The organism is Lactobacillus kullabergensis (genome assembly GCF_000967195.1).
Taxonomy (GTDB): Bacteria; Bacillota; Bacilli; order Lactobacillales; family Lactobacillaceae; genus Lactobacillus; species Lactobacillus kullabergensis.
In genome coordinates, this window is record NZ_KQ033871.1 from 399,090 (window position 1) to 456,760 (window position 57,671).

Genomic DNA, 57,671 nt, shown 5'->3' on the forward strand with positions numbered 1-57,671 from the left:
CTGCCGTGCTTATGGAGGATTAGCTCAGCTGGGAGAGCATCTGCCTTACAAGCAGGAGGTCACAGGTTCGAGCCCTGTATCCTCCATCTCGAGTCGTTAGCTCAGTTGGTAGAGCATCTGACTTTTAATCAGAGGGTCGACGGTTCAAGCCCGTCACGACTCATGGCCCCATTTTGCGGGTGTGGCGGAATTGGCAGACGCGCTAGATTTAGGTTCTAGTGTTTTCGGACGTGTGGGTTCAAGTCCCACCACCCGTATTCGCCAGTAATATATACCATATTTACATTTTGCCGATTTAGCTCAGTTGGTAGAGCATCTGTCTTGTAAACAGGGGGTCGTACGTTCAAATCGTATAATCGGCATCACATATCGTGCGGAAGTAGTTCAGTGGTAGAACATCACCTTGCCATGGTGGGGGTCGCGGGTTCGAATCCCGTCTTCCGCTTTCATTACTTGCCGGGGTGGCGGAATTGGCAGACGCACGGGACTTAAAATCCCGCGGTTGGTTTCAACCGTACCGGTTCGACTCCGGTCCTCGGCATTTAGTGATGCGCCCTTAGCGCAACTGGATAGAGTGTCTGACTACGAATCAGAAGGTTGAAGGTTCAAATCCTTCAGGGCGCATAATTACGGGAAGTGGCTCAGTTTGGTAGAGCACCTGGTTTGGGACCAGGGGGTCGCAGGTTCGAATCCTGTCTTCCCGATTGTAATCTTTATAAAATGATTGCATTGTTGGCGGTGTAGCTCAGCTGGCTAGAGCGTCCGGTTCATACCCGGGAGGTCGAGGGTTCGATCCCCCCCGCCGCTATTTCCCAGAGCTTGGACCTTTAGCTCAGTTGGTTAGAGCAGACGGCTCATAACCGTCCTGTCGTAGGTTCGAGTCCTACAAGGTCCATAAAGTATGGAGTTTGTTTGTACTTTTATATTTTAAAATCGCGGGATGGAGCAGTCTGGTAGCTCGTCGGGCTCATAACCCGAAGGCCGGTGGTTCAAATCCACCTCCCGCAATATGGTCCATTGGAGCAGTGGTTTATCTCGTCTCCCTGTCACGGAGAAGATCATCAGTTCAAATCTGATATGGACCGTAGGATGGCTCGGTAGCTCAGTCGGTAGAGCAAAGGATTGAAGCTCCTTGTGTCGGCGGTTCGATTCCGTCCCGCGCCATTTATATTAGTGCGGGTATGGTTTAGTGGTAAAACGAAAGCCTTCCAAGCTTTAGTCGCGAGTCCGATTCTCGTTACCCGCTTTTTGGGGCCTATAGCTCAGCTGGTTAGAGCGCACGCCTGATAAGCGTGAGGTCGATGGTTCAAGTCCATTTAGGCCCATTGTGGAGACTTACTCAAGTGGCTGAAGAGGCGCCCTTGCTAAGGGTGTAGATCGGGTTATTCTGGTGCGAGAGTTCGAATCTCTCAGTCTCCGCTGATATAATTAAGAAGACCGTAGATTTTGTTCTAACGGTCTTTTTAATTACTAGATATGGGCTTTAATCAGTTGTTAAATCTTTAAAGGAGTTGTAATTCAGCCTTTTTTGACAATATGTTATAACAATATTGGTATTGCCATAAGTAAAAATTTTAATTGGCGATCCTACGAAAAAAAGTTTAACTTTTTACACAAAACTCTTGCATGATGAATCATAATCCTGTATTATTAATAACGTTGTGATTCAGCAACTTAAAAGGATTTATCGAATCAACTAAATAAAAAATGGTTGACTTTTGGCAATAAGTTCGGTATTATAATTAAGCGTCTTATGGCGTAAGAACGATAAATATGACCCGTTGGTCAAGTGGTTAAGACATCGCCCTTTCACGGCGGTAACATGGGTTCAAATCCCGTACGGGTCATTACCATTCTTGGTATATTTACATTTGGAGGATTACCCAAGTGGCTTAAGGGGACGGTTTTGAAAACCGTTAGACGGTCTTGCCGTGCGTGGGTTCAAATCCCACATCCTCCTTTAATAAAATCGCGGGATGGAGCAGTCTGGTAGCTCGTCGGGCTCATAACCCGAAGGCCGGTGGTTCAAATCCACCTCCCGCAATATGGTCCATTGGAGCAGTGGTTTATCTCGTCTCCCTGTCACGGAGAAGATCATCAGTTCAAATCTGATATGGACCGTAGGATGGCTCGGTAGCTCAGTCGGTAGAGCAAAGGATTGAAGCTCCTTGTGTCGGCGGTTCGATTCCGTCCCGCGCCATCAGCCTGGAGGAGTAGCGAAGTGGCTAAACGCGGCGGTCTGTAAAACCGCTCTCTCTGAGTTCGGCGGTTCGAATCCACCCTCCTCCATAATAGGGATATCGTATAAAGGTAGTACATCGGTCTCCAAAACCGCTAGTGTGGGTTCAATTCCTACTATCCCTGTTTACATTCATGGCGGAATTGGTGAAGGGGTTAACACACCGGTTTGTGGATCCGGCATACATGGGTTCGAATCCCATATTCCGCCCTAGCATTGGGATATAGCCAAGCGGTAAGGCACTAGACTTTGACTCTATTATGCGCTGGTTCGAATCCAGCTATCCCAATCTATTTATTAATAAAATTCGATGGCGGTGTAGCCAAGTGGTAAGGCAGAGGTCTGCAAAACCTTAATCGTCGGTTCAAATCCGATCCCCGCCTTTATCGGTTCACTCATTGAACTGTTAATTAAAACATATTATTATGGCGGTGTGGCGGAATTGGCAGACGCGCCAGACTCAAAATCTGGTGTCCGTTTAGGACGTATCGGTTCGACCCCGATCACCGCTATTTACTGAGCAGCTCTCGCACGAGAGCTGCTTTTGTATTGTTAATTTTTTCTATAAAAATTGCACAAGTTATGTGTAATCTTTATAATACCTTTTATGGAGGTATTTAAGATGAATATAGGTATCTTTACCGATTCATATTTTCCACAATTAAGTGGTGTTGCAACATCAATTAAAACCTTAAAGGATGCTCTTGAGGAGCAGGGTCATAATGTTTTTATTTTTACTACTACCGATCCTCATATAAAAAAAGGGACAGTTGAGGCTAACATATTCCGTTTCAGCAGCGTTCCCTTTATTTCGTTTACTGATAGACGTGTTGCGTTTAGAGGTTTTTTTGAAGCTACAAAGGTTGCTCGTGAAGTTAAATTGGATATTGTTCATACCCAAACCGAATTTGCTTTGGGTATGATAGGGAAGTACGTTGCCCACCAATTGAAAATTCCGGCAATTCATACTTACCATACTATGTATGAAGATTACCTGCACTACGTTTTAAATGGACATTTGCTTAGACCATATCATGTTAAGCAATTTACTAATGCCTACTTAAAAAATATGGATGGCGTTATAGCTCCCAGTAAGCGTGTAGAAGCACTTTTAAAGCGTTATAGAGTAAACATACCTATGAGAGTTATTCCAACTGGAGTGGACATAAATAGCTTAAATAAGCTTGAGACAGTTGACGTTCGCAAAGAGTTAGATATACCAGACGATGTACCAGTATTGTTAACTTTGAGCAGAGTTGCGGAAGAAAAGAAAATTGACCGCATTCTGAATGCAATGCCAGAAATTATTGATGAGTTTCCAAAAACACGTCTAGTAATTGCTGGCGATGGACCAGATATGGAAGTTTTGCAAGAACAGGTTGAAAGATTAACATTGGAAGATAGTGTAATATTTACTGGGGATATACCTCATGATGATGTTGGTTCATACTATAAAATGGCTGATTTGTTTGTTTCGGCCAGTGATACGGAAACTCAAGGTCTGACATATATTGAAGCCCTGGCTTCAGGCACAAGATGCGTCGTTTATGATACAGACTATACTGAGCATGTTTTTGATGATGAAGAATTTGGCAAAGTCTTTAATGGTCCTGGCGAAATGTTAAATGAAATATTATTCTACTTAAGAAAAGGGAGAAAACAAATCCCACATGATAAATTAGCTGCAAAAATGGATCAAATCTCTGCTCAAAAATTTGCCAGTTCAGTTTATCAATTTTATCAAGACACAATTTCAAATTATCAAAAGGATCTCAAAGAGGAGACAAATGATTAGAATTAATATGTTTTCACAAGCTGCCTCAGTAAAAGCACAGGGAGTCGGTTCTGCTTATACGGAGCTGATAAGATTACTTAGAACACACTTGGTCGATAAGTTTTATGTCACTAACAACAAGTATGGCAAAAGTGATCTGACACATTATCATACGGTAAATCCAACTTATTTTGCTAACAGCTTTTCACCAGCACGTGGACGCAAAATTGGTTATGTTCACTTTTTGCCGGAAACGCTTGAAGGATCAGTTAAATTGCCATCATTGGCAAAAAATATTTTTTATAAGTATGTAATTGATTTTTATAAACGGATGGATGAGATCGTAGTTGTTAATCCGATTTTTATTGATAAGTTAGTTAAATATGGTATTAAGCGTGAAAATGTGAAGTATATTCCCAACTTTGTATCGAAGAATGAGTTTTATTCAGAAAGTCAGGAAAAAAAGAATTCATTTAGGCATCAATTAGGTATACCACTTAATAAATTTGTGGTTTTCGGTGATGGTCAAGTACAAGCTCGTAAAGGTGTTGATGACTTTGCCAAATTGGCCGAAGCAAATCCTGAGATGCAATTTATTTGGGCCGGAGGCTTTTCTTTTGGCAAAATAACTGATGGTTATGATCATTTTAAAAAATTGGTCGAAAATCCGCCACATAATCTTAAATTTACGGGAATCATTGATCGACAGAAATTAGTTGACTACCTCAATATTGCAGATCTTTTTGTTTTGCCGTCTTATGATGAGCTGTTTCCTGTGTCTGTTTTAGAGGCCTTTAGCTGTGGTACGCCAGTTTTGTTGCGCGATCTCGATTTATATCAGGCAATAATTAGTGGTTACTACCTGAAGGGCAGCAATTTTACTGAAATGAATCAGCAATTACAAGCAGCTGCTCACGATACTGCAATTTTAAATAAATATAGCAAGTTATCTGATGAAGCCAGTGAAAAATATTCTGAAGATAATTTAGCCCATATATGGGATGATTTTTATCACGAACAGTATGAAATTGGTCGTGAGCTGGGACAAATTCGCTAATGAATAAAAAACACTTGTGGGGTGTTGCCATAGTTCTAGTAATAAGTGGCATAGTCTTATATGTTGACTTAAGATCAACTCCAATTGCGCAATTGGAGCAAGCAGCTCGCAATATTAATTTGATTGGATTAGTTGCTGTTTTTAGTTTGATGCTTCTTTCTTATGTTTTTGAAGCTAGCATTTTGGCAGTTCTTACCAAACGCAAAAATGAACCTAAACATTCAAAATGGTCTTTTTTTAGAATTCCTTTGATTCAAGCGCTTTTCAATGCCATCACTCCTATGTCAACTGGTGGACAGCCTTCGCAATTGGCTGCTATGGTTCAAATGGGAATAGAAGGCGGTCGGGCAACATCCTTACTACTAATGAAGTTTATTATTTATCAAATTGTAGTTTTTTTAGCTTACGTCACTACAATTATTACTGGCTTTCATATGGTTGCAACCAAGTTTGCGGGTTTAGCTGTTTTCATTGCAATCGGCTTTTTAATTCATGTTAGTTCTATTGCTTTTTTGCTGGCAATTTTGTTTGCCTATAATTGGACTAAAAATGCTGCCAATTGGATAATGAACTTACTGGCGAAATTTATTAATCAAGAGCGGGTCGCTATATGGCGCAAAAACACGCTTGACAAAATTGAAACATTTTATGAAGAAAGCCAAAAGCTAAAAAGAGAAAAAAAGAAATTGCTAGTGTGTGTAGTACTCACTGTATTACAACTGTTATGTTTTTATTCAATTCCCTATATGACGCTGGTAGCATTAAATGTTTCTGCTGATTGGACAAGCGTAACTCAAATGAACATTATGATTATCATGTTCATGGCAATCATACCTATTCCGGGAGCATCAGGTGGGGCAGAATATAGTTTTCAAACTTTATTTTCCACCTTTATTTCATCTAATGGTACCTTAATCGTAGGGATGTTCTTGTGGCGTTTTGTCACGTATTTTTTCGGCATGATTTTAGGAATCTTTGGTTGGATTTTTAAACCGCAAAAATTGCTAAGCCCACAAAATGATTAATTTTTATTAAAATACCTGCGCATAATTGCACTTAAGGGTAAGATATAGGCTTAGTGAGAGGAGAATAGGATGACACGTATTAAGTCTTTTCTACAATGGCTAACCCAAACCAAACTAGGCTTTTTTACTATTGTTTTAGTGACTTTCTGGTTGAAAACATACGTAATTTATCTAACAAAATTTAATCTAGGTGCTGAAGGTGCAATGCAGAATTTTCTGTTATTTTTAAATCCTTTGCCTTCAGGACTACTTTTACTGGGAATTGGTCTTTTCTTTAAGGGCAGAAAGTCCTATTGGATTATGATTGCAATTGATTTTGTGCTCAGTTTGTGGTTATTTGCCAATATCCTTTATTATCGCGAGTTTTCAAATTTTTTATCTTTGTCTATAATTAAAACTTCCGGCTCAACTGCTGATAATTTAGGCAAAAGTATTGTAGGAATAACTCGAGTTACGGATTTTTTAGCCTTTATTGACATTGTTCTTGTCATTCTTTTAATGGTTGCCAAAGTCGTTAAATATGATTTACGTCCATTAAAGTTAAGATTTAATCTTTTGCTTGAAGGTATTGCAGTTCTTCTCATTGGCGTTAATTTGTTGATGGCTCAAAAAGACCGCTCAGGTCTGTTAACTAGAACTTTTGACAACAGTTATATTGTAAAATATTTGGGTATGAATGAATATGCGGTATATGATGCTTTTAAAACAGCTCAAACAAGCGAACAAATGGCAAAGGCTAACGTATCTGACTTGCAATCTGTTAAAAAGTACTTAAAGGTTAACTACGTTAAACCGAATAGCACATATACAGGTGTTGCAAAAGGCAAAAATGTGTTGGTTATACATCTTGAGAGCTTTCAGCAGTTTCTAATAGGGTATAAATGGCACGGCAAGGAAGTCACTCCTAATCTAAATAAGCTTTATCATTCTAAAAACACTCTTAGTTTTGCCAATTTTTATAATCAAGTAGGTCAAGGCAAAACTTCGGATGCCGAAATGATGCTGGAAAATTCTCTTTTTGGTTTACAATCAGGTTCAGCAATGTCTAGTTATGGCACTTCAAATACGTTTGAAAGCGCTCCTGCAATATTAAAACAACAGGGTGGATATACTACTGCCGTTATGCACGGTGGAGCCGGGTCTTTTTGGAATCGTAATAATGCCTACAAGCAATTTGGCTATGAGTACTTTATGCCGCTTTCTTATTATCAAAATAAACCTAAGTATTACATAGGTTATGGCTTAAAAGACAAAATTTTTTTCTCGCAATCAATTAAGTATATTGAACGCTTGCCGCAACCTTTTTATCTTAAATTAATTACTGTAACTAATCATTATCCCTATGATTTGGATAAGAAAAATCAATCAATTGACAAAACTGACACTGGTGATGAAACGGTCGATGGTTATGTCCAAACGGCTCATTATTTAGATCAAGCCGTAGGGCAATTAATGCGGTGGATGAAAAAAACTGGTTTAGATAAAAATACATTACTCGTTTTTTATGGTGATCATTATGGTATTTCTGGCAACCACCATAAGGCAAGTGCAGAACTTCTTAATCAGGATGAATTTACTAATTTTGATAACCTGAAATTCCAACGGGTTCCGCTAATGTTTCATATGAAGGGGTTAAAAGGTGGCATTAAAAAAACTTATGGTGGCGAAATTGACGTGTTGCCAACATTGTTAAATTTGCTTGGAATTAGGAACAAGGGCACTATACAGTTTGGTCATGATTTATTAAGTAAAAAGGCACCACAAATTGTTGCCCAGCGTAATGGTGACTTTATAACACCGTTATATGCAAAAGTAGGCAGTACATATTATGATACTAAAAATGGTGAGGAAATAATTCAGCCGGACAAAAAATTAAAAACTGAGTTGGTAGCAATTTCAAACAAGGTAACAACACAGCTTTCATTGTCTGATCGTGTTATAGCAGGTAACCTTTTACGTTTTTATCATCCAAAATGGTTTAAAAAGGTTAAACCGCAAGATTATGATTATAATGAACAAAAAGCATTGAAGAATTTGTATGCAAAGAATAAAACTTCTTTATGGTATAAAAATCACCAAAAAACAACGCAAAATAAATTTAAAACCGATGCACCTGAACTCGAAAAATAATACTCGAAATTAAATCTATTTTGTGCTAAAATTTACCAGTAACGTATCTGTATATTGGAGGCAGCGCATTGTACAATTTATTTATGACGCTACTAATTATTGTTTCAATCTTAATCGTTATTGCGACAATGATGCAGCCGCAAAAGCAGCAAGATGCATTGAATGCACTCTCTGGCGGTGCAGTTTTTAGTGGTCAAACGAAGAAACGTGGTTTTGAAGCATTTATGGAAAAAGTAACATCCGTTTTACTGGTGCTCTTTTTCGCTTTTGCTATTGTATTAGCTTATTTGTCTTCAAAATAACTAATGGTTCCTCCCGATCAAGTGATGGGAGGACTTTTTTTATCTTTTTACTAACGAAATGGAGTTAAGTGCATGGCACAAAACGAGAATATCTTAGCCAATGTTTTAGAGATTTTTCGTCACAATCCTAAAAAACAATATCAAGTTGAACAAATTGACCGTATGTTGCGCCGAGACAGACTTGGCAGTTTTTCAGATATGGTCAAAGCATTATCCTATTTGGAACAGGAAAAGAAAATAATCACCGATGGCAATGGCCGATACCAATTAGCTGAAGAAAATACCGAAGTTGAAGGCACTTTTAAGGCAAACAGCAAGGGTTTTGGTTTCGTCAAACTCGAAGACGAAGATGCTGATGATATTTTTATTGCTCGTGATTATACAGCATATGCCGTAGACGGTGATCGTGTTAAAGTCAAAATAACTGCTGGTGGTAATCCTTGGAATGGCAAAGGGCCCGAAGGACAAGTAGAAGAAATTCTCGAACGTGGTACAAAAACACTTGTCGGTGAATTTCATTCAATGACTGATGCTCAAATAAAAACCAGTCATTTTATTGGTTATGTTCTCAGCTCCAATAAAAAACTGGCGAACTATCGCGTTTATATTAGTCAGGACAGTTTGCGTCCGCAAAGACAAGATATTGTCAAAGTATCGCTTGCTAACTATCCTGACAAAGATAATCCAGATTCGATGACTGGTGTTGTTACCAATATTATTGGTAACAAAAATTTACCAGGCGTCGATATTATGGCCATTGTTTCTGAGCATGATGTTCGTACAGAATGGTCTGAAGATGCTCTTGAGCAGTCTAATGCCATTCCTGATCACGTGACTGAGGCAGAAATGGCGGATAGAGAGGACATTAGGGACCAGCCCGCAGTTACCATTGATGGGGATGATTCTAAAGACTTCGATGATGCCGTGGTTTTATGGAAACTTCCTAACGGTAACTATCATTTAGGGGTTCATATTGCTGATGTAGCGCATTATGTGACGGAAAATTCTCCTTTGGACAAAGAAGCTTTTACCAGGGGTAATAGTACATATCTTGTTGACCGTGTTATTCCAATGTTGCCGTTTAGATTATCTAATGGCATCTGTTCTTTAAATGAGGGGCAAGATCGTCTTGTTTTGTCTTGCGAAATGGAAATTTCTCCGGAAGGAAAAAGAGTTAATTATCGTATTCATCCCTCTGTTATGCGATCACACGGCAGAATGACTTATAACAATGTCAACAAGGTCTTAGATCAAGATAATCATGAAGAACTAGAGGAAAAATACGTTAAACTGGCACCCATGTTGCAAGATATGGCCGAACTGCATAATGTGTTATACCAGCAAAGGCATCAGCGTGGTGCAATAGATTTTGAGGAACCTGAAGCAAAAATTATTGTTGATGATCAAGGTAAACCCACAGATATCGTGTTACACGATCGTGGTATAGCTGAAAAAATGATCGAATCATTCATGCTTATAGCAAATGAAACTGTTGCCGAAGACTTTTATCGCAAACACGTTCCATTTCTGTATCGTGTACATGAAACTCCAGATGGTGAGCGTATTAAAGGCTTCTTTGAATTTTGCAGTGCTTTTGGATTGCATATTACTGCTGATCCCAATCACGTTAAACCAATTGACTTGCAAAAAGTCGTGGCTAAAACAACTGATACACCTGAAGAAGCAGTAGTTCAAATGATGATGCTTCGTAGCTTAAAGCAGGCACATTATTCAGAAGAACCACTAGGGCATTTTGGTCTTGCTGCTAAATACTACACTCATTTTACTTCACCAATTAGACGGTATTCCGATTTAATGGTGCATAGAATGATTCATGCATATAGTGAAAATGGTATTAACCAAAAAGTACAGGATCATTTTGCCAGCTATCTACCTGAAGTTGCAGATCAAACTTCAACACAGGAACGTGTATCTGTTGATACTGAAAGAGAAGTAAACGACTTAAAGATGACAGAATATATGGCGGATAAAGTTGGAGAACACTTTGATGCTGTTGTTTCTTCTGTGACTAGTTTTGGCATGTTTATCCAGTTGCCCAATACAGTTGAAGGGTTAATTCATATTTCAAATTTGACGGATGATTTCTACAGTTATAATGAAAAAAGCATGACACTGACTGGACGCGGTACTCATAAACAATATCATGTCGGGATGCCCCTTAAAGTAACCCTTACTAATGCCAACGTTGAACAACATCAGCTTGATTTTGAAATCTATGATCCTAATGCTCCTAAGAAGTCTCATAACAATCGCGGTGCTAAAAACGAAAGACATGGTAATCGGGGCTTTCGCAACGATCACGCACATAAGGGTCACTATCGTAACAATTTTCAAAAAAATGGTAATCATCCACATTTAAGTAGATACAAACATTAGGTTAGAAAATTGAAAAAAGAAAAAAATGAAAATTTAATTGCTCAAAATAAAAAAGCACATCATGATTATTTCATTAAAGAAACATATGAAGCAGGCATTGCTTTAACGGGCACGGAAATAAAATCAGTGAGGGCACGGCGTATTAATTTACGCGATGGCTATGTACAAATTATTAACGGTTCCGCTTTTCTTGAGAATGTCCACATCAGCGAATATAAGCAAGGCAATCGGTATAACCATGAACCACTTCGCTCAAGGAGGTTGCTTTTACATAAAAAGGAACTGGCACGACTTGCTAAGGACCAGTCTGCACGCGGGATTGCAATTATACCTTTGAAAGTTTATCTAAAACATGGTTTTGCCAAAGTCCTCATTGGTGTCGGTCAAGGAAAGAAAAAATATGACAAGCGTGAGGCAATTAAGAAACGGGATCAAGAACGAGAAATACGCAGACAATATAAAATATAAATGGACGGTTTAATTTGTTTTATAGTTAAACTGTTTTTTAATTTTGTATTTGTTTAAAGCTTAACAAATTGCAAATAACTATTGTAATAATCTCTGTATATAAATTACTAAACTTGATTTAACAGTAAAAGCAAAAAAAATAAGTTTGTGAATTATACACAAAGTTTTAAATAAATTAATCTTTTTTTATAAATTTTTTTGTTATCTTTGCCAAATACCTTTGCAATATTGCGTAGAATTTATTAATATTATTAATGTGTATATGACTGATTTTATTAGATAGTAATGCTTAAATTTGTAACTTTAATAGAAGTGTAAACAAGTGAGTATTGAAAGAATAGAATATTTTTGATTATTTCTGCCTGTATTTGAAATTCTAGAGAAATTTGTTTTTAAAAAGTAGAGTGTTTCATTATTGCTCTCTTTATATGTAAGGATTTGAATCGGAATGGAATTTAATAAAGTTTATAACCATGAACGAGTAACTCGCAAGTTTACTAGTAGAAAAGTTAACGAAAAATTACTTGCTAAGATTATTCAAAGGGCACAGTTATCCCCATCATTACTTAACTCACAGCCTTGGAAGGTTTATATGTTAACTGGTGATGCGCTTGCTGGTCTAAAAAAAGAAGTGAAAACTCAAATAGATAATAATGTTGAGCCTCACGAAGATTTTGTCAAAATGTTGTCACTTAATTGGGATTCATATCCTAGTCAAAATATGGCTGCTGTTGGGGCTTCCCAACCGTATTTTTTTAAGAACAAAATGGAACTTTTCTCGGAATCAAACAATGAAATGTTCAACGCCCAGGATATCGCGTTCTTGACGATTCCCAGAACCTCTCCAGCTTGGTCAGTTTACGACTTAGGGATTTTTTCACAAAGTATTATGCTGCTTGCGCTCAATGAGGGATTATCAATTATGCCAGCGCACTCAATGGTATCTTATCCTGAGCTGGTACGTAAGTATTGTAAAATCCCAGAAGATGAACTTGTGGGTATGGCAATTGGGTTAGGATACCAGGATAATGCGGCAGAAGTTAATGATCCCAAATTTTATCCTGATCGTTTACCGTTTAAAAAAATATATAAATTAGTTAAATAGATAAGTAATTTAATTAAAATAAAGCGCTATTAATGATAGAATGTTTAATGAGGAAATTTAATTTAAACGATAAACTAATAAAGGTGATATAAATTTTGAGTACGGCCCAAATAGTTACTAATTTAATAGCAACTTTAGTTATTTTTGTTTTTGCAGCTTTCTTTGTGGCTGCAGAATTTGCTTTGGTTCAAACTAGGCCCAGCCAGCTTGAAGATATGCTGTCCAATAAAATTGGCAACCATCGCAAAGTTAAGCGCGCTCTGCATATGACTCATAATTTAAATGAGTACCTCTCCACGACACAGGTCGGGACTACTTTAGTTGGAGTAGTCTTGGGCTGGTTTTCAGCTGATACTTTAGCTGCAATATTTGAAAGAATGTTTAATTTAGTTGATCTTAACCATTCTGTCATTCGCTCTATTAGCGCAATATTAGGCGTTATTCTTTTAACTTATTTAGAAGTTGTGGTTACAGAAATTGTGCCCAAAAATATTGCAATTGACATGCCCGTAAAGATTTTGCTAAAAATTGTGACACCTTTGCAGTTATTTCATACTTTGGTTTACCCTTTCGTTTGGTTACTTAATGCTAGTTCAAATGGTTTACTGAAAATGTTAGGTTTTGAGCCAGCTGATGAGGAAAATCAGGTTTATTCTCAATCAGAAATCATTAAATTATCACGTAAAGCTGTTCATGGGGGTTCACTTGATAAAAACGATCTGACCTATATGAAACGTGCTTTTGAACTGAATGACAAAATAGCTAAAGACATTATGACTGATAGAACACGGCTAGTAGTTATTAATTCAACTGAAACAATTAAGCAAGCTCTTAAAATGTATTTAGATGAAGGTTCAAGCCGAATTCCAGTTGTGCGCGATAACAATAAAGATGATGTTGTTGGCTATATCTATGCTTTTGATGTTATTCAGCAGGGTCAGATTGACGAAAATGTGCCAGTTACGCGTATTATTCGAACGATGATTACTGTACCTGAATCGATGCCAATTCAAGATATTCTCCAATTAATGATTAAAAAGCATACCCCAATTGTCCTTGTTGTGGATGAATATGGTGGTACCAGCGGAATAGTTACAGATAAGGATATTTACGAAGAATTATTTGGTACTGTCAAAGATGAAATTGATGATGTTTCTGATGATTATATAATTAGAGACGAGCAAGGTAATATTCATGTATCCGGCAAAACCACTTTATATGATTTTGCCCGCTACTTTAAAAAGGATTTAAAAAGCTTCCAAGACAGTGACATTATTACAATTGGTGGCTACATGATGGAACATTATCCAGATTTGAAAAAAGGTGAAAAAGTTGAGTTAGAAGGATTTGAATTCAAACTTGACGATATAGAGCAGGGATTTATGCGCTGGTTTATTGTTAAAGCTGTCGACCATGAAAAAGAATCACCTAAAGCAGAGTAGACAGTTAAAAGGAGTTGTCAGTTAGACAACTCCTTTTTATTTATTATTAACTAATTTAATAATTTCAGGTTTTAATACACCAATATATTTTAAATTACGGTAAAAATTCATAAAATCAAGTCCGTAGCCAACTACAAACTCATTTCCGACTTTTGAACCATAATACTCAATATCAACATCTACTTTGCGATTTGCCTCTTTGTTAAGTAAAACGCAGCATTTAACGCTTTTAGCACCACGTTTTTTAAGCAATTCTTTCATAAAATCCAGAGTCAATCCAGTATCAACGATATCTTCAACAATTAACACATCACGATCTTTAACATCTGTGGCTAAATCAGAAACAAGCTTAACTTTGCCGGAAGACTCCATTTCGTTACCATAACTGGAAACGTCCAGGAAATCAATTTCTGCTTTAACATCCATTTCTCTTACTAAATCGGTTAAAAAGAAGATGGCACCTTTAAGAGCCCCCACAATTAAAGGCTTTTTACCAGCATAATCTGTAGTAAGCTGCTTTCCTAACTTGACACACATCTGATGAATGTCATCTTCACTAAACAATTTATGATCAATAATATTATTAATATTGTCGTTTTTTGGCATTTATCTACCCTTCATTTAAAACAATTAAAATTTCTAATATTTTCGATTATATCATTTTTTGGCTAGAAAAACAGATTATTTTGAAGCAATTTAAGTATTTAGGGACTAAATTACGTACAAAAAGCATATATATTAGTAAAAGCAGTAGGATTATTTATCATCTTATTTATTTTTTTAAAGCCTGTAACTCAAGTTTTTGGTAGAATTAATAGATAAGATATTTTAAGTGGAAGGTAAAAAGATGGATAAACAACAAGAAATTAAAATGCTCAAAGCTTTTTCCGATGCTAATTCTACTTCAGGTTTTGAAGAAGAATTTGTTAAATTGTTTACTGAAACTGTGCATGACTTTGCTAATGTCAAAGTTGATGGCATGCTCAACGTTTATGCAGCTAAGAAAGAAAATAAAAAAGATCAACCGGTAATTCAATTAGATGCTCATTCCGACTCTGTTGGTTTTATTACGCAGGCTGTTCGGCCTAATGGAATGATTAAATTTGTACCATTGGGTGGCTGGGTCAAATACAATATTCCTGCTTTACGCGTCAAAATAAAAAATCGTGCAGGTGAGTATGTGCCCGGAGTAGTTGCAACTAAACCCCCGCACTTTATGACTGCAGCTGAAAAAAATAATGTACCCGATGTAGCAGATATGTCAATTGACGTTGGTTCCAGTTCTCGAGCTGAAACTATAAATGATTATCAAATTGATACTGGTTGTCCAATTTTTGTTGATGTCAAATGTGAATACAATGAAAAAAGTGGTCTATTCTTCGGTAAGGACTTTGATGACCGTTTTGGCGCAGCTGCTATGGCAGATGTTCTTGACAATTTAAAGGACGAACAATGCGATTTTAACGTTGTTGCTGCACTTTCAAGCCAGGAAGAAGTGGGTTTGCGAGGTGCATATGTCACAGCTAGAGCTGTAAAGCCGGATTTAGCTATAGTCTTGGAATCTTGTCCAGCGGATGATACTTTTACCCCAGAGTGGTTATCGCAGACAGGGTTAAAACGAGGACCAATGCTGCGTGACATGGATACATCCTTTTTACCTAATCCTAAATTTCAGCAATATGCCTGTGATTTAGCAGATAAAAATCATATTCCGTATACTCGGTCGGTTCGTACCGGTGGCGGACAGGATGGAGCTGCAATTTATTATGAAAACGGAGCACCAACTATTGTAATTGGCATTCCAGTGCGCTATGAACATTCGCCATATTGTTTTAGTGCTTATTCCGATTTTAAAGCTTCCGTAGATCTGACGCTAGCTATTATTCGTGATCTTACAAAAGAGAAATTAGCAAGTTTTAGTCAGTTTTAAAAATACTTGTTCTTTTGAATAGAGCAGAAAAACTAGTTAAAATGTGATATACTAGTAAGAAATGAATATCAGTCACTAGGGGTGCCAAATAGCTGAGAAATACCCTCTGAACCTGAACGGGACAATACCTGCGTTAGGGAAGTGTTAAATTTAGTTACTAAAGATACTCCTAATGACATATAAAGTTAGGAGTATTTTTATGTTTACAAGGTCTTCAAAATGGAATGTGAAGTCAATTATTTTAATTGCACTGATTGGTATCATTATGGGTGTTATTTATACCTATGGTTTTAACTGGGCTTTTAATTTAGTTAAGATGCTTTTGGTACCCACAGGTTTTGCGCCAGTAACAGACACTGTTTTTTCTGGTTTATGGCTTATGGCGGGACCACTGGCAATGTATTTTGTTCCTACGCCTGGTTCTGGGACAATAGGTGAACTGCTGGCATCAATTGTTGAAATGGCTATTGGTGGGCAGTGGGGAGCCACTACTATTCTTTCAGGTGTCATTCAGGGTGCGACTAATGAAATTGGCTTTTTTCCTAAAAAAGAGCGTTACCAAAAGTTTACCTGGAAAAGCGTATTAACCGGTGCATTCTTTGCATCATTTGGCTGTTTTATCCCATCATATATTTTATATGGTTGGAGTAAATTCAGTATGCAGGTTCAAATTGTGATGTTTATTACTAATATCATTTCTTCGCTAGTTTTCGATGGCGTTTTAGTTAAACTGATCACAAATTTATTCGATAATGCGTTAAAGCCAAAAGTTGATTAAATACGCAAAAAGGAGTAATGCATTTTGTACTGAGCCCCAAAAGTTATCGAACTTTTGGGGCTCAGGTCGCTTACTCCTTTTTTATTGCTCTTTTTTACTTAAAATAGAATGAACCTTAGTAGTCAACATATCAATTGCCACATCATTTTTGCCACCTTCCGGAACAATAATGTCGGCATAACGCTTAGTAGGTTCTATAAATTGATGATACATTGGCTTAACCGTGCTCAGATACTGGTCAATTACAGATTCAATAGAGCGACCCCTTTCATTTAAGTCCCGTTCTAAGCGCCTAATGAAACGAATATCGTCGTCTGTGTCAACATATACTTTGATATCCATTAAATCACGAATCTCTTTGTTAGCTAAAACAAGAATTCCTTCAAGGATAATGATATCGGCTGGTTCCTTGTGAATGGTTTTTTGGCTGCGATTATGTTCTTTAAAGTCATAAACGGGCATCTCAATTGGCTTGTATGCCAGCAAATCACGCAGTTGCTTTTCGAGTAAAGGTACATCAAAGGCATCGGGATGATCATAATTGATCTTCATTCGTTTAGCCATGGGGATACCGGTATTATCTTTATAGTAAGAGTCCTGCGTCATAATCAGAACATGTTCATTTTCCTGCATTTGTGCAACAATTTTTTGAGCAATTGTGGTTTTCCCACTGCCTGAGCCACCAGTAATACCGATCACGACAGGCCTTTCTAGTCTCGACATTATGCCACTCCTTTTTTAATCCTTAAACATTTTACTTTACTTTGCCCCTAATTACCAACAGTTAAGGCAAATTCCACTATTAAAACGTCCTCAAGCAGATAAAAATGCGGATTAAATAAAAAAACATTGACAATGTAAGTGGAAGCGATTACTATAAGTCTGGTACCAAAAATAATAAAGATATATTTTAAAATATTGATTGCCTTGATTTTAGCCCCTTAAAAAGGGAAATCTTTAAAAAAAGAAGCAATAAAATAAAATAATGATACCAGAACGAAGACGATATCATGGAATTTAAAGAAAGAACTGCTGCAGTACAAGTACAAGAATACTTAGAATTTTTAATTCACTTTAAAAAAGTGAGTGAATTGCCTTCACAACGGGAAATTTCAGAAAAATTACAAGTTAGTCGTAATGCAGTTAAACATGCTTTAGACAGGCTTAAAAATGAAGGCCAAATACAAGCCAAAGAACGAACGGGAATAATTTCTAACAGGAAAATTGACATTAATATGCTAGGCATGGACTCAATGACAACTGAACTTAAGAATAAAACTGTCAAAATTAAGCACTTGGCAACCACCATTGAAAAAATGCCAGGGAGATTAAAGGATTTTTTTAATGCACCTGAAGGACTGGTTATCAAGATTGCACGAATTAGGTTTGTCAAAGATATTCCTTTAACCTATGAAATAACATATTTTAATCAAACAGATTTTACCAGACTGGCAAATATTGATTTTACTAATAAGTCACTTTATGAGGTACTGGAAAAAGAATATCAGATCAAACCAACATATGGTAGAGAGAGTATCTGTTGTTTTTTGGCTGATAAAAAAATAGGCAGTCTGTTGCAGGTCAAAAAGGGGACTCCTCTCTATCAAGTGAACAGCTTTAATTATCAAGATGACGATTTTCCAATTGAGAGTACTACCCAATATTTATTAGGAAATAAATTTAAATATCATTTTAATGCCAATAATATTTATGATTATCAAGAGGATTAGTTTTGCTTTTTAAAGAAATATATGCTGATTTGGATCAAAGAATCAATAATGGCGGTTATCCGCCCGGTAGCACGCTCCCAAATGAAGCTGAATTGCAAAAAAAATATGATGTTAGTAGAACCACAATTAGAAAAGCTGTTAATAAATTAGTAGCTGAAAATAAAGTTGTGCGTAAAAAAGGAAGTGGTTTATTTGTTGCTCCAATAATTTCTAAGCAAAATATTTTGGAAATGACAGGCATTATTAGGCCGTTATATTTGGAGTCATCGGACAAAATAAAATTTAAGGATACTTATCTAAGGCTAGTTGGTTCATATTATGCTGCAGTTTTTAATGTGAACTCACAGGAGTTATTATATGATATTTCTTTTAGAGCGGAAATTAAGGGTGAAATTACCTGTGAACATTTACTTTTACTTTTAGATAACTTTCCGGGATTTGATTCAAATTGCTTAAAAGTAATGTCAATTATTGAAGCGGTCAATACCGGTACACAGAAGCCAGATGATGTTTACCAAGACTTTCAGTTAATTAAAGCAACAGAAGAAATTAGTAAGCAATTTCATATCCAAGAAAAAGATCCTGTGTTTAAAATTACGAACCTGTTTTCAACTAGACAAGGTAAAATTGTAGCCCTAGAGTACAGACTGCAGGATGCTGTAAAAACAAGGTACTCAATAGATTTTAGTTAATGGAGGAAAGAAAAATGATTAAACTAGTGCGAGTTGACCATCGCTTGGTCCATGGGCAAGTAGCTGTTTCCTGGTTTAATAGTTTAGACGTTAATACGATATTTGTAGTAAATGATGATGTTGCCCATGATGATTTTCGCAAATCGGCCATCAGATTGGCAAAACCGGAAAAGTCTAAACTGGTAATGAAGTCTGTAGCAGACAGTATTAAAGCAATTAATTCTGGGGTAACCGATAAATATAAAATGTTAATCGTAGTGGAATCGGTTGCTGACGCCGTTGAATTAATTAAAGGAACTGGAGACAAAATAACGAGCCTTAATCTTGGTGGCACTAAGCCTAGAGAAGGAACAACAAACTACTCTAAAACAATTAATTTAACTGCAGAGGAGGCTAATGAATTAGCTCAGTTGCAGCAAAAGGGAGTAGATGTTTGGATTCAGCAGGTGCCAAATGATGAGAAACAAGAATTTCATAAAAAATGATTGGAGGTAAATAATGAATGTATATTTAACCGCAATTATTTTGGCTTTAATTGCGATGATGGGTAACGGTGAATACTTTGTTGGTTCATCCATGCTGTCAAGGCCACTTGTAACCTGTACGCTAACTGGCTTAGTCTTGGGTAATCTGCATCAGGGAATTATTATGGGGGCAACTTTGGAGTTAGCCTTTGTTGGTTCATTTTCTATTGGTGCGGCAATCCCCCCAGAAATAATTTCCGGTAGTGTTTTGGGAACTGCTTTCGCCATCGGAGCGGGCAAGAGTACTGCGGTTGCTTTAACCTTGGGGATTCCAATTGCATCTCTGGTTTTGGTAATCAAAAATTTGTGCTTTATTTTCATATTACCGTTCTTCGTTCACCGCGCTGATAAATATGCCGAAGAAGCTGATGGCAGTGGTGTAAGTCGGATGAACGTACTGGGCGGCTTTTTCTCGGTTAACCTGCCAATAGGTTTAGTAGTTGGTATTTCCTATGTCCTAGGCAGCCCGGTAATTAAAGCAATTTTAGCAGTCATTCCCCAATTTATTATTAATGGCTTGGGAATTGCCACAGGGCTTCTACCAGCATATGGTTTTGCTCTGCTGCTTAAGATGATGGTCAACAAGAATAATGTCACTTTCTTTATTATTGGTTTTGCCTTGGCAGTCTATCTCAAAGTATCAGTAACTGGGGTAGCTATTTTCGGCGCATGTTTGGCCCTTATTCTAACTGGCTATTCCGCTTTTAAAGGCCAACCGTTAGTAAATACTGCTGCTAATTCTAATAACACAAGTGAAAAAGATGCAGATGATGGAGGCATAGATTATGAAGATGAAGAATTCTAAGTTACTCACTAGAAAAGATTTAATGAAAACATTCTGGCGGTCCTTTACGATGGAATGGGCTTGGAATTATGAACGCCAAATGAATCTTGGCTATGCCTACTCTATGGTTCCGGCTTTACGAAAGATCTATGGTAAAAACAAGGAAAAATTAAAGGACGCTTATAAGCGGCACCTTGAGTTTTATAATGTTACGCCATGGCTAAGTACTTTTCCTTTAGGTATTTCAATCGCAATGGAAGAGCAAAACGAACTTGATCCAGATTTTGATGCTGCCTCAATCAATAACATTAAAGTTGCTTTAATGGGACCTTTGAGTGGTATTGGTGATTCATTCTTTTGGGGTACGTTAAGGGTTATTGCTACAGGAATTGGTACTTCTCTTGCAATGCAAGGTAATATTTTAGGACCAATTTTGTTCTTGCTAATTTTTAATATTCCGGCCATTATCACTAGATACTACGGTTTGTTTATTGGCTACAATATCGGTTCCTCCTTTATCGACAAAGTGCAAAAGACAGGTTTAATGGATAAGCTAACTTATGGCGCTTCAGTTTTAGGACTTGCTGTTGTCGGGGCTATGGTTGCGACCATGGTAACGTTAAAAATGCCTTTGAAGATTGGCAGTGGTGCTGAAGCAACCACCGTCCAAAAAATTTGTGATGGCATTGTTCCTGGTATTTTACCTCTGTTGTTCACATTCTTTATTTTCTGGCTTGATAAAAAAGGTTGGAAATCACAATATATTTTGTTGCTGATAGCAGCAATCGGAATATTTGGTGCCTGGTCAGGACTGCTGGGTTAGTAATTTAAGGAGACTCTTGTGAAAAGTATAGAAGATTATGTCCACTTAGAACCAAAATACTATGAAGCAGTTTTGCAAAATTATGCCGACTTGTTTGACAATCAGATAGCACAAATAAATCATAATATTACTAATGTTGTTATTTATGCAACTGGTTCAAGTTCTAACGCCGCATATGGTGCATTGCCGTTTATGAGTAATATTTTAAAAATGCCGGTAAAAATTGAAGAGCCTTCTATTGCAGAAAATTATTTGCTTCATGTTGAGCCAAATTCTTTATGCATTGCAATATCTCAAGGCGGTCACAGCTATTCCGTAGTAAAAATTATTCAGCGATTACAAGATGCCGGTAATACGGTCTTTGCTTTAACCAGTGAGCTTGATAGTCCAGTTGGAAAAGTTTGTCAGCACGTTTTGGATATGGGAATGCCAATTGAAGAAATGCCTTATGTCAGTGCTGGCTATAGCGTAGAAATTTTAGATTTAATGTTGCTAGCAATGTTAATTGCACAAAAAACAGGCAAACTTTCGTCTGTAGAATTTACAAAACTTTTGGCTGAAATAAAAAGTATAGTCCTTAAAATGCCTGAAGTAATTAATAGTGCAAGCAACTGGGTTGAAAATAACATTAGTAATTTTGCCACTGCGAAAAGATTAGTTTTTATCGGTTACGGTGCAGCTTATGGTGTCAGCCGCGAAGGTGAAACCAAGACGACTGAAGCTGTCAGAATTAATTCGTGGGGAAAAGAACTGGAAGAATACATGCATGGTCCTTATCTGGGATTGAATGCGGATGACTTTATCATTTGTATAGACCCGATGGGAAAACTCCACGATAGGATGGATCTTTTAAAGCAGTTCTTAAATAAGCATGTTAAAAATGTCTACACAATATATGCAGGTAAAGATGAAAATGCAACAGCTGACGACCTCAGTTTAGGTATTACAACAAGTGAACTTTTGGCTTCTTTATTTATGACGGTACCGGTTCACTTGCTAGCCTATAAGTTATCACAAGTGAAGAAGATAGATTTGCAACATTCTGCGTACCCGGATTTTGATCAGATAACAGCTTCAAAAATATAGAATAATTTTAAAAAAGAGGAAGAAAAATGCGTAAATTTAACAAGCAAAAATTAATTGATAGTATGACTGGTGCCCTTAAACTGCGGAGCCAAATTAACGATGTGATTGATCCACTATTTAAAAAAGGCATAACCAATATTTGCTGGCTGGGAATCGGTGGCACCTATGCTTCGGGGATGCAGGCTAATATCCACATGAAAGAAAAAAGTGGTTTAGAAACTTTTTATCAAAATGCCGCTGAATATAATGTAACTGGTAATAAACGTATTACCGACAAGACCTTGGTGGTAATTTCCTCAGTTACTGGAAATACCAAAGAAATGGTTGATGCAGTTAAAAACATAAATCAAGTTGGTGCAATCATTTTAGGTTTTATGGACGACCCACACGCTAAATTAGCTTCAATGCTAACGTATTGTATTTCTTATCCTGAAAATGAACAGTTAAAATTCTTTATGGTCGGAGACCGCTTAATGTATTTGAACGGTGAATTTCCAGATTATGATGAGTTTTATCAAGAAATGGATCAACATTTTGCACAAGACATTGCTGATATTGAAGAAAATGCGGATGATTTTGCCCAAAAATTTGCCGAGAAACACCATGACGATGAAATTCACTATTTTGTCGGTGCCGGCAATCAATGGGGCGCAACTTATTCATATGCAATGTGCTATTGGGAAGAACAACACTGGATTAGAACGCGCGCAGTGGAAGCAGCAGAATTTTTCCATGGGATGTTTGAAATCGTTGATCGTGATACTCCAGTTACTGTCTATGTTGGTGAGGACAGTCAACGGCCATTAAGTGAACGTGTTGCTAAATTTTTACCAGAAATTTGTGGTAACTATACTATTATTGATTCTAAAGACTATGACCTGCCAGGTTTTTCAGAAAAATATCGTGGCACCTTGTCACCGTTTGTCTTCCATGCGATTAATAACAGAATTGACGTTCACATTGAACATATTAACCGTCATCCGATGGATATTCGCCGTTACTACCGCTGTTTAGATTATTAATTATAGTGTGATTATATGGTTGGAGTAATTATTTGTACACATGGTAATTCAGCACCTGAATTATTAAAGTCAGCAGAAATGATTTGTGGTAAACAAGAAAATTGCCAAACCGTGAGTTTCAAAGAGGGCGAATCTTTAGAACAATTAAAGTCTGAAATAAGTGAAAAAATCAGCCAACTAAAAGGAACAGTTTTTTGTTTAACAGATCTAAAGGGAGGAACTCCTTTTAATACGCTGGTCAGCTTACTAAAGAGCAATCCGGAAATGGAAATTATCACGGGTGTTAATATTCCCATGTTGCTGGAACTGTTCATCAATCGTAGTCAGTTAGAAACAGAGGAGTTGCTTTCTGCTACTTTAGAGGCAGGTAAAACTGGAGTTTATCACTACCAAGATATTGATTCTGGGACAGCAGATGAAGAATTCTAAATAAGAGAGTATAGCAAAGATGCTATACTTTTTTTATTAAAAGACTTATAATAGGAAAAACTAAAATGAAAGGGCTTTTTTAATATCGAAGAAGGCGGTTGTAATGAGAAGCTTTTTCAATGGTATAATATTTCAGAAAATAATAGGCATAGTTTTAATTGTATTGGCTGTCTTTGAAATAATTAGCAGTTACAAATATACTAAGAAAATTTTGCAGAATGGTACAAATAACGGGTTCTCGCTTTTTGCAATTATTTTTGCTTTTATTTTTGGGATAATACTATTAGTTGGCGGATTTATTTGTGTGTTTTATCATTTTTAAATTTAAAGTTAAAAAAATATGATAAATTTTCCCCACCTTATTTTCAAAAGGTGGTAAAATTGATTTATAATATAGTAAGTTAATTTAAAAGAGGGTGTTAAAATGACAAACTTTTTAACAAGTGCAGCTTTTTTAATGATCGTTGCTGTGATTATGATGGCCTTAGGGTCTTATCAAATAGTTAATAGTGTCGTTTATATCCGTGGAATTTTGCATAAAGGTACCAATAATGGATTTATGCCACTTGCAATGTGGACATCTTTAATTCTTGGTTTGGCTTTGCTAATTATTGGTATTGCTGGAATTGTTATGACTTTTAGAGGATTTTAATTGATTTTTAAAAGACCATAGATGATTATTGTGTAAATTTTCAAAAGATGCATTTAGACTATATTATATTAATATTCGTGGTAAGCAAAGTAGTGCATAACCACGAATATTTATTTTTAATTAGAAAAAATTAGATGTAATTATACATTTCGAATAATGTAAAAATTAATGGATATATTAGTAAGCGCTATTTTAAACGTGCTATAATAGAAGATATTAATATTAGGATACATTTTAGGAGGAAAGTATTATTATGGCAGAACAAACTATTATGCTTAATTGCAGTGCTGGAATGAGTACATCTTTATTAGTTACCAAGATGCAGCAAGCTGCGAAGGATCAGGGTATTGATGCACATATTTTTGCGTGCCCAGCTTCAGAAGCTTCACAACACATTGAACAAGATCATCCCGACTGTGTGTTGCTTGGGCCGCAAATTCGTTATATGGAAGACGATTTTAAGAATAAAGTCCAAGGTCAAGGAAAAGAAGGCAAGGACATTCCTCTTGGAGTTATTGATATGCGTGCTTATGGCATGATGGATGGTAAAAAAGTTTTACAACAAGCTGAAGACTTAATTAACGGATAAGGGGATTATGATGTCTGAAAAGGAAACACCTGAACAAAAGGAACAAGAAACTTTAGAAGCAGCCATGGGACTTATTGCCAATGGTGGTAACGCTAAAAGCCTTGCTTTTGAAGCTATTCGTCTCGCAAAAAAGGGTGACATTGCAGGTGCACGTGCCAAATTGAAAGAATCGGATCAATCTTTGAACGAAGCACATAATTCTCAAACAGGGATGTTAACAAAAGAAGCTCAAGGAGATCATACGAAGGTTACCCTTCTGGTAGTTCATTCACAAGATCACTTGATGAATGCAATAACCTTTAGGGATTTGGCTGGAGAAATGGTAGATCTATATGAAAAACTTTTCAAAGCAGGTGCGTTAAAGAAAGAAACTGAGAATAAGTAATTAAAAACTAATGACTGTGGTATCTCAATCAGTTTAATATTGGGGATTTTTTATAAATTCCATAGGTAGAAACACTGAATTAACATAATTGATTTAGCTTTACTTGAAATATGGTCTGCTTTTTTCTTACATGTATAAATTACAAAACTATTGCCTTGAGCCTCTCAAGTCATTTATTTAGGAGAGAATCAACATGAAACAAATAAAAATTGGTAAAAGTGACGTTTATACTACTCCGTTAGGTTTAGGAACTAACAAAGTTGGTGGACATAACTTATTTCAGAATTTAGATGAACAAGATGGCTATGATCTTTTAAGAGAAGCTTTAAAACAAGGAATTAATTTTTTTGATACAGCTTATGTATATGGTCTTGGAAGATCTGAAGAAATTATTGGTGATGTAGTGCAAGACTATGATCGTTCAAAAGTAATAATTGCTACTAAGGCTGCCCAAGATAAGTCTCATGATATGGCTATCAATAATAGTCCTGAGTTTATTAAAAAAGCGGTCGATGAAGCCTTGTTAAGGTTGAAAACTGATTATATTGATATTTTTTATATTCATTTTCCAGACAAGGATACACCAAAAGATGAAGTAATTGAAACTTTAGATGAAATACGAAAAGCAGGCAAAATAAGAGCAATCGGCGTTTCCAATTTTTCTTTAGCTCAGATTAAAGAAGCAAATAAAAATGGCAAAGTTGATATTGTTGAAGACCAGTTCAGCCTAGTTCACCAAGCTCCAGTTAAAGAGGAATTAAAGTACTTACAGGAAAATAATATTTCCTTTGTACCTTTCTTCCCATTAGCATCAGGACTTTTAACAGGAAAATACTATCTAAAAGACTGGGAAAAGTTTAAAAATAGTGATGGTGGACAATTATTGGGAGATTTCAGTGAAGAGCAGTATAAAGATGCTATGAAAGGGATTGATGGAATACGAAAAATTGCTGCTGATCATCAAGCAACGGTTACACAAACCGTATTAGCTTGGTATATGGCAAATCCAGCAATTAGTGTTGTAATTCCAGGTGCTCGTAATGCTGATCAAGTTAAAAGCAATGCAGCTGCAATGCAGGTTAATTTGACAACAGACGAATATCAGCAAATAGATCAATTATTTAGTAACTTTTAAAAAATAGTAACGAAGTTAATTTAACAGTATAGTTATGCTTTTATTACTATCTGTTACTTTTAAGGGCTTTTCAGGATCTATGATAAAAATTTGAATACTTAAAAAATAAGCGATTCCTGCTAATTGGCGGAATCGCTTATTTTATGATTTTTTTAAATATTATTTTAATCTAAATCAAGACCATTTGAACTAATAACTTTTTTATACCAATCAAATGAATCTTTGCGTGAGCGCTTCAAAGTACCTTCGCCAGCATCATTTTTGTCTACATAGATAAAGCCATAACGTTTATCCATTTGCCCTGTTCCAGCAGATACCAGGTCAATTGGCCCCCATGGCAGGTAACCCATTAAGTCAACTCCGTCAATTTCAACTGCTTTTTCCATTTCAGAAATGTGCTTTCTTAAGTAATCTACTCTGTAATCATCGTGAATAGAACCATCTTTTTCAACTTTGTCGTAAGCACCCAGGCCATTTTCAACGATGAATAAAGGTTTATGATAACGATCAGTTAAGTGGTTTAAAGCAATTCTTAAGCCAGCTGGATCAATTTCCCAGCCCCAATCACTTTTTTCCAAAGTTGGATTAGCAGCTTTTGCTTTAGATAAGTCACTTAATTCATCAGCTTTTACATTTTGGGCTGACACTGTTGTTGTTTGATAGTAACTAAAGCCGACATAGTCCACTGTACCTTCCTTGAGTACAATTCTGTCTTCATCAGTAATATCAGGACGATAGCCGTTTCGTTCAATATATGCTTCAACTTCTTTCGGATATTCACCAAAGACATGAACGTCTGAAAACCAGTCGCGCCGTTGCTCAAACTTGTCCGCTAAAAGCATATCAGCAGATGAAGGAGTCAAAGGCCTTACTGGAGAATAGTTAATCATACAGCCAATTTGAAAATCTGGATTAATCTTATGTCCAACTTTAACAGCTAAGGCAGAGGCAACCAGTTCATAATGAGCTGCTTGATACATTGCAGCTTCTTTTTCTTTGTCAGTCATTTTCTTGAGAATAATTCCCGAATTTGTGGCCATTAAAAAGTCATCATTGTATGCAGACTGGTTATCGATCTCATTAAATGTCATCCAATATTTTACTTTACTTTGATACCGTTTGAAGCAAACTGTGGCAAAGCGAACAAAGAAATCAATTACTTTGCGGTTAGTAAAGCCGTGGTATTTCTTAACTAAATTAAATGGTATTTCAAAGTGAGATAAAGTAATTACTGGCTCAATGCCGTAGTGATGGCAAGTATCGAACAAGTCATCATAAAATTTTAAACCGGCTTCGTTTGGCTGTTCATCGTCACCATTAGGAAAAATTCTAGTCCAGGCAATGGAGGTTCTGAAGGCTTTAAAACCCATTTCTGCCATTAATTTTATATCTTCTTTATAGTGATGATAAAAGTCTATTGCACTATGGTTAGGGTAATTTTTGCCTGCAACAATTCCGTCAGTAATTTCGCGTGGCTTAGAAGCAGAACCTACTGTCATGACGTCAGCAACTGACATTCCTTTGCCATCTTCGTTCCAAGCACCTTCTAACTGATGAGCAGCAACTGCTCCTCCCCATAAAAATCCATCTGGCATTTTTGCTGAATACATTTTTATCTCCTTTTTAGTTAATTGTGATAGCGTTAACAGGTATATTTTATAACAATTATTACCTATAGTTCAAGGCGTACAATTATTATCATTATTTGATTAATTTAGACTATACTTATTAATATAATATAATAAAGGAATGAAGCTTAAAATGAACAGTTCTTCAGAGAAAAATAAAGTTGAACGTAAAAAGCATGATGATAAGATCAAATATCTTTATTTTAGCCGTTATCTAATGGTTCGTTATTGTGTTGTCATTTTTTTGTTTGCTAACCTTTTTTGGCTGTTAATTTTAGTTCAATATAAAAAACTCTTAGGGATAATTTTATCTGGTATACTAACTCTCTTCTCCTGCATTGCTGCTATAGAACAGTTAACAAAAATGTACAACCACAAGAGTGATGAACCAATTACAAGAATTTATTTTTGGATTCAAATTGTTGCTAATACTTTTCTGATCTTTTGTCTGTTTTTACCTTTTAAATTGCAAATTTTCCCTTTTATAACCAGTACAAGCTCAAATTATTTTATGATTGCTATTTTATTAGTTGGCATTTTATTAGCTTATTTCTGTGAACGTAGAATACATAACATTATTATTGGAAAAGATAAATATTTAAACGCAATCGAAACTGTAATAAAAGATAAATAATTGCATTTCATTTGAACACGCTTACAATATTTATTAATAGTAGTTAATTATGTGTTACTATTTGAAAGGAGTATATTTTATGGCTGAACCAAATCAAAAACCAATAAAAGATCGAATTGCTGAAGTGGCCGGTAAATTTGCTGCCACAAGATTTGTAAGGTCGATTATGGATGCTGGTTATAGCGTTATTTCATTTTCGATAATTGGGTCTATTTTCTTAATTTTGACTGTATTGCCACAAGCAATTCCCGCTCCAGAGTTTGCTACTTGGTACGCGGGAACAATAGGTCGTCTTACTAATCTGTTTCAGTCTGTGTATAATGCTACTATGGGCATCATCGCACTAGTTTTCTCTGGTACTTTTGCTTACTCTTATACAAAAATTTACCGTGATGAAGAACATTTAAACTTGATACCTATAGATGGCTTGATGATGTTCTTAATGGGGTTCTTTATTACCGTAGCTGAATTAGTTTGGAAAAATGGCAGAGTAGAATTTATAACCATATTTACTAAAGACAAAATGGTTGCTGGCGGATACCAAGCAGCTCCATTAACCGGTATTTATCGTATAGGTGCTGTAGGTATTTTTATTGGATTAGTGGTAGCGTGGATAACCGTTCAGATTTATCGCTTTACAATTAAGCACAACTGGCAAATAAAAATGCCAGATTCAGTCCCATCAGGAGTGGCAAACTCATTTAGTGCCATGATACCTGGTTTTTGTGTTGCTGTAGTGATGTCGGCAATTAATATGGCCTTAGTTTTGGCAGGAACTGATTTATTCAATGTGTTATTTATCCCGTTTTCTTTCATCAGCAATATTGCGGATACTTGGTGGGGATTCCTGATCATACTCTTTTTAATTCACTTTTTATGGTGGTTTGGAATTCATGGCGCAACAATTATTAGCTCCTTTTATTCACCAATAGTTTTAGCCAATATGCAAGCAAATGTTAATCAAGGTACTCACCATGTTTTTGCTGGTGAAATTTTAAATGCGTTTGTTACAATTGGTGGTTCAGGTGCCACATTAGGTGTTGCTATCTGGCTGGTATTAAGAGCACGTTCAACACAGTTGAAAGAATTAGGTAAAGTTGAAATTGTACCAGCAATTTTCAATATAAACGAACCAATTCTGTTCGGGTTGCCAATTGTGTATAATATTGACTTATTTGTGCCGTTTATTTGTGCTCCAATGGCTTCCGGACTGGTAGCTTATTTAGCTATTGCGGCAAGGATAGTTCCGGTCATTAGAGTACAACAGCCTTGGCCAACACCAGTTGGTATTGGTGGCTACTTAGCTACGACAAGCTGGCAAGGAGGGGATCCTCGCAATTATATGTGCAATAGTTGCATTTATAATCTGGTATCCGTTTATTAAGCATTATGACAATGTTACTCTAAAGAAAGAGAAGAACAATGCAACCCCAGATGTTGCATAAAAAATAGATTATTTAAAATCTGTCTGGTAAAGGCAGATTTTTTATTATAGTAAGACTAAAAAATGCTAAACAATATTTTAGTATTAATAGCGCTTACTCGCTATAATAAAAGTGTAACAATATTATTTAATTTTGGAGGCACTTTTATATGAAATATCCAAAGACTAAAGAAGTTTTAAATCAATTGGTCGCTGATTTGACACAATTACATATGGTAGTTCACCAACATCACTGGTACATGCGTGGTAATCGCTTTTTGAAATTACACCCATACTTAGACAAGGTAATGGATGAACTAGCTGACCAACTGGATGAAGTGTCTGAACGTTTAATTACCCTTGATGGTTCTCCAGTTTCAACCTTAAGTGAAATAGCAGCTAAAACTAAGATTCCTGATGAAAAGGGCAATTGGGATGAAACAATTGATGAGCGCTATGCAAAAATTATTGCTGATTACCATTACCTTGATCAGCTCTATGAAGAAGGCATTAAAGTCAGTGATGAAGAAGGAGATTACTCAACCAATGATTTGTTGACCGGTTTTCACACTGATGTAGAAAAGAGAATTTGGATGATGTCAGGCGAAATTAATAAGGCTCCTGAAATTGATCCAGAATAATAAAGTCAAGTTTAAAAAGCAGTTTATGACTGCTTTTTTTGTGTCTTCTTTTGCTAATATCTTTGCTATAATAATTTTAGTCACAGATCAATTACGTATTTTAGAAAGCATGAATTATGGATAAAGAAGAGCAGGATAAGTTAAAAAAGCAAGCTGCTGTAAAAGCTGCTGAATTAGTCAAATCAGGAATGAAACTGGGAGTAGGCACTGGTTCGACAGTAGCATTTTTAATTGCTGAATTAGGCAGAAGAAAAAAAGAAGAAGGTCTTGACCTTGATGCTGTGGTAACAACTTCAAGCAGAAGTAAGAAGCAAATGGAAAGCTACGGTTTTCATGTTGATGACTTGAATGCAGTAGATCAACTTGATTTGACTATCGATGGCGCAGACAGGCTAGCAGCTAACTTTGATGGTATTAAAGGCGGCGGTGGCGCTTTGACCATGGAAAAAAATGTTGCAATTAATTCTCGCAAAATAATTTGGATTGTAGACGAATCTAAAGTGGTTGAGCGTTTAAGCGGTTTTCCTCTGCCTGTTGAAGTTTTACCTGTTTCATGTGAACAAAATTTTAGACTTTTTCAAGCTGAAGGCTTGCATCCACAGTGGCGCATGGCAGGTAATGAACGCTTTGTAACTCATTATGGCAATTTTATTATCGACTTGAATATTGATCCTATTCCTGTTCCTAGTGGTTTGGCCGATTATTTGGATCATACCGTAGGGGTGGTCGAACATGGGCTTTTTCTTGGAATGTGCGATGAGGCATTTATTGCACATTCTAATGGCAAGATCGAAGATCGAAAAAAGTAGCTTTTAAGTTAGCTTGAAACATAACTGTGAGTTAAATAAGTCCCAAATAGTTTTCTAACTTTCGGGGCTTATTTCAATGTCAGCTCTTTTTATTTTTACAGCAACGAGCAGCTAAATTTGGTATTATTGTTTTATAACCATTTTTAAAAAGAGGATACTTATGTTAAAAAAACCATTGATAATTAGTACAGATCCCGGAATTGACGATGTTGTAGCAATCACCGTTGCTCTTTTTGCTCCAGAATTTGATGTTAAATTGATAGCAGCGACTTGGGGCAATGTACCATTGAAAAATACTTTGGACAATGCTTTAAAATTGGAAACATTTTTAAAAACCAATGTCCCCGTTGTAAGTGGTGCTGACAGACCTTTACTGCGGAATCAAATCGATGCTTCAGATGTTCACGGTAAGAGCGGACTGGCTGGTTTTGACTTTCCAGCACCTGACTACAACTTATTAAAACCAGGTATTGCTGCAGAGGCAATTCATGAAGTTGTTGCTGGCAGTGCTGAAAAAGTAACGTTAATGCAAATTGGACCAGCAACAGATTTTGCACTTTACTTTAGACAATTTCCAGAAGATTTGCCTAAAATTGAGCAACTGGTAATTATGGGTGGTGCAATCGGTCGTGGCAATTGGGGACCTTATGCAGAATATAATGTTGCGGGCGATCCTGAAGCAGCACAGATTGTTTTTTCAAGTGGCATAAAGATTTTATTAGCACCACTTGAATTAGGACATCAAGCATATGTGACTCCAGATGTTTTGGATCAAATTAAGCAATCGGGCAGAACGGGAGATATGCTCTATCATATTATGAGCAATTTACATGATCATACTGAAACCAATGGCCGTGAAGTTTACGATGCACTGGCGGCTGGTATGTTGGTAAAGCCTGAAATGTTTGCTTTTAAGCCAGCTTATGTCATAGTAGATACCAAAAGTCCAAGTGCCTATGGTGCTTCTTTGATTGATTTTAATAACTTTTTTAATAAACAGGCAAATGTTCAAGTTGGTGTAAAAGTTGACCGAGATCAATTTTCAGAGTGGTTAGTTTCTTCCATCAGGAATATAAATAGTTGAGGTAGATAATGGCAGATTTCGTTTATCGTACTGTGATGCGTGATATCAAACAAAATATTCTAGATAACAAATATGAGGGGATGCGCCTTCCAGACGAGCGTAGTCTAGCTGAACACTATCAAGTAAGTCGTTCCTCAATGAAAAGGGCGATGGAGCTGCTTTCTCAACAAGGTATTGTCTTTAAAAAAAGAGGCAGCGGAACATTTATTAACCCTTTGTATTTAAAAAATCAATCTTTGTTTCGGTATGAAGGGTCTAACTTAGGTTTGACTGATAGTTTGAAGGTTCCTGGTAAAAAGCAGGGGATCAAATTGCTTTCTTTTAACGTGATCAAGACTCCGAAAGGGATAGCACAAGACTTATTCCTTAAAGAGAATGACTTTGTTTATGAGTTTAAAAGGCTGCGTTTTTTAGATGAACAACCATTTTTAATAGAAACTGGGTATGTGCCTATTAAAATTGTTCCTGAACTCAAACCAGAACACTTGAAAAAATCACTTTTTAATTACCTAGAAGATTCGCAAAATAAAGTCGTTACCAAAGCGTTTTTGAATATTACGGTTGAGCCTTCAAATGATGAAGACCAATCTCGACTCAATTTAAAAAAGATTGAACCAGTGGGAGTGATGGAAGGCATCTTCTTTTTGGATGATGGAACTCCATTTGAAGTTTCTACGATGCGAATTCATTATCAATATATGAAATTCAATACATTTGTTAATCTGAACAAATGAAAAAGCAGGCTTAAGCCTGCTTTTTTGGGATACATTCTATTTAAAAAAGAAAATCAAACATTTTTGAATTGTTGCATATCCGTGATCCGTCCAGTATAAACAAAATTTAAGTTAATGTTTTTAGTTTTTTCACTTAAATCATGTAAAAGTTTTTGCTGCAAGGTCGTTAAATGCAAATGCTGAAGTGCGACACAAGCTTCAATATACAATACTAATTTACCAGTATAATCTAATGGGTGATCTTGACTGTCAAACTTACGCATTACCATACCAATAGCATCACGAATTTGCTTATATTTATTAATATTCAATTCATTATATATATTAGAGTAGAAACTCCTATAAAACTGATCTAAGTCTTTATAAACTTCTTCGATTAGTTGTTGCCGTTTTGTTAAAAACAAACTACCAAAAAAGTTCCACATAGCCTCACTTCCTTAGTACTGAAATAATTTGCGTTTTGGGCGAAAAACTATTCTGAAATTTTTCGGACAAAGGCAAATCGGTAATTAGAACGTCAACCTTTGTTAATGGAATTGACATGTAAGGAGAAGTATTCTGATTATCAAATTTGTATTTTTCTGCGACCACAACCACTTGTTTTGCTCTGGAACAGGCTACTTTGATTAATTCTGAATCACCCATTTTTGCTGAATAAATACCATCGCTTCTAATATTAGACGTGCCAACAAAAACTGTGTTAAAACTTAGACGATGCAAAAGTTCAAGTGAATCAATAGAGTAATTAAACCTGTCTTCCTTGTCCATAGTGCCTCCGAGAAGTCTCACACTGGGTAATTTAGATTGCATCAAGGCTAAAGAGTTGTCGATTGAATTAGTAACGATTTGTAAATTAGCACCACAAATTAATTCACATAATTTCTTTAAAGTGGTTGATGGACCGATAAAGTCACACTGGTTAGGATGGATAAATCTCTGAGCCATTTTTGCCATTTTAGTTTTAACTGGTGAATCTATTTGACTTCTCATGAGGAAATTGGGTACATCACTACGGTCTATCGCAACTAATCCACCATGAACGCGAATTGCTTGTCCAGTTGCAGTTAAGCGAACTACATCTCGTCTAGCTGTATCAAAAGAAATTTTGAAATAATCAGCTAACTTGCGAGTACTCAAATGATTTTCTTTATTAAGCATTTGCTTAATTTGTCGCAGTCGTTCTTCTTGTGTCATTTTACCTCTCCTATGCCTAATTTAGCACTTGAATAAATATTGTTTAATCACTTTTTCAGTGTTTAATTTGAAAAATAAGTGTTTATCAGTATTTGAACATAAATATGCTGATCTGTAAATAGAAAATGGCATAATAATAGTATTACTTATCTACTTGGCAATAATTAAACGCTTATTTTTTATAAATTGGAACGAACCAATTTTCAAAATGGTTGAACTTTACCAAAAACTTGCTATAATATGTTTATAAAATGAATTTTAGCAAATATTAAAAAGGGAGAATAAAAATGGCAGCTGATTACGACTCTAAAGAATTTCTCAAAAGTGTTGATGCTCACTGGCGTGCAGCAAATTATTTATCTGTAGGTCAACTTTTCTTAATGAGTAATCCGTTATTAAAACATGATCTCAAAGCAAGTGAAGTTAAACCTAAGCCAATTGGTCACTGGGGCACTATTTCACCGCAAAACTTTATTTATGCTCATTTAAACAGAGTTATCAAAAAGTATGGTTTGAACATGTTCTATATTGAAGGCTCAGGTCATGGTGGTCAGGTTATGGTATCTAATTCATACCTTGATGGTTCATATAGTGAGCTTTACCCTGAAATTCAACAAGATGAAAAAGGAATGGCTAAGCTCTTTAAGCGTTTCAGTTTCCCAGGTGGTTCTGCTTCACACGCTGCACCTGAAACTCCTGGTTCAATGCACGAAGGTGGAGAACTAGGTTACTCACTTTCCCATGGTACAGGTGCAATTCTAGACAATCCTGACGTAATTGCAGCGGTTGAAATTGGTGATGGTGAGGCAGAAACAGGACCACTTGCAGCTAGCTGGTTTAGCGATAAATTTATCAATCCTATTAAGGACGGGGCAGTTTTACCAATCTTGCAAATTAATGGTTTCAAGATTTCAAATCCAACGATTGTTTCCAGAATGTCGGACGAAGAATTGACCAAGTACTTTGAAGGCATGGGCTGGCATCCTTATATTATTTCTGCATATAATGGCAGCGAGTTTGATGGCTATAAAGACCACATGCAGATTCATGAAGAAATGGCTAAATTGATGGATACTGTCATTGAAGAAATTAAGGCTATTCAAAAGAATGCTCGTGAGAATAATGATGAAACTTTGCCGCATTGGCCAATGATCGTTTTCCGTGTACCAAAGGGTTGGACAGGTCCAAAGAAGGATCTTGATGGTAATCCAATTGAAAACTCATTTAGGGCTCATCAGATTCCAATTCCAGTCGCTCAAGATGACATGGAACATAAAGATATGTTGGTTGATTGGCTTAAGAGTTATAAACCGGAAGAGTTATTCGATGAAAATGGCGTTCCAACTGAAATAGTCACGGCTGATAATGTTACTGGCGATAGCAGAATGGCCATGAACCCAATCACTAATGCAGGTGGAGAGAAAGCTAAGCGTCTTAGTTTGCCTGATTACCGTAAGTATGCCTTAAAATTTGATCAACCAGGTTCTATTGAAGCTGAAGACATGACGGAATGGGCTAAATATTTGAACGAAATTGCTGAACTAAATCCAAATACTTTCCGGGGTTTTGGACCAGATGAGTCTAAGTCAAACCGCTTATTTAAGTTTATTGATGAACAAAAACGGCAATGGGAAAGCTCCGTTCATACACCTAATGATGAAAACTTGGCACCAAGTGGTCGTTTAATTGATTCTCAATTATCAGAACACCAAGCCGAAGGCTGGCTTGAGGGTTACGTTTTATCAGGTCGTCATGGTTTCTTTGCTACTTATGAGTCATTTGGTCGTGTTGTAGATTCAATGCTGACTCAACACATGAAATGGTTAAGAAAAGCTAAGGAACAATATTGGCGTAAGGATTATCCATCATTAAACTTCATTGCAACTTCAACTGTCTTCCAACAAGATCATAATGGTTATACTCACCAAGACCCAGGTGTCTTGACTCACATGTATGAAAAGAATCGTCCAGATTTAGTTCATGAGTATTTACCAGCTGATACAAATTCATTACTCGCTATTTCACAAAAAGCTTTCAGCGATCGTGAATGCATCAACATTTTGGTTACTTCAAAGCAGGAAAGACCTCAGTGGTTCTCAATTGATGAAGCAACTCGTATTGCAAACCACGGCTTATCATACATTGATTGGGCATCGACTGACCAAAATGCTAAGCCTGATGTTGTATTTGCTTCAACTGAAACGGAGCCGACAATGGAATCTCTTGCTGCAATTGACATTTTGCATAGGAACTTTCCTGATCTTAAGATTCGTTATATTAACGTAATTGACGTTATGAAATTGATGAATACTAAGGATAATCCAGAAGCAATTTCTGATGCAGAATTTGATCAATTATTCCCAAGTGATGTGCCGGTAATCTTTGCATGGCATGGCTATAAGGCAATGATGCAATCCATTTGGTTTGGTCGTAAGCGTAGCAATGTTCATATTCACTGCTATGAGGAAGAAGGAGACATCACAACGCCATTTGACATGCGGGTGGTTAACGAACTTGATCGTTTCCATTTGGCAAAAGATGCCATTTTAAGTGTTCCTCGTTACGCTGAAAAGAGTGCAGGCTTTGTAGCGGAAATGGATAGATTACTTGCAAAACACCACCAATACATTCGTGACAATGGTAAAGATATGCCTGAAGTTACTGAATGGAAGTGGACCGGTCTTAAGTAAATATTAGTATTTATTAAAAACATGACCTCTCGAAATACGAAGTCATGTTTTTTATTTAATTAATTTAATAGCCTAATTCTTGTTAAAAGTAATAAATTTATTTATAATAAGAAGCATCATAAGGGAGTAACAGCAATTACTTGCGATAAGCCCAACACCCGAAGAAATACTTCTGGACTTATCTTAAATAGTGAGACTTGTGTGCGTTGTACATATAAGTCTCTTTTTTGTTATTAGGAGGTAAAGATGCCCCGGAATTTTTACAATCAAAATATTGAGGATGTTGCAAAGGACTTTGCAACGTCTGTATCCAGTGGTTTAAAAGCGAGTCAAATAGATGGATTACGAGCACAGTATGGCTCTAATAGTTTGACTAGCAAAAAGAAAGTTAGCATTTGGCAACGTTTTTTAGCCCAGTTTAAGGATTTTATGATCATTGTTTTGATAGTTGCAGCATTGCTTTCAGGCTTTGTGGCTCAAGAATGGACAGATGCGGCTATTATTATGATTGTGGTCATTTTGAACGCAGTATTAGGCGTTTTTCAAGAAACACGCTCTGAAGAAGCAATTAATGCTTTAAAGAAAATGGCTACTCCTAACGCCCATGTTCGGCGTGACGGTCAAATTGTGGAAATACCGAGTACAGAACTAGTACCTGGGGATGTGGTCTTGCTTGAAGCAGGCGATGTTGTACCAGCTGATTTGCGGTTGACTCTTACTAAAAGTCTCAAAATCGAAGAATCGGCTTTGACTGGTGAGTCCGTTCCAGTTGATAAAACTAGTGATCCTGTTAATGAAGAAAAAGTAGCATTAGCCGACCAGGATAACATGGCATTTGCTAATACTAATGTTACTTATGGTCGCGGTGAAGGAATTGTTACAGCAACAGGTATGACCACTGAGGTCGGTAAAATAGCTACAATGCTTAACAACACTGATGAAACGGATACACCATTAAAGCGTAATCTCAACCAGTTAGGCAAAACGTTAACTATCATGATCCTGCTAATCTGTGCTGTGGTCTTTGTTGTAGGCTTTTTTACCAAAAAGGGTACGGAACCCACAGATAAGTTAGCAATCGATATGTTCTTAGTAGCTGTCTCACTTGCTGTTGCAGCAATTCCGGAAGGTTTACCTGCAATCGTAACTATTATTTTGGCTCTAGGTACTCAGGTAATGGCCAAGCACAATTCAATTGTGCGTAAGTTGCCAGCAGTAGAAACTTTAGGGGCAACGGATATCATCTGTTCTGATAAAACTGGTACTTTAACTCAAAATAAAATGACAGTTGAACAAGTTTATTATGATAACCAGGTTCATAATTCTTCAAATAGCATTAATCATGATAATCATGCTTTGATGGCAATGGTTTTAGCTAATGATTCAAAACTTGATGATAACAATCAATTGTTGGGCGACCCAACTGAAACAGCTTTGATTCAGTATGCGCTTGACCAAAAAATTGATGTGCATAATTTAATTGCCAAGCATAAAAGGGTGCAAGAGGTCCCATTTGATTCTGGGCGCAAGTTGATGAGTACTGTGAACGAAAATAATGGTCAATATTTCGTAGCTGTCAAAGGTGCTCCTGATCAACTGCTTAAGCGGGTTACACGCATTGATCTTGACGGTAACGTCACTGCAATCACCGACAAACAAAAAAATGAAATTATGCTTTCAAATCAGAATATGGCTAAAAATGCTTTGCGAGTTTTGGGGTTAGCCTATAAACCAGTTGAACAATTATATGATGATCCTACAACTGATAACGTTGAGCAGGACTTGATTTTTGCTGGCTTGGTGGGGATGATAGACCCAGAGCGTCCTGAAGCAAAAGAGGCTATTAAAGAAGCTCACAGTGCCGGTATTAGAACAGTTATGATTACAGGTGACTTTCAAGTCACTGCTCAGGCAATTGCAGAAAGACTGGGCATTTTGAAGCCTGGCCAAGATGAGCGGGTAGTTACCGGTGCACAGCTGGATGAATTTAGTGATGAATATCTGGAAAAGCATGTAGCTGATTTTGATGTTTATGCCAGGGTTTCACCAGAACACAAAGTTCGTATCGTTAAGGCCTGGCAAGCCCAAGGCAAAATTGTAGCTATGACAGGAGACGGAGTTAATGACGCACCTAGTTTAAAGCAAGCTGATATTGGAATTGGTATGGGCATCACTGGTACAGAAGTGTCAAAGGGTGCTAGCGACATGGTTTTAGCTGATGACAACTTTGCAACTATTGTTGAAGCAGTTAAACAAGGACGCAAGGTCTTTAGCAATATTCAAAAAGCCATTCTTTACCTCATGAGTTGTAATGTCGGGGAAGTTTTAACAGTATTTATGATGACCATGCTGGGTTGGGATATTTTAGCTCCAGTGCAATTGCTGTGGATTAACTTGGTGACAGATACTTTACCAGCTATTGCCTTGGGACTTGAACCAGTTGAAAAAGGTATTATGAAGCGTACGCCTCGGGGTAAAAAATCAAACTTCTTCAGTGGTGGCGTTGCCAGCTCAATTGTTTACCAAGGAATACTCGAAGGTGTCATTGTTTTAACTACTTATCAACTAGGCTTAAATTTTGGCCCTCACATGGGTAATGCCAATCTGCAACACGCTGATGCTCTGACAATGGCCTTTCTTACATTAGGACTTATTCAACTGTTTCATGCCTTTAATTCTAAGTATATTCACCAATCAATTTTTTCTAAGAGGACATTTGCTAATAAGTGGTTTAATTGGGCAATCTTGATATCAGCTATTGTCATGGCAGCAGTTGAATTACCATTTATGACAAAGTTCTTTGATGTCACAGAGTTAAATTCAACACAGTGGTTAATAGTTTTGGGAGCTGGAATTTGTATGATTTTAATAGTAGAAATTGTGAAGGGATTTCAGCGTCTCTCCGGTAAAAAATAAAAAAGTGAAACGGAATAATTTTTCGCCAGAGATCTAAAGTCGTTTATAAGTTACAAAGACCAATAAGTCATTTAAAAGATGATTTATTGGTCTTTTATTTTATGCAAGATTATTTCTTTCGCTTAATTAAATAGTAGTTCTGCTATTTTTGATAAATATTGAGCATCAATTTGATCAAATCTGTCAAAGTCATTGCTGTCAAGGTCAAGAACAGCGACAAGTTTTTTATTGTGGATAATGGGAACAACGATTTCTGAATTGGTATTGGCATCACAGGCAATATGACCACTAAACTCATGAACATCCGGAACAATTTGAATTTGACCGGTTTGTGCAGCTGTGCCGCAGACACCCTTTCCTAACTGAATATGCATGCATGCCACCGGTCCTTGAAAAGGTCCTAAAATAAGCTCTTGCTCTTGAAAGCGATAAAATCCGGCATAACTTACTTCAGGTAACCCATTAAAAAGCAGTGCACTAATGTTACTCATTTTGGCAATTAAATCGTGTTCTCCTTGCAGAAGACTGCTGGCTTGTTTTAAAAGTAATTTATAAGTTTTTTCTTTATCCATAAGTTTTCTCCTTAGTTAGAGTGTATGCTAGTTGAACTGTTTTTGGAAGAAAAAAATGCAAATAGGAGTATATTTTTCACAGATAATTTTAATTATAAATGGCAATTTTTGACATTAAATTGTCATTAATGAACATACAAAAAGGCTTTTTATTATTGTTCTTTCCTGTCATAACGCTAACTAAATGACTTCCAGTTCAATGTGAATTAAACAGATCTTTCTATAAATTTTTATTAAAAACACTGTATTACTTTTAAAATTCTTAACGGTTATAGTAAAATAGATTCTACAACTTATTATTTCATGCATTGATTATGAAAGGGGCGATGACAATGTCGATGATAGAGTTCCATGACGTGCAAAAATTTTACGGCCATTTTCATGCACTGCACGACATTAATTTAGAGATTGATGAAGGTGAAACGGTGGTTCTGATTGGACCATCTGGTTCAGGTAAAAGTACTTTAGTACGGACCGTAAATGGTCTTGAGTCAATCCAGAAAGGTAAGTTAGTAGTTAACGGTCACGATCTTTCAGATCCAAAGACAAACCTCAACATCTTACGTAGTGATGTTGGGATGGTTTTCCAGCATTTTAATTTGTATAAAAATAAAGATGTATTGGAAAATATTATGCTGGCTCCCAGAATAGTAAGTCACATGCCTGAAGAAGAAAATAAAAAACAGGCGTTAGATTTACTTGATATGGTTGGGCTACGCAAATGGGCACATAATATGCCTTCACAAATTTCCGGTGGTCAAAAACAGCGTGTTGCTATTGCCAGAACGCTGGCAATGAGACCAAAACTTATTTTATATGATGAACCAACATCTGCTCTTGATCCGGAAATGATTGATGATGTTTTACAAGTTATGAAGAAGGTTACCAATGAAAGTGGTATGACTTCATTAATTGTTACTCACGAAATGGGCTTTGCTAAAGAGGTAGCAAATAGAGTTATCTTTATGGATCAAGGCCGAATTGTTGAGGATGATGATAGCGAGAGCTTCTTTAAGCAGCCTAAGACGGAGCGGGCACAACAATTTTTGAGTAAAATTATTTCTCACTAAGGAGGCCAATTATGAAAAAGAAATTTTGGCTACTTCCTTTATTAGCATGTATTTTAATGCTAACCGGTTGTGGTAAAAGTCTTAGTGACCAATCTGTTTTAAATAATGCCAAGAAATCAAATACTATTGTTTGGGGCGTTAAAGGTGATGTTAAACTTTTTGGCTTAATTGATGTAAAGGACGGCCAGCAAAAGGGTTTTGATGTTGATATGGCAAAACATATTACAAAACATATATTAGGACCTCAAGGAAAAGCTGAATTTGTCACTACAACGTCTCAATCCAGAATCCCACTTTTAAAGAACGGGAATGTGGATGCCGTTATTGCAACAATGTCAATTACGCCAGAGCGCAAAAAGATTATTTCTTTTTCAAAGTCATACTTTGATGCGGGTCAGTCACTTTTAGTTCCTAAAAATTCATCAATTAAGAGTACAAAGGACCTTAATGGTAAGACAGTTATCGGTGTTGTAGGTGCAAACTCCGTCGACAACATTAAAAAAGTTGCTCCAAGAGCAAAAGTGATTGAGTTGCAAGACTATGCTCAGGCAATGAACGCTTTAAAATCACATCAGGGGGATGCATTAACTACTGATAACGGAATTTTGTTTGGGTTAGCAGTTCAAAATCCGGGCTACGAAGTTCGTGGCGGCACTTTTACTGTTGAACCATACGGTGTTGCGGTTAATAAGGGACAAACCTCATTTACTGAAGCTGTAGACAAGGCGGTTCTTGAGATGCAGCATAATGGTGAATATAATCGCTTAATTAAAAAGTGGTTTGGCGATGTTCCAGGATTTAAGTATAAGGAGCTGTATCGCCGATGATTAATATTTTTTCAAAATTCAGCAGCCAGCTGTTTGTAGGCTTGGGCTGGACAATACTATCTAGTGTAATTGCTTTATTTTTCAGTTTAATAATTGGAACAATATTTGCAATTATGGAAGTTGTTCCAAGTAAAGTAATGCGTGTAATTGGACATGCTTATGTGGAAATAATGCGTAACATTCCTTTGCTTGTAATCACTATGTTTTTCTACCTGGTAATTCCGATTTACGTTGTCAAAATAAACGGTTTTACTGCTGGTACAATCGGGTTAACCTTATATACTTCTGCTTTTATTGCCGAGACAATTCGTTCAGGAATTCAATCTGTTTCTGGCGGTCAAATGGAAGGTGCAAGATCAACTGGTATGACCTACTGGCAGGCAATGCGTTATATAATTTTGCCTCAGGCATTCAAGATAGTAATACCACCTTTAGGCAACCAGTTTGTTAACTTGGTCAAAAACTCTTCAGTTCTAGCCTTTGTGGCAGGATTTGATTTAATGTATCAAGCAAATTCAATTGCTTCAGCAACTTTTGACACTATTAACAGTTATTTGGTTGTAGGTGTTTTATATTTGATCGTTACATTGCCGATTAGTTATTATATGCGGCACCTGGAAAAGAAATTAGGTTAAAGGAGGTACTAGAAAATGCAAAATTGGGTTAACGCCTTTTCATGGCTTAATGTACGCTTTTTGTTAATGGGCCTCTGGGTAACTATTTACATTTCCGTAATTTCGGTCATTTTAAGTTTTATTATTGGCTCGATTTTAGGAATAATTAGATATTCTAAAATTAAGTATGTTTCAGCTGTTGTAGGTTTCATTATTGATATTATTCGTAATATTCCCCTGCTGCTGATTATCTTCTTTACTTATTTTGGGCTACCAAACTTTGGTTTAAGGCCGGAAACCATACCGGCAGCGATTATTGCCATGACAGTATTCGAATCCTGTATGATTGCTGAAATTGTGCGTTCAGGTATTCAATCTGTTTCTATCGGTCAGATGGAGGGTGCAAGATCAACTGGTATGTCGTTTGTTCAGGCTTTATGGCATGTTGTTTTGCCTCAAGCTTATAAAAACATGATTCCAACAATTATTAGTCAGTTTGTTTCTCTAATTAAGGACACATCTTTGGCAACAATCATAGTTGTTCCGGAAATGATGCAGCACGCACAAGTTATTTATGGTCAAAATGCAAATTACATTTTGCCGATGTTTGCTGCTTTAGCTGTTTTGTATTTTGCTGTGTGTTTTACATTGTCAATTATCGGCAGTGCAATAGGCAGGCATTTGTCTTAAAATAAGAATTTGATTAGTAATTATTAAAAAGCAATTCACGAGTTTGTGAATTGCTTTTTTTGTTTGCTCTGATACATAGGCAATTGGTTCATACCATTTCACAAACTTTTTTATTTGATTTTACTAGTCAATTATTTTTATTAAATAATTTTAAGAAAAATGCTTGACATATTAAAAATTAGCTATTATCTTATAATATAACATCATATAACAAGAATGATTGAGAGGTTAAAAATGAAAAAAGAATATCAACAAGAAATTAAGAATGCTCTTGCCGCTGCAGAAAAGATTGATGGCATTAATCATGTCTATTTTGTAGCTTGTGGAGGATCGATGGCTTTTATGCAACCAGCTGAATATATTTTCAACCGCGAATGTGATATTCCAGCCACAATTTTACCAGCACGGGAATTTACAACACGTAATCCTCATGATTTGTGCAATCATAGTTTAGTAGTTTCTTGTTCACATTCAGGTAGTACGCCAGAAACAAATGAGGCAGTTAATTTTGCCAAGAGTAAAGGTGCTCTAACAGTAGGTATTACCTATACAGCAGGTTCTGACTTAGAAAAGAATTCCGATTTCACTTTGCACTACAGTTGGGGCAAAGGTACCGATGCTTCTGATTTAAATAATGGTGTTTTGTATGGTTTCATATTTAGTCTATTGAAGTCCATAACTGGTGATAACAAATTTGAAAAAGGCCTGAAAGCTTTGGATAGCTTAGAAACTATGGCTGACAGGGTAAGAAAACAATTTGGAGAAACTGCAAAGAAATGGACCAGTGAATTAAAACGCGAAAAATTAATTTATGCTGTAGGATCAGGTATTAATACTGGAGAAACATATTCATTTTCAGCTTGTTGGCTTCAGGAAATGCAATGGATTCATAGTGGATATATCAATTCTGCTGAATATTTCCACGGTCCTTTTGAAGTAACAGATTTTGATGTGCCATTTATCATTTGCAAAGGATTAGGCGTTACCAGAAAAATGGATCAACGTGTAATCGATTTTGCTAAAAAGCATAGTCAAAAAGTTTACGTGATTGACGACGCTGACTTTGATATGCATGAAGTAGATGACGACTTTAAAGAATACTATTCTCAGATTCTTTCAGGAGTTGCTTTCCGTCAATTAGCCGAAGGATTTGCTTATGAAAGAGGACACTCACTAGATGTCCGTCGTTATATGGGACATCTGGATTATTAAAAAGGCTGTAAATCATGAAAATAATTGCAGTTGGTGACAATGTAGCTGATACATACATCAAGCAAAAGATATTTTTTCCAGGCGGAAATTGTGTCAATGTATCAGTTGATGCCAAAAAAGCCGGAGCTGATGTTTCAGCTTATCTGGGAATGTTTGGAGATGACGATCGAGCACAGCATATTAAAGAATCTTTAACAGAAGAAAATGTAGAACTTATTAATTGTCGTAAGGTCTATGCTCCCACAGCACAGCCTCGAGTTATTCTCACAGATGAAGGTGATAGAACTTTTGCTCCTGGTCCTAAAAATTCAGTAATGCATTTGTTATCCTTAAGGCTTACCCCAACAGATTTTGCGGAAATAAAAAAATTTGATGTTGTTCATGTTGGAATTGATTCGGGAATTGAAAATTATCTTGATGAATTACATCATATTACCAAAGTATCATTTGATTTTTCAGATTCTCGCAATGAAAGTTATTTTAAACGTGTTTTACCGTTTGTAGATTATGCTTTCTTTTCAGGTTCAGAGATGTCTGATGAACAAGTGGAAGAATTTGCTAAAAAATATTTAACTTTGGGACCGGAAGTCATAGTCATCACAAGAGGTGCAAATTCTGCATTCTTGTTAACTTCACAGAAATCCTATTATCAAAAACCACAAAAAGTAAAAGTCGTTGACACTATGGGTGCAGGTGACAGCTTTATTGCTGGTTTTCTAGTTTCTTACTTAAATAAAAACAATCTGCAAGAAGCTGCTTTAGCAGCTAGTAAAAATGCTGCAGCTACTTGCCAACTATCTGGTGGTTTTGGTCATCAGAAATCTTTTTAGAAAAGAGTGATATTTATGAAAAAAAGTGCATTGTTTGCAACTGCAATTGCATGTGTAGGCTTGTTAATAACAGGATGCCAGAAAAACTCCAGTTCTGGTACAAAAAATCAAGATAAAATTACTGTTGTTCAAAATGCAACGGTTGACTCTCTTGACCCGATTTTAGCGTATCAAAACACATCTTCAACAGTTGTAGCTAATACAACCGAAGGCTTGTACACTATTGATGCCCACGATAAGCCCCAATTGGCATTGGCCTCTAAAGTTAAAACGAGTAATCATGGACTCACCAAGACTTTTACTATTCGTAAAAACGCCAACTGGTCAAATGGTGATCCTGTAACAGCAAATGATTTTGTTTTTGCCTGGCGGCGGTTGTCTGATCCTAAGATTGCTTCAGCCTTTAACTTCCAACCAGGTGCGGCTGGCATTAAAAATGCTAATGACATTGTAGCTGGCAAGAAGCCGGTCAAGTCATTGGGCGTTAAGGCTACAGGTCCTAAAACTCTAGTAGTGCAATTGGATCATGTTGTACCTTACATGAACAAGTTGCTGGCATTCAGTGATTTTGCTCCTGTCAATCAGAAATACTTCCAAAAAACTGGTAAAAAATTTGCACAAGATTCCAGTCATTTAATTTATTCTGGTCCATACCAAATCAAGGATTGGAAATTAGGCGATAACACTATCCAGTTAGTTAAAAATCCTAAATATTGGGATGCCAAAAATGTCAAAATTAAGAATGTTAAGCTTGATATTATTACAGACCCAGAAAAGGCAGCTATTGCATTCGAAAATGGCAGTGCAGACTATGTTCACTTAAGTGGTCAGCTTGTTTCTAAATATCGAAAAGATAAGAACTTTGTCAATGATGTTGGTAATTTTACACAGTACATTATGTTTAATCTGAAAAAACCGGGATTAGATAATGCTGATCTGCGTAAGGCAATTTCTTGCAGCATTAACCGTAAAGAAATAACAACTCACATCCTAAAAGATGGTTCAATTCCTTCTCATTCTATGGTTATGAAAGATTTGGTTAAGAATCCGACAACAGGCAAAGATTTTGCAGATGAATCAACTACTAATCTTTACGAGTATTCACCAGCTCAAGCTAAAAAGTATTGGAATAAGGCAAAAAAAGCAACTAACTTGCGTTCATTTACCTTGCTTTATGATGACAGTGATCCTTCATATGCTAACGTAGCTGCGTATATCAAGGCTCAAGTTGAAAAACACCTTCCTGGCATGAAAGTGACACTGCAGCAAGTAGCAAAGAAGACTAGAACTGATAAGATGTCAAAAGCTACTTATGATGCTACTTTAACTCGTTGGGGACCAGACTATGCTGATCCAACAGCGATCTTGAGTATGTATCAATCTAAGAACGACAGCAATTACGGTCGCTGGGCAAATTCAGAATTTGATAAGTTAATGGCTCAATCTGATCAAACAACTGATCAAGCTAAGAGATACAAATTGCTTCTTAAGGCAAACAATATCCTAATTGACAGTGCTTCTTGCCCACCGCTATATCAGATTGGTGCACCAGTTTTGGAACGATCTAATATTAAAGATTTACCGATGCATATTGCAGGTGTACCATTCTTCTTCAAATATGCTTCAATTAAATAATTTCGTTAAAAGTATTAATAGAGCTGGGATACAATCTCAGCTCTGTTTGCTTATTTAGGAAGATTGGAGGGAAAAACTTGAAAAAGTATGTCTTGAAAAGAATCTTAATTGCAGTGATTACATTATTTTTGATTACTTTGATTCTTTTTATTATGGAAAAGGCAATGCCTGGTTCACCATTTAATGATGAAAAAATGTCACATGCTCAAGTAGCGGCACTTTATCATAAATATGGTTTGGATGGCCCAGTGCCATTACAATTTTTTAATTACTTGAAAAATATGTTGTCTGGCGATTTTGGTGTTTCGTACACGGTTCAGGTTAATACGCCGGTTACTACAATGATTTTGCAGCATTTTACCATTTCACTCCAGATAGGTTTACAGGCTACTGTACTAGGTTCACTTTTAGGCTTTCTGATGGGAATTTTGGCAGCAATCAAAAAAGGTACAATTTGGGATAACTTAATGACTGGCATTTCTGTTTTGGGAATAAGTCTTCCTAACTTTGTAGTAGCATTGATCGTGTCAATTATATTTTCTTATAAACTAATGGTCTTTCCAGGAACGTACCAACCAAGTCAGCCTTTTGTATCAAGTATTCTGCCTACAATAGCATTGAGTACTTTTACTATGGCAAGTATTGAACGATATGTTAGAAATGACATGATTGATATTATGAATTCTGATTATTATCGTTTAGCGGATTCAAAAGGAATTAAAAAGTTCCAGTTGATCGGACACCATGTTATCAGAAACACTTTAATTTCAGTTATTACAGTATTAGCACCACTGATGATTGACCTAATTGCCGGGAGTATGGTAATTGAAAAAGCTTTTGCTATTCCAGGCTTGGGAACATTGTATATCAGTGCTATACAAGCTAATGACTACAATGTAGTCTTAGGTATAACTTTCTTTTATGCAGTGCTTTTTATTGGTATTATGTTAATAGTTGATATTCTTTACGGGTTAATAGATCCGCGTATTAGATTAGATGAGGGCAAATAATTATGACTAATATAGAAAATAATGATTTTGAATTTGCCCATAAATCTGAAACAGTTGACCATTATTCTGGTAAATCTTATTCATATGGGCAGTTGGTTTGGCATCGCTTTTTAAGAAATAAAGGTGCGGTGATTAGCGCAGTTGTTTTAATTATTATTGCTTTAATAGCCATTCTGGCGCCTTACCTTAGTCAATACTCACCCACTACACCGTATCCTAACCAGTCTAATTTAGCTCCTGGAGTTAATGGTCATTGGTTTGGAACAGACAACTTAGGCAGAGATATTTTTGTAAGAGTTGCTGCTGGTACTTCAGTTTCACTAAGGGTTGCTCTGGTGGCAATGGCAATTGATCTGGTTATTGGTACTAGTTATGGCCTGATTTCAGGATATTTTGGTGGCAAAATTGATTTATTCATGCAAAGAATAACAGAAATTCTTAGTACTATTCCTATGATCATTATTGTTACTTTGCTTGTTCTGGTCATGAAGCCAGGTCTAGTAAGCATAATTACTGCGATGATGATTGTCGGCTGGATTAATATGAGTAGAATAGTTCGCGCACAGGTGTTGGAACTAAAAACCAGCGAGTATGTTTTATCAGCAAAGACAATGGGAGAATCTGATATTAAAATTATTTTCTCTCAAATTTTGCCTAATACATTAGGACAAATAATTACCACATTTATGTTATCTATTCCGAACGCAATTTTTTTGGAAGCATTCTTAGCCTTTATCGGTTTAGGTGTTCCGGCACCATTAGCTTCATTAGGAACAATGATTAATGATGGTTATACCCAGGCTATCGTTTACCCATACATGGTCATTTTCCCCGTATTGTTTTTAGCACTAATTATGCTGAGTTTTAATATTATTGCGGATGGCTTACGGGATGCTATTGAAGGAAGTTAGGTAAGATTATGACCGAAACAGTTTTAGAAATAAAAAATTTACAAGTAGCCTATCATACCGATCACGGAGAAGTGCAAGCTGTTAGAGGAATAAGTTATCAGGTAAAAAAGGGTGAAACAGTTGCTTTAGTTGGTGAATCCGGTTGTGGCAAGTCAGCTAGTGTAAAGCCAATCATGGGCGAAAAAGAAGCCAATCAAATAATTAAATCCGGTGAGATCAATTTCACTTACCAGACTGAAAATGGTCCACAAACAGTTAATTTATTAAAAATTAGTCCCAAGATTATGCAAAATCGTATTAAGGGCAAAGAAATAGCAATGGTTTTTCAAGACCCAATGACTTCTCTCGATCCAACCATGAAAATTAATAAGCAAATCGCTGAGGCAGTAAAGGCTTCTCATCCTGAGATGAACAAGGATCAAATCAACGAACGGGTGCTTAATTTAATTGAAACCGTTGGCATTCAAAACATGAAGGTTGTTCAGAACCAATATCCACATCAACTTTCTGGAGGAATGAGACAGAGAATTGTTATCGCCATTGCGTTGGCCGGGAATCCCAGTTTACTGATCTGTGATGAACCAACTACGGGTTTGGATGTTACTATTCAGGCTAAAATTTTGAACCTGATTAAAGATATACAAAAGAGCAGGAAATTATCTGTTATTTTTATAACCCATAATTTAGGGGTGGTTGCCAATATTGCAACATATGTGAACGTCATGTATGCTGGAAAAATAGTTGAGACTGGAACGAGCCAAGATATCTTTTTTGAACCTCGTCACCCATATACTTGGGGTCTGCTTGAATCAGTACCTGATATCAATGAGAAAGTTGACGAATTACCGACTATTGCCGGAACGATTCCAGACTTAACACAACCGATTGTTGGAGATGCTTTTGCTCCCAGAAATAAGTATGCCTTAAACATTGATTTTAAAAAACAACCGCCAATGTTTAAAATTAATGACCACCATTATGCTGCAACTTGGCTCTTAGATAAAAGAGCTCCCAAAGTACCAATTCCAGTAGTTTTGCAAAAGAGAATTTTAAAAATGAAGGGGGCATCATAAGCAATGACTAAAAATATCCTTGAAGTTCATCATTTAAAGCAATATTTTCCAGTTGCAAATAAAAAAATAGTTAAAGCGGTAGATGATGTTTCCTTTAACATTACTAATGGTGAAACTTTTGGTCTGGTAGGTGAGTCAGGAAGTGGAAAGACCACTATTGGCCGCTCTATTATTCGTCTTTATTGGCCTACTGCTGGTGAGGTGATTTTTGAAGGTGAACAAATAGCAGGTCAGTTAAGTAAAAAGCAGACTGCTAAGTTGCGTAAAGACATGCAGATGATTTTTCAAGATCCTATGTCTTCACTAAATCCTCGTAAAAAAGTTGGTGACATAGTCAAGCTGGGTCTTGATATTCATTATCCTAAATTAACTAAGGATGAAAAACTGCAAAAAGTTATTGAAATGTTAAAAATAGTTGGTCTTGACTCATCATTTGTTAACCGCTACCCGCAAGAACTTTCAGGTGGACAAAGACAGAGAGTTGGTATTGCCAGAGTAGTTATCATGCATCCCAGACTTATTATTGCAGATGAAGCTATTTCTGCTCTAGATGTTTCAGTACAAGCTCAAGTTGTTAATCTTCTTCAAAGAATACAAAGAGAAAGTGGCAGTGCCATGCTCTTTATTGCCCATGACTTGGCAATGGTCAAACATATTTCAAGTCATATAGGAGTAATTCATTTGGGACATATTGTCGAGATTGGGCCAACAGAAGCAATTTTTGACGATCCTGTGCATCCTTATACAAAAAGTTTGTTAACCGCTATCCCCACTACTAATCCAATAGCAGAACAAAATAAAAAGTTATCAAATTATCATGCATTTAGACAACAATATGAAAATAAAGAAATGGCAGATTTAGGCAATGGTCACTATGCAATAGACGATGGGTCGTGGACTAAGTAAAACTCCTTATGATAAAATATTGATAAATAAATTTTTAATATTATCAAGAAAAGGAAAAATAGATGCCACGTCCTAAAACCAAGCAAGAATTAGTTGATGCAAGTAATTCGTCATACCAGAAGATAGTTGATTTAATCGCTAAGTTGCCAGAGGATGCTCGCACTGGCAGTTTCAATTTTGATACGAGTAAACTAAAAGAAGCCCATTGGAAGAGAGATCATAATGTACGCGATGTTTTGATCCATTTATATGAATGGCAAAAATTGTTGCTAGAGTGGGTTAAAAGCAATCAATCCGGTGAAAACAAAGAATTTTTGCCTGAAGGGTATAATTGGCGTAATTATGGTGAAATGAATCAAGAATTTTGGCAAAAGCACCAATCTACGCCACTTGCAGAAGCAGAAAAAATGCTGGCGAATAGTCATAAACAAACTATGGCTTTGCTTGATACCTATACTGAAGAGCAACTCTTTCAAAAGAATGTTTTTCCTTGGACTGGTAATAATGCATTAGGTACTTATTTCATTGCAAATACTTGCAGTCATTATGAATGGGCTTTAAAGAAGTTACGAAAATATCAAAGGTCCTTGAAATAATGGCTTATTAAAACCGTTAGCGTAAAAGCTGGCGGTTTTTGTTTTTAATGAGCCACTTATTTAAATAAATCAAAAGTTTGACAATTTATTTATAAAAAATTCTGATAAAAAACTTTTATAGCTAATGCTCTAAAGCAATATTTCAGGCTTTAAAATATTTTTAGAGTTTTTTAGTTAGTATAATCTACCAAACTTTTCATTCAGTTATAATTTTAAATGACTGTTATACTAATCTTTGAGTTTGTTATTTTTATTTTAATTTAGTAATATTGAATAGTTAAGGAAGTGTGATAATGAATTCTGTCAAAACAATAGCTGGCGTACCACTTTACAAAAAAATCTACTTAGATATCAAACAAAAGATTCAGCAAAACATTTTGAAAACTGATGAAAAATTACCGAGTGAACAATATTTGTGTCAACAATATCAGGTTAGCAGAATAACAGTGCGTAAAGCTCTGAAATTATTGACTGATGAAGGATTAGTAGTTACTATCCAGGGGAAAGGCTCCTATGTCAATGTCAAAAAAATGAGGGGAAGATTGGAACAAATTGAAGGATTCTCTGAATTTTCTGAGTCTCGCTCTAAAACAAATAAAAAGATTATTTTAAAAAGAGAAATTTTACAAAATTCTCAAATTGCTAAGATTTTGCAACTGTCTGAGCCAGCAGATTTAGTTTATATTAAAAGAATTTCTCAAACAGGAAATGAGCCTATGGCAATTGATGAAGCCTGGCTATCAGCTGAACGCTTTCCGGAATTACTTACAAATATTCATGAAGATACCTCACTATACCAATACCTAGCAGATAATTACCATGAAACTTTAGCAAGTTCATATCGCGAAATCAGCACTATCCTACCCAGTAGTGAACAAGCTAGATTACTGGCATTAACTAATGTAGTACCACTTTTTGATGTAAACAAGACTGTTTACAATCAGTTTGATCAGCCGCTGGAATTTTCTCATTATGTTGTAAGAGGAGATAAAATGGTTTATACTATCGACTCCAAAAATGACAGCAATATTTATTTTAACCACAAAAAGTAATTGTATTTTAAAAACTTTTCAATATTTAAAAACGATCAGTTGAAATGAATTCATCTGGTCGTTTTATTATTTTTTAGGCTTTAAATGTTGAGAGTAGGTACGAATATTATTTTGTACAAAAGCATGTGGCTAAGTTTGAAAAACACAATTAGGAAAGGAATGCTGCATAATAGCTTGACCTAAATTGAGTAAAACTAAATTATCAATTTCAACATTTTTATCAATATCTTGAGCAATTTCTTCTGTTTTTTGCATTTGTTCAAACTTTTCAGCTAAAATTTTTCTGATTAAATCGAGAAGATTTTTAATCACTGTTTGCAGTTCTGGCAAATTTTGAGATTCACGAATACCAGTTAAAAACAAAGCTAGATGTTGCTTTATAAAATTTTGATAGATGATGGAAAAATTCATAATATCCTTATCTAAATCGCCAACTAACTGATAATTTTTATTGATCATTTGAATATCATCATGATACTTGGATATCAGTTGCTGCAAAATACCACGTTTGTCTTTAAAATGTCTGAACAAGGTGCTTTCATTAACTTGAGCGACTTGAGCAATTCTTTTAGTAGTGGTTCTTTGATAACCATTGTGAATCAATAATTGTGAGAAAGCTGTTAAGATTCTCTGTTCAACATTACCACTCATTTTGGCCACCCACCTTAACTCAACTCTTTAAATATCAATAATGGCTATTTGTGTCTAATTGTAACAATTATCACATTAAGTAACAAGACAAGTAATAAGTAAATTCCAACAATTTGTTAATGTTCTTATAATTACCGCAGACGTTAAGTTAAAATGATTGTATATTTCATAGTAGACAGGTAAGAAATATTGAACTGTCATATAGAACACATTAAGGACTGCAGATAAAATATTCATGTTTATAAAGTGATTTGATTACGCCTAAAATAAAAATCATAACTAGAAAAAACTCCAGTTATGACTTGAAATTAATTTGAGTATATTTGTTTACTTAGTTGCTAATAATAAAATTAAAAAGGCTAATGTATCAAATAAGAAGTGGACTAAAAAGCTGACCCAAATATTATGTGTTTTTATAAAAGCCCAGTTTAAAACTAGGCGTGTAAAAGCCAAACCTAAAATAACATAGCCTAAATTATAGTCATAAGTAGAAAGATGAAGTAAAGAAAAAATCAGGGCAGAGGCAATATTACCCCAAAATAGCGGGTGAGGCATATGGCAAGAATCAGCTAATTGGGTAACAGCTAATAAAGGCATAATTGCTAAAAATTCTTCGCCCAATATTTGGATAGCACTGCTTAAACGTTGATAGAGAAAAATTGGCCAAACATGTGGCGTCTTCATAGTCAATCCTGCAGCTGCATTGCCAGAAACAGAACCAAATAATTTTTGAGAAATTGTTCCTGATAACACAGATATGAAATAGGCAAAGACAAAGAAAACAAGAATCCAAAGCCATTCTTTAGCATGTGGTACATGAAATAAATGATGCCATTTTTTACCAGTAGCAATTTGTACACCGATTATTTGAATTACTAAAAAAATGGTTACAATTAATAGCTGAAAACATGCAGCTGCTAAAGAGGGATGATTTTCATCAAAGACTAAATAGTCTGGAACTTGTATACCCGGCATTATCAAACAGCAGTATGCAATTATGTTCGATAATAATATTAATAACCATTTTTTACCAGATAAATGAAATGAATTTGTTAAATTATTTGTCATTAAAATTCACCTTTTTATTTTTGATTTTATATTGCCAATCATAAAAATACAATCCCCAAGCTTGTGAAAAGCAAAACATGATATTTTTGTATAACTACTCTATGAGATTCTGATACCTTAACTTAAAGGTGAATTTACACAAATATAGACTAGTGGAACATGTGTTACAATTAATTATATCGAGATTGGAAAATCCATAAGTGGATGCTATTAAAATTTTGTTTATTTTCGCTTATATAATTATATATATATGCACAATAGTTTAGATAGAATCATAAGGAGGTTGCTTATGAAAAATGTTACTATCAATAATCAAGTTCTGCCAGCTTTAGGTATTGGTACTTCGGAAATGGGGGATGACCCAGAAGTCAGAGAAGAAGAAATAACAGCTATTCGTTCAGGACTTGATGCTGGCTTAACAGTGATTGACACGGCCGAGATGTATGGCAATGGTCATTCGGAAGAACTAGTTGGTGAGGCGATAAAGCCTTATCAAAGATCACAAATTTTTTTAATATCTAAAGTATTGCCTCAAAATGCTTCTGCACATAAAATGTGGCAAAGTTTGGCAGCTAGTCTTAAGAGGCTGCAAACTGATTATTTAGATCTGTACCTTTATCATTGGCGCGGAATGGTTCCTCTGTTAGAGACAGTTTCAGAACTGCAGTCACTGCAAGATGAAGGACTTATTCGTGCCTGGGGAGTATCAAACTTCGACATAGATGATATGGAGGAACTCTGGCAGGTGCCAAATGGTCAGAACTGCGTTGTTAATGAGGATTTGTATAATTTGGAGACTAGGGGAATTGAATTCAGTCTTTTGCCTTGGCAAAGAGAACATCATATTCCATTGATTGCATACAGTCCTCTGGGTCGAGGACCTAAAATGGGTAGCACAATGATGAAAAATGAGGCGGTCATACAAGTAGCTGAAAAACACAAGGCAAGTCCTTATCAGATTTTATTGGCTTGGGTAATGCAACAACCAGATGTTTTGGCGATACCAAAAAGTAGTAGTTCAAAGCACTTATTATCTAATCTTAGGGCGTTAGATATTGAGCTAACAAAGAAAGATTTACAAGTTTTGGAACAGGCTTATCCGAAACCAGATCATAAAGAGCCTCTGGCAATATATTAAAAAGACGGAAATGTTTCTTGACTAGTTGTGGGTATTCGAATTTTACTTGAGGCGAATACTTCCTAACTAAAAAAATGTGGGAATGCTCCGAGTAATAAATTTAACTGATAGTCTCAATAGGACTTATGACAAAATATTACTGTATAGTCCCAATTTGCAGCTCTTCGACAGTCCACCAAAGGTAAAAAAGTGCTAGATAAAGTGCTAAAACTTTATTTGGTACTATATTTTCAGTGTTCATTTTTGCTCTTTCTTAAAGTTTCTAATAAATATATTTTAATTGTGGCAAATTATGTGAGTAATGTAAATTGCTGAAAAATGGCAGCTAATATAATTATTTGTTAGTCATAATCATTAAAAAACTAAAAAATAAAGTAAAAAAGCTTGAGTTCTCTCAGGCTTTTTCTGTACTCTTATACTAGGTAAGAAATTGGGAAGTTGAATAATGAAGAGTTTTTTGTTTCGTTTATATTTGGTGGCAATGAAATTAATTGCTCGTTTCACACCAGTGCAAGATAATAAAGTGGTGATTCTTAATGGCGCAGGTAGATCGGGTTCAAATGGTTATTTATTTGGCAAATATTTGAAGAAAAATCATCCTGAATATGAAGTTATTACCGTTGAACCATGGCCGTCTTCACATTTATCGTTAAAAACTTGGCGACAAATCGGTGCAGCAAAGTTTGTAATAACGACACACCAGCCATTTAAAGTTCATGCTGGACAAATCAATATTCAGTTCTGGCATGGTATTCCACTCAAGCGTATGGGATTTATGGCTAATAATACTAGTCGCAAAACTGATCAGCATAATGCTAATTTGTGGCAAAAAAATGCGGATATCGTGTGCTCGAGCAGCGATTTATATGAAAGTTTAATGAGTGCTTGCTGCGCGATTGAAACTAACAAATATCGAAAAACTGGGTTTCCTCGTCTTGATGCCTTGAAAAATCCTGCTATTAGTAAAAAGAAATTATTAACTGACTTATTCAAAGCTGAGGATAATGATGCTCAAATTGGAATATACATGCCAACTTTTCGTTATGAAATGGATGATCGACAAATTATGACGCAAGTTGAGCAGGGTAATTTCTTTGCATTGCCTGATTTTGATGCTGTGAAGCTGAATAATTCTTTAAAAAAGAACCATCAGTATTTAATAGTAAAGTTGCATCCCTATGAAATGAATCTGTTTAAACACCTGCGGAGCAGCTTTTCAAATATTGCCTTTCTCAATAACGACTATTTGTATCAACTTGATATTGATTTATATGAACTTTTAGGTAATACAGACTTTTTAATTACTGATTATTCTTCGATTTATTTTGATTATTTAAACATTGACAAACCAATCATATTTATTACCAATTATTTGAGGCAATACGAAAAAAAGCGAGGACTTTTAATGGGTCCTTATGAAGAAATTGTGCCTGGACTGTGTGTGAAAACGCAGCAGGAGCTTATTAAGGCACTTGTAATGCCTGATCAATTCAGTCAAAAGCGGCACTACTGGCTAAATTTAACTAATGAGGTGCAGGCTGATTCAAATTGTGAAAATGTATTTA

General features: G+C 36.0%; 54 protein-coding genes, 27 tRNA genes, 1 pseudogene and 1 riboswitch (1 of these 83 only partly in view). Of the genes and pseudogenes, 74 read left to right on the plus strand and 8 right to left on the minus strand.

The window, feature by feature from the left end; genetic code table 11:
- The first annotated feature begins 13 nt into the window (after positions 1-13).
- The 36 genes from JF76_RS02395 to JF76_RS02570 all read left to right on the plus strand — a co-directional run bounded on the left by JF76_RS02395 (position 14) and on the right by JF76_RS02570 (position 13,939).
- Positions 14-86, plus strand: a tRNA-Val gene (locus JF76_RS02395).
- Between the two features lie 4 nt (positions 87-90).
- Positions 91-163, plus strand: a tRNA-Lys gene (locus JF76_RS02400).
- A 12-nt stretch (positions 164-175) separates the two neighbouring features.
- Positions 176-257, plus strand: a tRNA-Leu gene (locus tag JF76_RS02405).
- 32 nt (positions 258-289) lie between these two features.
- Positions 290-362: transfer RNA gene (locus tag JF76_RS02410), tRNA-Thr, on the plus strand.
- Between the two features lie 11 nt (positions 363-373).
- Positions 374-445, plus strand: a tRNA-Gly gene (locus JF76_RS02415).
- Between the two features lie 10 nt (positions 446-455).
- Positions 456-541: transfer RNA gene (locus JF76_RS02420), tRNA-Leu, on the plus strand.
- 9 nt (positions 542-550) lie between these two features.
- A tRNA-Arg gene (locus JF76_RS02425) sits at positions 551-624 on the plus strand.
- Between the two features lie 6 nt (positions 625-630).
- Positions 631-704: transfer RNA gene (locus tag JF76_RS02430), tRNA-Pro, on the plus strand.
- Positions 705-734: 30 nt separating this feature from the next.
- Positions 735-808 (plus strand) — tRNA-Met (locus JF76_RS02435).
- Between the two features lie 13 nt (positions 809-821).
- Positions 822-895, plus strand: a tRNA-Ile gene (locus tag JF76_RS02440).
- A 39-nt stretch (positions 896-934) separates the two neighbouring features.
- Positions 935-1,008 (plus strand) — tRNA-Met (locus tag JF76_RS02445).
- Positions 1,009-1,011: 3 nt separating this feature from the next.
- Positions 1,012-1,085: transfer RNA gene (locus JF76_RS02450), tRNA-Asp, on the plus strand.
- Positions 1,086-1,091: 6 nt separating this feature from the next.
- Positions 1,092-1,164: transfer RNA gene (locus tag JF76_RS02455), tRNA-Phe, on the plus strand.
- Positions 1,165-1,175: 11 nt separating this feature from the next.
- Positions 1,176-1,246, plus strand: a tRNA-Gly gene (locus tag JF76_RS02460).
- Between the two features lie 5 nt (positions 1,247-1,251).
- Positions 1,252-1,325 (plus strand) — tRNA-Ile (locus JF76_RS02465).
- A 4-nt stretch (positions 1,326-1,329) separates the two neighbouring features.
- Positions 1,330-1,419 (plus strand) — tRNA-Ser (locus JF76_RS02470).
- A gap of 356 nt (positions 1,420-1,775) precedes the next feature.
- Positions 1,776-1,847, plus strand: a tRNA-Glu gene (locus JF76_RS02475).
- Positions 1,848-1,873: 26 nt separating this feature from the next.
- Positions 1,874-1,960: transfer RNA gene (locus JF76_RS02480), tRNA-Ser, on the plus strand.
- Positions 1,961-1,970: 10 nt separating this feature from the next.
- Positions 1,971-2,044: transfer RNA gene (locus tag JF76_RS02485), tRNA-Met, on the plus strand.
- A gap of 3 nt (positions 2,045-2,047) precedes the next feature.
- Positions 2,048-2,121: transfer RNA gene (locus JF76_RS02490), tRNA-Asp, on the plus strand.
- Between the two features lie 6 nt (positions 2,122-2,127).
- Positions 2,128-2,200, plus strand: a tRNA-Phe gene (locus JF76_RS02495).
- A 7-nt stretch (positions 2,201-2,207) separates the two neighbouring features.
- Positions 2,208-2,289, plus strand: a tRNA-Tyr gene (locus tag JF76_RS02500).
- 4 nt (positions 2,290-2,293) lie between these two features.
- Positions 2,294-2,364: transfer RNA gene (locus JF76_RS02505), tRNA-Trp, on the plus strand.
- Between the two features lie 12 nt (positions 2,365-2,376).
- A tRNA-His gene (locus tag JF76_RS02510) sits at positions 2,377-2,449 on the plus strand.
- A 7-nt stretch (positions 2,450-2,456) separates the two neighbouring features.
- Positions 2,457-2,528: transfer RNA gene (locus tag JF76_RS02515), tRNA-Gln, on the plus strand.
- Between the two features lie 23 nt (positions 2,529-2,551).
- Positions 2,552-2,622: transfer RNA gene (locus JF76_RS02520), tRNA-Cys, on the plus strand.
- A gap of 44 nt (positions 2,623-2,666) precedes the next feature.
- Positions 2,667-2,751, plus strand: a tRNA-Leu gene (locus JF76_RS02525).
- Between the two features lie 110 nt (positions 2,752-2,861).
- Complete coding sequence (locus JF76_RS02530) at positions 2,862-4,034, plus strand: glycosyltransferase family 4 protein (protein ID WP_045927669.1); 1,173 nt, start codon at positions 2,862-2,864, stop codon at positions 4,032-4,034.
- A complete protein-coding gene (locus tag JF76_RS02535; RefSeq protein WP_045927670.1) occupies positions 4,027-5,070 on the plus strand; it encodes a glycosyltransferase family 4 protein in 1,044 nt (347 codons plus the stop codon). Before JF76_RS02530 ends, JF76_RS02535 begins: the two co-directional genes overlap by 8 nt.
- Positions 5,070-6,095 carry a lysylphosphatidylglycerol synthase transmembrane domain-containing protein gene (locus tag JF76_RS02540; protein WP_045927671.1) on the plus strand — a complete coding sequence of 342 codons (1,026 nt, stop codon included), beginning with the start codon at positions 5,070-5,072 and terminating at the stop codon, positions 6,093-6,095. Before JF76_RS02535 ends, JF76_RS02540 begins: the two co-directional genes overlap by 1 nt.
- Before the next feature lie 69 nt (positions 6,096-6,164).
- Positions 6,165-8,225 carry an LTA synthase family protein gene (locus JF76_RS02545; protein WP_045927672.1) on the plus strand — a complete coding sequence of 687 codons (2,061 nt, stop codon included), beginning with the start codon at positions 6,165-6,167 and terminating at the stop codon, positions 8,223-8,225.
- 68 nt (positions 8,226-8,293) lie between these two features.
- Positions 8,294-8,527 carry a preprotein translocase subunit SecG gene (gene secG, locus JF76_RS02550; RefSeq protein WP_034977075.1) on the plus strand — a complete coding sequence of 78 codons (234 nt, stop codon included), beginning with the start codon at positions 8,294-8,296 and terminating at the stop codon, positions 8,525-8,527.
- Positions 8,528-8,599: 72 nt separating this feature from the next.
- Positions 8,600-10,924, plus strand: coding sequence for a ribonuclease R (gene rnr / locus JF76_RS02555; RefSeq protein WP_045927673.1), 2,325 nt, complete (start codon positions 8,600-8,602; stop codon positions 10,922-10,924).
- Between the two features lie 9 nt (positions 10,925-10,933).
- Positions 10,934-11,392 (plus strand): SsrA-binding protein SmpB, encoded by a 459-nt coding sequence (gene smpB / locus JF76_RS02560; protein ID WP_045927674.1) that lies wholly within the window; start codon positions 10,934-10,936, stop codon positions 11,390-11,392.
- A gap of 448 nt (positions 11,393-11,840) precedes the next feature.
- Positions 11,841-12,497 (plus strand): nitroreductase, encoded by a 657-nt coding sequence (locus JF76_RS02565; RefSeq protein WP_045927675.1) that lies wholly within the window; start codon positions 11,841-11,843, stop codon positions 12,495-12,497.
- Between the two features lie 95 nt (positions 12,498-12,592).
- A complete protein-coding gene (locus JF76_RS02570; protein ID WP_045927676.1) occupies positions 12,593-13,939 on the plus strand; it encodes a hemolysin family protein in 1,347 nt (448 codons plus the stop codon).
- 36 nt (positions 13,940-13,975) lie between these two features.
- Here JF76_RS02570 and hpt read toward each other — a convergent pair whose 3' ends face one another.
- Positions 13,976-14,545, minus strand: a complete 570-nt coding sequence (hpt, locus tag JF76_RS02575; protein ID WP_034977086.1) for a hypoxanthine phosphoribosyltransferase — start codon at positions 14,543-14,545, stop codon at positions 13,976-13,978.
- Between the two features lie 241 nt (positions 14,546-14,786).
- Between hpt and JF76_RS02580 the strand changes: the two genes are divergently transcribed.
- Positions 14,787-15,869: a M42 family metallopeptidase gene (locus JF76_RS02580; RefSeq protein ID WP_045927677.1), complete on the plus strand. Its 1,083-nt coding sequence runs from the start codon at positions 14,787-14,789 to the stop codon at positions 15,867-15,869.
- A 67-nt stretch (positions 15,870-15,936) separates the two neighbouring features.
- Positions 15,937-16,026: riboswitch (TPP riboswitch) on the plus strand.
- A 42-nt stretch (positions 16,027-16,068) separates the two neighbouring features.
- Positions 16,069-16,647, plus strand: coding sequence for an ECF transporter S component (locus tag JF76_RS02585; RefSeq protein ID WP_034977091.1), 579 nt, complete (start codon positions 16,069-16,071; stop codon positions 16,645-16,647).
- An 81-nt stretch (positions 16,648-16,728) separates the two neighbouring features.
- Here JF76_RS02585 and udk read toward each other — a convergent pair whose 3' ends face one another.
- The gene (gene udk, locus JF76_RS02590) at positions 16,729-17,370 is read right to left on the minus strand and encodes a uridine kinase (protein WP_045927678.1); all 642 of its coding nucleotides are present in this window, start codon (positions 17,368-17,370) and stop codon (positions 16,729-16,731) included.
- 287 nt (positions 17,371-17,657) lie between these two features.
- Between udk and JF76_RS10060 the strand changes: the two genes are divergently transcribed.
- The 13 genes from JF76_RS10060 (at position 17,658) to JF76_RS02655 (ending at position 26,498) form a co-directional block, all read left to right on the plus strand.
- Positions 17,658-18,377, plus strand: a complete 720-nt coding sequence (locus JF76_RS10060) for a GntR family transcriptional regulator (RefSeq protein ID WP_045927679.1) — start codon at positions 17,658-17,660, stop codon at positions 18,375-18,377.
- A gap of 2 nt (positions 18,378-18,379) precedes the next feature.
- Complete coding sequence (locus tag JF76_RS02600; RefSeq protein WP_045927680.1) at positions 18,380-19,069, plus strand: GntR family transcriptional regulator; 690 nt, start codon at positions 18,380-18,382, stop codon at positions 19,067-19,069.
- Between the two features lie 14 nt (positions 19,070-19,083).
- Positions 19,084-19,554, plus strand: coding sequence for a PTS sugar transporter subunit IIB (locus tag JF76_RS02605; RefSeq protein ID WP_045927681.1), 471 nt, complete (start codon positions 19,084-19,086; stop codon positions 19,552-19,554).
- Between the two features lie 13 nt (positions 19,555-19,567).
- On the plus strand, positions 19,568-20,398 hold the full coding sequence (locus JF76_RS02610; protein WP_045927682.1) for a PTS mannose/fructose/sorbose/N-acetylgalactosamine transporter subunit IIC: 831 nt from the start codon (positions 19,568-19,570) through the stop codon (positions 20,396-20,398).
- A complete protein-coding gene (locus JF76_RS02615; RefSeq protein ID WP_045927683.1) occupies positions 20,379-21,200 on the plus strand; it encodes a PTS system mannose/fructose/sorbose family transporter subunit IID in 822 nt (273 codons plus the stop codon). The genes JF76_RS02610 and JF76_RS02615 overlap by 20 nt, the downstream gene beginning before the upstream one ends.
- 18 nt (positions 21,201-21,218) lie before the next feature.
- On the plus strand, positions 21,219-22,286 hold the full coding sequence (locus tag JF76_RS02620; RefSeq protein ID WP_045927684.1) for an SIS domain-containing protein: 1,068 nt from the start codon (positions 21,219-21,221) through the stop codon (positions 22,284-22,286).
- 26 nt (positions 22,287-22,312) lie between these two features.
- Complete coding sequence (locus tag JF76_RS02625) at positions 22,313-23,308, plus strand: SIS domain-containing protein (RefSeq protein ID WP_045927685.1); 996 nt, start codon at positions 22,313-22,315, stop codon at positions 23,306-23,308.
- 15 nt (positions 23,309-23,323) lie between these two features.
- Positions 23,324-23,737, plus strand: a complete 414-nt coding sequence (locus tag JF76_RS02630; protein WP_045927686.1) for a PTS sugar transporter subunit IIA — start codon at positions 23,324-23,326, stop codon at positions 23,735-23,737.
- A 103-nt stretch (positions 23,738-23,840) separates the two neighbouring features.
- Positions 23,841-24,059 carry a hypothetical protein gene (locus tag JF76_RS02635; RefSeq protein ID WP_045927687.1) on the plus strand — a complete coding sequence of 73 codons (219 nt, stop codon included), beginning with the start codon at positions 23,841-23,843 and terminating at the stop codon, positions 24,057-24,059.
- 102 nt (positions 24,060-24,161) lie between these two features.
- The gene (locus tag JF76_RS02640) at positions 24,162-24,389 is read left to right on the plus strand and encodes a hypothetical protein (RefSeq protein WP_045927688.1); all 228 of its coding nucleotides are present in this window, start codon (positions 24,162-24,164) and stop codon (positions 24,387-24,389) included.
- A gap of 253 nt (positions 24,390-24,642) precedes the next feature.
- Positions 24,643-24,978: a PTS sugar transporter subunit IIB gene (locus tag JF76_RS02645; protein ID WP_034977128.1), complete on the plus strand. Its 336-nt coding sequence runs from the start codon at positions 24,643-24,645 to the stop codon at positions 24,976-24,978.
- 7 nt (positions 24,979-24,985) lie between these two features.
- A complete protein-coding gene (locus JF76_RS02650) occupies positions 24,986-25,363 on the plus strand; it encodes a PTS lactose/cellobiose transporter subunit IIA (protein ID WP_045927689.1) in 378 nt (125 codons plus the stop codon).
- Positions 25,364-25,556: 193 nt separating this feature from the next.
- A complete protein-coding gene (locus JF76_RS02655; RefSeq protein ID WP_045927690.1) occupies positions 25,557-26,498 on the plus strand; it encodes an aldo/keto reductase in 942 nt (313 codons plus the stop codon).
- A 164-nt stretch (positions 26,499-26,662) separates the two neighbouring features.
- Here JF76_RS02655 and JF76_RS02660 read toward each other — a convergent pair whose 3' ends face one another.
- A complete protein-coding gene (locus JF76_RS02660; protein WP_045927691.1) occupies positions 26,663-28,108 on the minus strand; it encodes a 6-phospho-beta-glucosidase in 1,446 nt (481 codons plus the stop codon).
- 151 nt (positions 28,109-28,259) lie between these two features.
- Here JF76_RS02660 and JF76_RS02665 point away from each other — a divergent pair, with 151 nt between their 5' ends.
- The 6 genes and pseudogenes from JF76_RS02665 (at position 28,260) to JF76_RS02690 (ending at position 33,451) form a co-directional block, all read left to right on the plus strand.
- A complete protein-coding gene (locus JF76_RS02665) occupies positions 28,260-28,760 on the plus strand; it encodes a hypothetical protein (protein ID WP_045927692.1) in 501 nt (166 codons plus the stop codon).
- Between the two features lie 79 nt (positions 28,761-28,839).
- Positions 28,840-30,205, plus strand: a pseudogene (gene celB, locus JF76_RS02670) (PTS cellobiose transporter subunit IIC).
- 148 nt (positions 30,206-30,353) lie between these two features.
- A complete protein-coding gene (locus JF76_RS02675) occupies positions 30,354-30,824 on the plus strand; it encodes a Dps family protein (RefSeq protein WP_045927693.1) in 471 nt (156 codons plus the stop codon).
- Positions 30,825-30,940: 116 nt separating this feature from the next.
- Positions 30,941-31,633: a ribose-5-phosphate isomerase RpiA gene (gene rpiA / locus JF76_RS02680; protein WP_045927694.1), complete on the plus strand. Its 693-nt coding sequence runs from the start codon at positions 30,941-30,943 to the stop codon at positions 31,631-31,633.
- Positions 31,634-31,793: 160 nt separating this feature from the next.
- Positions 31,794-32,717 (plus strand): nucleoside hydrolase, encoded by a 924-nt coding sequence (locus JF76_RS02685; protein ID WP_045927695.1) that lies wholly within the window; start codon positions 31,794-31,796, stop codon positions 32,715-32,717.
- A gap of 8 nt (positions 32,718-32,725) precedes the next feature.
- Complete coding sequence (locus JF76_RS02690; protein ID WP_045927696.1) at positions 32,726-33,451, plus strand: GntR family transcriptional regulator; 726 nt, start codon at positions 32,726-32,728, stop codon at positions 33,449-33,451.
- Between the two features lie 53 nt (positions 33,452-33,504).
- Here JF76_RS02690 and JF76_RS02695 read toward each other — a convergent pair whose 3' ends face one another.
- Together JF76_RS02695 and JF76_RS02700 are read right to left on the minus strand one after the other, a co-directional pair.
- Positions 33,505-33,876: a bacteriocin immunity protein gene (locus JF76_RS02695; protein WP_045927697.1), complete on the minus strand. Its 372-nt coding sequence runs from the start codon at positions 33,874-33,876 to the stop codon at positions 33,505-33,507.
- 4 nt (positions 33,877-33,880) lie between these two features.
- The gene (locus JF76_RS02700) at positions 33,881-34,645 is read right to left on the minus strand and encodes a DeoR/GlpR family DNA-binding transcription regulator (RefSeq protein WP_045927698.1); all 765 of its coding nucleotides are present in this window, start codon (positions 34,643-34,645) and stop codon (positions 33,881-33,883) included.
- A gap of 287 nt (positions 34,646-34,932) precedes the next feature.
- On the opposite strand from JF76_RS02700, the gene JF76_RS02705 reads away from it, so the two are divergent.
- Together JF76_RS02705 and JF76_RS02710 are read left to right on the plus strand one after the other, a co-directional pair.
- Positions 34,933-37,335: a phosphoketolase family protein gene (locus JF76_RS02705; RefSeq protein WP_045927699.1), complete on the plus strand. Its 2,403-nt coding sequence runs from the start codon at positions 34,933-34,935 to the stop codon at positions 37,333-37,335.
- Positions 37,336-37,581: 246 nt separating this feature from the next.
- The gene (locus tag JF76_RS02710) at positions 37,582-40,251 is read left to right on the plus strand and encodes a calcium-translocating P-type ATPase, PMCA-type (RefSeq protein WP_045927700.1); all 2,670 of its coding nucleotides are present in this window, start codon (positions 37,582-37,584) and stop codon (positions 40,249-40,251) included.
- Positions 40,252-40,373: 122 nt separating this feature from the next.
- Here JF76_RS02710 and JF76_RS02715 read toward each other — a convergent pair whose 3' ends face one another.
- The gene (locus tag JF76_RS02715) at positions 40,374-40,823 is read right to left on the minus strand and encodes a GAF domain-containing protein (protein WP_045927701.1); all 450 of its coding nucleotides are present in this window, start codon (positions 40,821-40,823) and stop codon (positions 40,374-40,376) included.
- Positions 40,824-41,155: 332 nt separating this feature from the next.
- Here JF76_RS02715 and JF76_RS02720 point away from each other — a divergent pair, with 332 nt between their 5' ends.
- The 13 genes from JF76_RS02720 to JF76_RS02780 all read left to right on the plus strand — a co-directional run bounded on the left by JF76_RS02720 (position 41,156) and on the right by JF76_RS02780 (position 53,249).
- Positions 41,156-41,893, plus strand: coding sequence for an amino acid ABC transporter ATP-binding protein (locus JF76_RS02720; protein WP_034977167.1), 738 nt, complete (start codon positions 41,156-41,158; stop codon positions 41,891-41,893).
- Positions 41,894-41,904: 11 nt separating this feature from the next.
- Positions 41,905-42,720 (plus strand): glutamate ABC transporter substrate-binding protein, encoded by an 816-nt coding sequence (locus JF76_RS02725; RefSeq protein WP_045927702.1) that lies wholly within the window; start codon positions 41,905-41,907, stop codon positions 42,718-42,720.
- Positions 42,717-43,355, plus strand: a complete 639-nt coding sequence (locus tag JF76_RS02730) for an amino acid ABC transporter permease (RefSeq protein ID WP_034977173.1) — start codon at positions 42,717-42,719, stop codon at positions 43,353-43,355. The genes JF76_RS02725 and JF76_RS02730 overlap by 4 nt, the downstream gene beginning before the upstream one ends.
- A 15-nt stretch (positions 43,356-43,370) precedes the next feature.
- A complete protein-coding gene (locus JF76_RS02735) occupies positions 43,371-44,024 on the plus strand; it encodes an amino acid ABC transporter permease (RefSeq protein WP_034977176.1) in 654 nt (217 codons plus the stop codon).
- Positions 44,025-44,258: 234 nt separating this feature from the next.
- Positions 44,259-45,236: an SIS domain-containing protein gene (locus tag JF76_RS02740; protein ID WP_045927703.1), complete on the plus strand. Its 978-nt coding sequence runs from the start codon at positions 44,259-44,261 to the stop codon at positions 45,234-45,236.
- 14 nt (positions 45,237-45,250) lie between these two features.
- Complete coding sequence (locus JF76_RS02745) at positions 45,251-46,066, plus strand: PfkB family carbohydrate kinase (protein ID WP_045927704.1); 816 nt, start codon at positions 45,251-45,253, stop codon at positions 46,064-46,066.
- Between the two features lie 15 nt (positions 46,067-46,081).
- On the plus strand, positions 46,082-47,701 hold the full coding sequence (locus JF76_RS02750; protein WP_045927705.1) for a peptide ABC transporter substrate-binding protein: 1,620 nt from the start codon (positions 46,082-46,084) through the stop codon (positions 47,699-47,701).
- A 77-nt stretch (positions 47,702-47,778) separates the two neighbouring features.
- Positions 47,779-48,711 (plus strand): ABC transporter permease, encoded by a 933-nt coding sequence (locus JF76_RS02755; protein WP_045927706.1) that lies wholly within the window; start codon positions 47,779-47,781, stop codon positions 48,709-48,711.
- A gap of 2 nt (positions 48,712-48,713) precedes the next feature.
- Entirely contained in the window at positions 48,714-49,622 is a 909-nt protein-coding gene (locus JF76_RS02760) for an ABC transporter permease (RefSeq protein WP_034977189.1), read from the plus strand.
- 5 nt (positions 49,623-49,627) lie between these two features.
- Positions 49,628-50,695: an ABC transporter ATP-binding protein gene (locus JF76_RS02765; protein ID WP_279625415.1), complete on the plus strand. Its 1,068-nt coding sequence runs from the start codon at positions 49,628-49,630 to the stop codon at positions 50,693-50,695.
- Between the two features lie 3 nt (positions 50,696-50,698).
- A complete protein-coding gene (locus tag JF76_RS02770; RefSeq protein ID WP_045927708.1) occupies positions 50,699-51,601 on the plus strand; it encodes an ATP-binding cassette domain-containing protein in 903 nt (300 codons plus the stop codon).
- A gap of 62 nt (positions 51,602-51,663) precedes the next feature.
- A complete protein-coding gene (locus tag JF76_RS02775; RefSeq protein WP_045927709.1) occupies positions 51,664-52,197 on the plus strand; it encodes a ClbS/DfsB family four-helix bundle protein in 534 nt (177 codons plus the stop codon).
- 293 nt (positions 52,198-52,490) lie between these two features.
- Positions 52,491-53,249, plus strand: a complete 759-nt coding sequence (locus tag JF76_RS02780) for a GntR family transcriptional regulator (protein ID WP_045927710.1) — start codon at positions 52,491-52,493, stop codon at positions 53,247-53,249.
- Positions 53,250-53,378: 129 nt separating this feature from the next.
- Here JF76_RS02780 and JF76_RS02785 read toward each other — a convergent pair whose 3' ends face one another.
- Complete coding sequence (locus tag JF76_RS02785; RefSeq protein WP_045927711.1) at positions 53,379-53,900, minus strand: TetR/AcrR family transcriptional regulator; 522 nt, start codon at positions 53,898-53,900, stop codon at positions 53,379-53,381.
- Positions 53,901-54,227: 327 nt separating this feature from the next.
- Positions 54,228-54,968, minus strand: coding sequence for a CPBP family intramembrane glutamic endopeptidase (locus JF76_RS09905; protein WP_052697052.1), 741 nt, complete (start codon positions 54,966-54,968; stop codon positions 54,228-54,230).
- 289 nt (positions 54,969-55,257) lie between these two features.
- On the opposite strand from JF76_RS09905, the gene JF76_RS02795 reads away from it, so the two are divergent.
- Both JF76_RS02795 and JF76_RS02800 read left to right on the plus strand, forming a co-directional pair.
- A complete protein-coding gene (locus JF76_RS02795; protein WP_045927712.1) occupies positions 55,258-56,106 on the plus strand; it encodes an aldo/keto reductase in 849 nt (282 codons plus the stop codon).
- A gap of 445 nt (positions 56,107-56,551) precedes the next feature.
- Positions 56,552-57,671: the 5' portion of a CDP-glycerol--glycerophosphate glycerophosphotransferase gene (locus JF76_RS02800; protein WP_045927713.1), read on the plus strand. Its footprint extends 23 nt past the window's final position; 1,120 of the gene's 1,143 nt are visible here — the first part of the coding sequence; it begins with the start codon at positions 56,552-56,554; its stop codon lies off the right edge, out of view.

Coding starts and splice junctions, on each gene's coding strand:
- JF76_RS02630 (WP_045927686.1), top strand. CDS start 23,324: ATGGTTGGAGTAATTATTTGTACACATGGTAATTCAGCACCTGAATTA.
- udk (WP_045927678.1), bottom strand. CDS start 17,370: ATGTCGAGACTAGAAAGGCCTGTCGTGATCGGTATTACTGGTGGCTCA.
- JF76_RS02625 (WP_045927685.1), top strand. CDS start 22,313: ATGCGTAAATTTAACAAGCAAAAATTAATTGATAGTATGACTGGTGCC.
- JF76_RS02675 (WP_045927693.1), top strand. CDS start 30,354: ATGAAATATCCAAAGACTAAAGAAGTTTTAAATCAATTGGTCGCTGAT.
- JF76_RS02660 (WP_045927691.1), bottom strand. CDS start 28,108: ATGTATTCAGCAAAAATGCCAGATGGATTTTTATGGGGAGGAGCAGTT.
- JF76_RS02645 (WP_034977128.1), top strand. CDS start 24,643: ATGGCAGAACAAACTATTATGCTTAATTGCAGTGCTGGAATGAGTACA.
- JF76_RS02545 (WP_045927672.1), top strand. CDS start 6,165: ATGACACGTATTAAGTCTTTTCTACAATGGCTAACCCAAACCAAACTA.
- JF76_RS09905 (WP_052697052.1), bottom strand. CDS start 54,968: ATGACAAATAATTTAACAAATTCATTTCATTTATCTGGTAAAAAATGG.
- JF76_RS02565 (WP_045927675.1), top strand. CDS start 11,841: ATGGAATTTAATAAAGTTTATAACCATGAACGAGTAACTCGCAAGTTT.
- JF76_RS02760 (WP_034977189.1), top strand. CDS start 48,714: ATGACTAATATAGAAAATAATGATTTTGAATTTGCCCATAAATCTGAA.
- JF76_RS10060 (WP_045927679.1), top strand. CDS start 17,658: ATGGAATTTAAAGAAAGAACTGCTGCAGTACAAGTACAAGAATACTTA.
- JF76_RS02665 (WP_045927692.1), top strand. CDS start 28,260: ATGAACAGTTCTTCAGAGAAAAATAAAGTTGAACGTAAAAAGCATGAT.
- JF76_RS02780 (WP_045927710.1), top strand. CDS start 52,491: ATGAATTCTGTCAAAACAATAGCTGGCGTACCACTTTACAAAAAAATC.
- JF76_RS02745 (WP_045927704.1), top strand. CDS start 45,251: ATGAAAATAATTGCAGTTGGTGACAATGTAGCTGATACATACATCAAG.
- JF76_RS02775 (WP_045927709.1), top strand. CDS start 51,664: ATGCCACGTCCTAAAACCAAGCAAGAATTAGTTGATGCAAGTAATTCG.
- JF76_RS02770 (WP_045927708.1), top strand. CDS start 50,699: ATGACTAAAAATATCCTTGAAGTTCATCATTTAAAGCAATATTTTCCA.
- JF76_RS02705 (WP_045927699.1), top strand. CDS start 34,933: ATGGCAGCTGATTACGACTCTAAAGAATTTCTCAAAAGTGTTGATGCT.
- JF76_RS02530 (WP_045927669.1), top strand. CDS start 2,862: ATGAATATAGGTATCTTTACCGATTCATATTTTCCACAATTAAGTGGT.
- JF76_RS02540 (WP_045927671.1), top strand. CDS start 5,070: ATGAATAAAAAACACTTGTGGGGTGTTGCCATAGTTCTAGTAATAAGT.
- JF76_RS02615 (WP_045927683.1), top strand. CDS start 20,379: ATGAAGATGAAGAATTCTAAGTTACTCACTAGAAAAGATTTAATGAAA.
- JF76_RS02740 (WP_045927703.1), top strand. CDS start 44,259: ATGAAAAAAGAATATCAACAAGAAATTAAGAATGCTCTTGCCGCTGCA.
- rnr (WP_045927673.1), top strand. CDS start 8,600: ATGGCACAAAACGAGAATATCTTAGCCAATGTTTTAGAGATTTTTCGT.
- JF76_RS02635 (WP_045927687.1), top strand. CDS start 23,841: ATGAGAAGCTTTTTCAATGGTATAATATTTCAGAAAATAATAGGCATA.
- rpiA (WP_045927694.1), top strand. CDS start 30,941: ATGGATAAAGAAGAGCAGGATAAGTTAAAAAAGCAAGCTGCTGTAAAA.
- JF76_RS02700 (WP_045927698.1), bottom strand. CDS start 34,645: ATGACACAAGAAGAACGACTGCGACAAATTAAGCAAATGCTTAATAAA.
- JF76_RS02785 (WP_045927711.1), bottom strand. CDS start 53,900: ATGAGTGGTAATGTTGAACAGAGAATCTTAACAGCTTTCTCACAATTA.
- JF76_RS02725 (WP_045927702.1), top strand. CDS start 41,905: ATGAAAAAGAAATTTTGGCTACTTCCTTTATTAGCATGTATTTTAATG.
- JF76_RS02720 (WP_034977167.1), top strand. CDS start 41,156: ATGTCGATGATAGAGTTCCATGACGTGCAAAAATTTTACGGCCATTTT.
- JF76_RS02715 (WP_045927701.1), bottom strand. CDS start 40,823: ATGGATAAAGAAAAAACTTATAAATTACTTTTAAAACAAGCCAGCAGT.
- hpt (WP_034977086.1), bottom strand. CDS start 14,545: ATGCCAAAAAACGACAATATTAATAATATTATTGATCATAAATTGTTT.
- JF76_RS02650 (WP_045927689.1), top strand. CDS start 24,986: ATGATGTCTGAAAAGGAAACACCTGAACAAAAGGAACAAGAAACTTTA.
- JF76_RS02610 (WP_045927682.1), top strand. CDS start 19,568: ATGAATGTATATTTAACCGCAATTATTTTGGCTTTAATTGCGATGATG.
- JF76_RS02580 (WP_045927677.1), top strand. CDS start 14,787: ATGGATAAACAACAAGAAATTAAAATGCTCAAAGCTTTTTCCGATGCT.
- JF76_RS02710 (WP_045927700.1), top strand. CDS start 37,582: ATGCCCCGGAATTTTTACAATCAAAATATTGAGGATGTTGCAAAGGAC.
- JF76_RS02655 (WP_045927690.1), top strand. CDS start 25,557: ATGAAACAAATAAAAATTGGTAAAAGTGACGTTTATACTACTCCGTTA.
- JF76_RS02750 (WP_045927705.1), top strand. CDS start 46,082: ATGAAAAAAAGTGCATTGTTTGCAACTGCAATTGCATGTGTAGGCTTG.
- JF76_RS02535 (WP_045927670.1), top strand. CDS start 4,027: ATGATTAGAATTAATATGTTTTCACAAGCTGCCTCAGTAAAAGCACAG.
- JF76_RS02695 (WP_045927697.1), bottom strand. CDS start 33,876: ATGTGGAACTTTTTTGGTAGTTTGTTTTTAACAAAACGGCAACAACTA.
- JF76_RS02735 (WP_034977176.1), top strand. CDS start 43,371: ATGCAAAATTGGGTTAACGCCTTTTCATGGCTTAATGTACGCTTTTTG.
- JF76_RS02685 (WP_045927695.1), top strand. CDS start 31,794: ATGTTAAAAAAACCATTGATAATTAGTACAGATCCCGGAATTGACGAT.
- JF76_RS02585 (WP_034977091.1), top strand. CDS start 16,069: ATGTTTACAAGGTCTTCAAAATGGAATGTGAAGTCAATTATTTTAATT.
- JF76_RS02640 (WP_045927688.1), top strand. CDS start 24,162: ATGACAAACTTTTTAACAAGTGCAGCTTTTTTAATGATCGTTGCTGTG.
- JF76_RS02795 (WP_045927712.1), top strand. CDS start 55,258: ATGAAAAATGTTACTATCAATAATCAAGTTCTGCCAGCTTTAGGTATT.
- JF76_RS02605 (WP_045927681.1), top strand. CDS start 19,084: ATGATTAAACTAGTGCGAGTTGACCATCGCTTGGTCCATGGGCAAGTA.
- JF76_RS02730 (WP_034977173.1), top strand. CDS start 42,717: ATGATTAATATTTTTTCAAAATTCAGCAGCCAGCTGTTTGTAGGCTTG.
- JF76_RS02690 (WP_045927696.1), top strand. CDS start 32,726: ATGGCAGATTTCGTTTATCGTACTGTGATGCGTGATATCAAACAAAAT.